Origin of the sequence: Natronorubrum halalkaliphilum (assembly GCF_009834785.1) — an archaeon.
Taxonomy (GTDB): Archaea; Halobacteriota; Halobacteria; order Halobacteriales; family Natrialbaceae; genus Natronorubrum; species Natronorubrum halalkaliphilum.
On sequence record NZ_WUYX01000044.1, the window covers coordinates 1 to 54,913 of the forward strand.

The 54,913-nt window shown below is 63.9% G+C and carries 58 protein-coding genes, 2 tRNA genes, 1 other RNA gene and 1 pseudogene (1 of these 62 cut by a window edge); 26 read left to right on the top strand and 36 right to left on the bottom strand.

Annotated elements, in window-relative coordinates:
- Positions 1-305: 305 nt before the first annotated feature.
- Positions 306-378, bottom strand: a tRNA-Asn gene (locus tag GS429_RS14120).
- A 95-nt stretch (positions 379-473) separates the two neighbouring features.
- Here GS429_RS14120 and cca point away from each other — a divergent pair.
- Entirely contained in the window at positions 474-1,925 is a 1,452-nt protein-coding gene (cca, locus tag GS429_RS14125; RefSeq protein ID WP_160066016.1) for a CCA tRNA nucleotidyltransferase, read from the top strand.
- 207 nt (positions 1,926-2,132) lie between these two features.
- Here the strand turns inward: cca and GS429_RS14130 are convergent, their stop codons facing one another.
- From GS429_RS14130 to GS429_RS14140, 3 genes are all read right to left on the bottom strand, one after another.
- Entirely contained in the window at positions 2,133-3,173 is a 1,041-nt protein-coding gene (locus GS429_RS14130) for a histone deacetylase family protein (RefSeq protein WP_160066017.1), read from the bottom strand.
- 1 nt (position 3,174) lies between these two features.
- Complete coding sequence (locus tag GS429_RS14135) at positions 3,175-3,606, bottom strand: histone (RefSeq protein ID WP_160066018.1); 432 nt, start codon at positions 3,604-3,606, stop codon at positions 3,175-3,177.
- A 66-nt stretch (positions 3,607-3,672) separates the two neighbouring features.
- On the bottom strand, positions 3,673-5,142 hold the full coding sequence (locus tag GS429_RS14140) for a single-stranded DNA binding protein (protein ID WP_160066019.1): 1,470 nt from the start codon (positions 5,140-5,142) through the stop codon (positions 3,673-3,675).
- Positions 5,143-5,464: 322 nt separating this feature from the next.
- Here GS429_RS14140 and GS429_RS14145 point away from each other — a divergent pair.
- The 3 genes from GS429_RS14145 (at position 5,465) to GS429_RS14155 (ending at position 7,292) form a co-directional block, all read left to right on the top strand.
- A tRNA-Arg gene (locus tag GS429_RS14145) sits at positions 5,465-5,537 on the top strand.
- Positions 5,538-5,915: 378 nt separating this feature from the next.
- Positions 5,916-6,269 (top strand): hypothetical protein, encoded by a 354-nt coding sequence (locus GS429_RS14150; RefSeq protein ID WP_160066020.1) that lies wholly within the window; start codon positions 5,916-5,918, stop codon positions 6,267-6,269.
- A 108-nt stretch (positions 6,270-6,377) separates the two neighbouring features.
- Positions 6,378-7,292: a lipase family alpha/beta hydrolase gene (locus GS429_RS14155; protein ID WP_160066021.1), complete on the top strand. Its 915-nt coding sequence runs from the start codon at positions 6,378-6,380 to the stop codon at positions 7,290-7,292.
- Positions 7,293-7,384: 92 nt separating this feature from the next.
- On the opposite strand, the gene rnpB is transcribed toward GS429_RS14155, so the two are convergent.
- Positions 7,385-7,793: RNase P RNA component (rnpB, locus tag GS429_RS14160), an RNA gene on the bottom strand.
- Between the two features lie 212 nt (positions 7,794-8,005).
- Between rnpB and GS429_RS14165 the strand changes: the two genes are divergently transcribed.
- Positions 8,006-8,605 (top strand): TIGR00296 family protein, encoded by a 600-nt coding sequence (locus GS429_RS14165; protein WP_160066022.1) that lies wholly within the window; start codon positions 8,006-8,008, stop codon positions 8,603-8,605.
- A gap of 219 nt (positions 8,606-8,824) precedes the next feature.
- On the opposite strand, the gene GS429_RS14170 is transcribed toward GS429_RS14165, so the two are convergent.
- The 3 genes from GS429_RS14170 to GS429_RS14180 are packed head-to-tail and all read right to left on the bottom strand — an operon-like array spanning position 8,825 to position 9,943.
- Positions 8,825-9,097 (bottom strand): DUF7521 family protein, encoded by a 273-nt coding sequence (locus tag GS429_RS14170; protein WP_160066023.1) that lies wholly within the window; start codon positions 9,095-9,097, stop codon positions 8,825-8,827.
- Between the two features lie 10 nt (positions 9,098-9,107).
- Positions 9,108-9,590, bottom strand: a complete 483-nt coding sequence (locus GS429_RS14175) for a DUF7521 family protein (RefSeq protein ID WP_201294021.1) — start codon at positions 9,588-9,590, stop codon at positions 9,108-9,110.
- Positions 9,587-9,943, bottom strand: coding sequence for a helix-turn-helix domain-containing protein (locus GS429_RS14180; RefSeq protein WP_160066024.1), 357 nt, complete (start codon positions 9,941-9,943; stop codon positions 9,587-9,589). Before GS429_RS14180 ends, GS429_RS14175 begins: the two co-directional genes overlap by 4 nt.
- Positions 9,944-10,407: 464 nt before the next feature.
- On the opposite strand from GS429_RS14180, the gene GS429_RS14185 reads away from it, so the two are divergent.
- A complete protein-coding gene (locus GS429_RS14185) occupies positions 10,408-11,442 on the top strand; it encodes an ABC transporter ATP-binding protein (RefSeq protein ID WP_160066025.1) in 1,035 nt (344 codons plus the stop codon).
- Positions 11,439-12,338 carry an ABC transporter permease gene (locus GS429_RS14190; protein WP_160066026.1) on the top strand — a complete coding sequence of 300 codons (900 nt, stop codon included), beginning with the start codon at positions 11,439-11,441 and terminating at the stop codon, positions 12,336-12,338. The genes GS429_RS14185 and GS429_RS14190 overlap by 4 nt, the downstream gene beginning before the upstream one ends.
- Before the next feature lie 37 nt (positions 12,339-12,375).
- Here GS429_RS14190 and GS429_RS14195 read toward each other — a convergent pair whose 3' ends face one another.
- Genes GS429_RS14195 through GS429_RS14210 form a run of 4 tightly spaced genes read right to left on the bottom strand, consistent with a single transcriptional unit; the run spans position 12,376 to position 17,098 of the window.
- Entirely contained in the window at positions 12,376-12,624 is a 249-nt protein-coding gene (locus GS429_RS14195; protein ID WP_160066027.1) for a hypothetical protein, read from the bottom strand.
- Between the two features lie 25 nt (positions 12,625-12,649).
- Positions 12,650-13,810 (bottom strand): nicotinate phosphoribosyltransferase, encoded by a 1,161-nt coding sequence (locus tag GS429_RS14200; RefSeq protein WP_160066028.1) that lies wholly within the window; start codon positions 13,808-13,810, stop codon positions 12,650-12,652.
- A 60-nt stretch (positions 13,811-13,870) separates the two neighbouring features.
- Entirely contained in the window at positions 13,871-15,325 is a 1,455-nt protein-coding gene (locus tag GS429_RS14205) for an Hvo_1808 family surface protein (protein WP_160066029.1), read from the bottom strand.
- A gap of 39 nt (positions 15,326-15,364) precedes the next feature.
- Positions 15,365-17,098, bottom strand: a complete 1,734-nt coding sequence (locus tag GS429_RS14210) for an Hvo_1808 family surface protein (RefSeq protein WP_201294022.1) — start codon at positions 17,096-17,098, stop codon at positions 15,365-15,367.
- Positions 17,099-17,221: 123 nt separating this feature from the next.
- On the opposite strand from GS429_RS14210, the gene GS429_RS14215 reads away from it, so the two are divergent.
- From GS429_RS14215 to GS429_RS21915, 3 genes are all read left to right on the top strand, one after another.
- Positions 17,222-17,800, top strand: coding sequence for a cysteine hydrolase family protein (locus tag GS429_RS14215; RefSeq protein ID WP_160066030.1), 579 nt, complete (start codon positions 17,222-17,224; stop codon positions 17,798-17,800).
- 334 nt (positions 17,801-18,134) lie between these two features.
- Positions 18,135-18,296, top strand: a complete 162-nt coding sequence (locus GS429_RS21910; protein ID WP_201294023.1) for a hypothetical protein — start codon at positions 18,135-18,137, stop codon at positions 18,294-18,296.
- Positions 18,297-18,353: 57 nt separating this feature from the next.
- A complete protein-coding gene (locus tag GS429_RS21915) occupies positions 18,354-18,506 on the top strand; it encodes a hypothetical protein (RefSeq protein ID WP_201294024.1) in 153 nt (50 codons plus the stop codon).
- 123 nt (positions 18,507-18,629) lie between these two features.
- On the opposite strand, the gene GS429_RS14220 is transcribed toward GS429_RS21915, so the two are convergent.
- The 7 genes from GS429_RS14220 to GS429_RS14250 all read right to left on the bottom strand — a co-directional run bounded on the left by GS429_RS14220 (position 18,630) and on the right by GS429_RS14250 (position 25,924).
- Complete coding sequence (locus tag GS429_RS14220; protein WP_160066031.1) at positions 18,630-19,187, bottom strand: nitrous oxide reductase accessory protein NosL; 558 nt, start codon at positions 19,185-19,187, stop codon at positions 18,630-18,632.
- Positions 19,184-20,203 (bottom strand): ABC transporter permease, encoded by a 1,020-nt coding sequence (locus tag GS429_RS14225; RefSeq protein WP_160066032.1) that lies wholly within the window; start codon positions 20,201-20,203, stop codon positions 19,184-19,186. Before GS429_RS14225 ends, GS429_RS14220 begins: the two co-directional genes overlap by 4 nt.
- Positions 20,200-21,132 carry an ABC transporter ATP-binding protein gene (locus GS429_RS14230; protein WP_160066033.1) on the bottom strand — a complete coding sequence of 311 codons (933 nt, stop codon included), beginning with the start codon at positions 21,130-21,132 and terminating at the stop codon, positions 20,200-20,202. Before GS429_RS14230 ends, GS429_RS14225 begins: the two co-directional genes overlap by 4 nt.
- Complete coding sequence (nosD, locus tag GS429_RS14235) at positions 21,113-22,501, bottom strand: nitrous oxide reductase family maturation protein NosD (RefSeq protein ID WP_328821402.1); 1,389 nt, start codon at positions 22,499-22,501, stop codon at positions 21,113-21,115. The genes GS429_RS14230 and nosD overlap by 20 nt, the downstream gene beginning before the upstream one ends.
- The gene (locus GS429_RS14240) at positions 22,498-23,274 is read right to left on the bottom strand and encodes a hypothetical protein (protein ID WP_160066034.1); all 777 of its coding nucleotides are present in this window, start codon (positions 23,272-23,274) and stop codon (positions 22,498-22,500) included. The genes nosD and GS429_RS14240 overlap by 4 nt, the downstream gene beginning before the upstream one ends.
- A gap of 9 nt (positions 23,275-23,283) precedes the next feature.
- A complete protein-coding gene (gene nosZ / locus GS429_RS14245; RefSeq protein WP_160066035.1) occupies positions 23,284-25,173 on the bottom strand; it encodes a TAT-dependent nitrous-oxide reductase in 1,890 nt (629 codons plus the stop codon).
- A 265-nt stretch (positions 25,174-25,438) separates the two neighbouring features.
- Positions 25,439-25,924: a PaaI family thioesterase gene (locus GS429_RS14250; RefSeq protein WP_160066036.1), complete on the bottom strand. Its 486-nt coding sequence runs from the start codon at positions 25,922-25,924 to the stop codon at positions 25,439-25,441.
- A 92-nt stretch (positions 25,925-26,016) separates the two neighbouring features.
- Between GS429_RS14250 and GS429_RS14255 the strand changes: the two genes are divergently transcribed.
- A complete protein-coding gene (locus GS429_RS14255) occupies positions 26,017-26,481 on the top strand; it encodes a DUF4385 domain-containing protein (protein WP_160066037.1) in 465 nt (154 codons plus the stop codon).
- Positions 26,482-26,549: 68 nt separating this feature from the next.
- Positions 26,550-27,968, top strand: a complete 1,419-nt coding sequence (locus tag GS429_RS14260; RefSeq protein ID WP_160066038.1) for a serpin family protein — start codon at positions 26,550-26,552, stop codon at positions 27,966-27,968.
- Positions 27,969-28,151: 183 nt separating this feature from the next.
- On the opposite strand, the pseudogene cysE reads toward GS429_RS14260, so the two are convergent.
- Positions 28,152-28,697, bottom strand: a pseudogene (gene cysE / locus GS429_RS14265) (serine O-acetyltransferase); the annotation flags it as partial.
- Between the two features lie 768 nt (positions 28,698-29,465).
- Positions 29,466-30,116 carry a hypothetical protein gene (locus tag GS429_RS14270; RefSeq protein WP_160066039.1) on the bottom strand — a complete coding sequence of 217 codons (651 nt, stop codon included), beginning with the start codon at positions 30,114-30,116 and terminating at the stop codon, positions 29,466-29,468.
- 674 nt (positions 30,117-30,790) lie between these two features.
- Here GS429_RS14270 and GS429_RS14275 point away from each other — a divergent pair.
- Complete coding sequence (locus GS429_RS14275) at positions 30,791-31,600, top strand: DUF8054 domain-containing protein (RefSeq protein ID WP_160066040.1); 810 nt, start codon at positions 30,791-30,793, stop codon at positions 31,598-31,600.
- Between the two features lie 85 nt (positions 31,601-31,685).
- On the top strand, positions 31,686-31,967 hold the full coding sequence (locus GS429_RS14280) for a Sec-independent protein translocase subunit TatA/TatB (RefSeq protein ID WP_160066041.1): 282 nt from the start codon (positions 31,686-31,688) through the stop codon (positions 31,965-31,967).
- A gap of 87 nt (positions 31,968-32,054) precedes the next feature.
- On the opposite strand, the gene GS429_RS14285 is transcribed toward GS429_RS14280, so the two are convergent.
- The 3 genes from GS429_RS14285 to GS429_RS14295 form a co-directional block, all read right to left on the bottom strand.
- Complete coding sequence (locus GS429_RS14285; RefSeq protein WP_160066042.1) at positions 32,055-32,240, bottom strand: hypothetical protein; 186 nt, start codon at positions 32,238-32,240, stop codon at positions 32,055-32,057.
- 108 nt (positions 32,241-32,348) lie between these two features.
- Positions 32,349-33,014 (bottom strand): helix-turn-helix domain-containing protein, encoded by a 666-nt coding sequence (locus GS429_RS14290; protein ID WP_160066043.1) that lies wholly within the window; start codon positions 33,012-33,014, stop codon positions 32,349-32,351.
- Positions 33,015-33,087: 73 nt separating this feature from the next.
- Complete coding sequence (locus GS429_RS14295) at positions 33,088-34,014, bottom strand: DUF8155 domain-containing protein (RefSeq protein WP_160066044.1); 927 nt, start codon at positions 34,012-34,014, stop codon at positions 33,088-33,090.
- A gap of 62 nt (positions 34,015-34,076) precedes the next feature.
- Here GS429_RS14295 and GS429_RS14300 point away from each other — a divergent pair, with 62 nt between their 5' ends.
- Positions 34,077-34,826 (top strand): lipoyl protein ligase domain-containing protein, encoded by a 750-nt coding sequence (locus tag GS429_RS14300; protein ID WP_160066045.1) that lies wholly within the window; start codon positions 34,077-34,079, stop codon positions 34,824-34,826.
- A gap of 76 nt (positions 34,827-34,902) precedes the next feature.
- Positions 34,903-35,406 (top strand): DUF7529 family protein, encoded by a 504-nt coding sequence (locus tag GS429_RS14305; RefSeq protein ID WP_160066046.1) that lies wholly within the window; start codon positions 34,903-34,905, stop codon positions 35,404-35,406.
- Positions 35,407-35,425: 19 nt separating this feature from the next.
- On the opposite strand, the gene GS429_RS14310 is transcribed toward GS429_RS14305, so the two are convergent.
- Positions 35,426-36,202, bottom strand: a complete 777-nt coding sequence (locus tag GS429_RS14310; RefSeq protein ID WP_160066047.1) for a DUF5806 family protein — start codon at positions 36,200-36,202, stop codon at positions 35,426-35,428.
- Positions 36,203-36,412: 210 nt separating this feature from the next.
- Here GS429_RS14310 and GS429_RS14315 point away from each other — a divergent pair, with 210 nt between their 5' ends.
- The 4 genes from GS429_RS14315 (at position 36,413) to GS429_RS14330 (ending at position 39,448) form a co-directional block, all read left to right on the top strand.
- On the top strand, positions 36,413-37,549 hold the full coding sequence (locus GS429_RS14315; protein ID WP_160066048.1) for a thiolase family protein: 1,137 nt from the start codon (positions 36,413-36,415) through the stop codon (positions 37,547-37,549).
- Between the two features lie 292 nt (positions 37,550-37,841).
- Complete coding sequence (locus GS429_RS14320; RefSeq protein WP_160066049.1) at positions 37,842-38,330, top strand: Lrp/AsnC family transcriptional regulator; 489 nt, start codon at positions 37,842-37,844, stop codon at positions 38,328-38,330.
- A gap of 135 nt (positions 38,331-38,465) precedes the next feature.
- A complete protein-coding gene (locus GS429_RS14325) occupies positions 38,466-38,939 on the top strand; it encodes a DUF7344 domain-containing protein (RefSeq protein ID WP_160066050.1) in 474 nt (157 codons plus the stop codon).
- A 119-nt stretch (positions 38,940-39,058) separates the two neighbouring features.
- Positions 39,059-39,448: a hypothetical protein gene (locus GS429_RS14330; protein ID WP_160066051.1), complete on the top strand. Its 390-nt coding sequence runs from the start codon at positions 39,059-39,061 to the stop codon at positions 39,446-39,448.
- A gap of 353 nt (positions 39,449-39,801) precedes the next feature.
- On the opposite strand, the gene GS429_RS14335 is transcribed toward GS429_RS14330, so the two are convergent.
- On the bottom strand, positions 39,802-41,490 hold the full coding sequence (locus tag GS429_RS14335; RefSeq protein ID WP_160066052.1) for an aldehyde ferredoxin oxidoreductase family protein: 1,689 nt from the start codon (positions 41,488-41,490) through the stop codon (positions 39,802-39,804).
- Positions 41,491-41,676: 186 nt separating this feature from the next.
- On the opposite strand from GS429_RS14335, the gene GS429_RS14340 reads away from it, so the two are divergent.
- The gene (locus GS429_RS14340) at positions 41,677-42,246 is read left to right on the top strand and encodes a DUF2391 family protein (RefSeq protein ID WP_328821403.1); all 570 of its coding nucleotides are present in this window, start codon (positions 41,677-41,679) and stop codon (positions 42,244-42,246) included.
- 39 nt (positions 42,247-42,285) lie between these two features.
- Here the strand turns inward: GS429_RS14340 and GS429_RS14345 are convergent, their stop codons facing one another.
- From GS429_RS14345 to GS429_RS14375, 7 genes are all read right to left on the bottom strand, one after another.
- On the bottom strand, positions 42,286-42,558 hold the full coding sequence (locus tag GS429_RS14345) for a hypothetical protein (protein ID WP_160066054.1): 273 nt from the start codon (positions 42,556-42,558) through the stop codon (positions 42,286-42,288).
- A gap of 101 nt (positions 42,559-42,659) precedes the next feature.
- A complete protein-coding gene (locus GS429_RS14350; protein ID WP_235920814.1) occupies positions 42,660-42,872 on the bottom strand; it encodes a TrkA C-terminal domain-containing protein in 213 nt (70 codons plus the stop codon).
- Between the two features lie 46 nt (positions 42,873-42,918).
- On the bottom strand, positions 42,919-43,194 hold the full coding sequence (locus GS429_RS14355; RefSeq protein ID WP_160066055.1) for a HalOD1 output domain-containing protein: 276 nt from the start codon (positions 43,192-43,194) through the stop codon (positions 42,919-42,921).
- A gap of 141 nt (positions 43,195-43,335) precedes the next feature.
- Positions 43,336-44,553 (bottom strand): RNA-guided endonuclease InsQ/TnpB family protein, encoded by a 1,218-nt coding sequence (locus GS429_RS14360; RefSeq protein WP_328821404.1) that lies wholly within the window; start codon positions 44,551-44,553, stop codon positions 43,336-43,338.
- A gap of 175 nt (positions 44,554-44,728) precedes the next feature.
- On the bottom strand, positions 44,729-45,391 hold the full coding sequence (locus GS429_RS14365) for a helix-turn-helix domain-containing protein (protein WP_160066057.1): 663 nt from the start codon (positions 45,389-45,391) through the stop codon (positions 44,729-44,731).
- 133 nt (positions 45,392-45,524) lie between these two features.
- Positions 45,525-47,483: an AMP-dependent synthetase/ligase gene (locus tag GS429_RS14370; protein ID WP_160066058.1), complete on the bottom strand. Its 1,959-nt coding sequence runs from the start codon at positions 47,481-47,483 to the stop codon at positions 45,525-45,527.
- 523 nt (positions 47,484-48,006) lie between these two features.
- On the bottom strand, positions 48,007-48,933 hold the full coding sequence (locus GS429_RS14375) for an MBL fold metallo-hydrolase (protein ID WP_160066059.1): 927 nt from the start codon (positions 48,931-48,933) through the stop codon (positions 48,007-48,009).
- 152 nt (positions 48,934-49,085) lie between these two features.
- On the opposite strand from GS429_RS14375, the gene GS429_RS14380 reads away from it, so the two are divergent.
- Positions 49,086-49,478 carry a sensor histidine kinase gene (locus GS429_RS14380; protein ID WP_328821414.1) on the top strand — a complete coding sequence of 131 codons (393 nt, stop codon included), beginning with the start codon at positions 49,086-49,088 and terminating at the stop codon, positions 49,476-49,478.
- On the opposite strand, the gene GS429_RS14385 is transcribed toward GS429_RS14380, so the two are convergent.
- The gene (locus GS429_RS14385; RefSeq protein ID WP_160066060.1) at positions 49,475-50,377 is read right to left on the bottom strand and encodes a cation diffusion facilitator family transporter; all 903 of its coding nucleotides are present in this window, start codon (positions 50,375-50,377) and stop codon (positions 49,475-49,477) included. The two genes, GS429_RS14380 and GS429_RS14385, sit on opposite strands and share 4 nt — an antisense overlap.
- Before the next feature lie 284 nt (positions 50,378-50,661).
- Here GS429_RS14385 and GS429_RS14390 point away from each other — a divergent pair, with 284 nt between their 5' ends.
- Together GS429_RS14390 and GS429_RS14395 are read left to right on the top strand one after the other, a co-directional pair.
- A complete protein-coding gene (locus GS429_RS14390) occupies positions 50,662-51,075 on the top strand; it encodes a fluoride efflux transporter FluC (RefSeq protein WP_160066061.1) in 414 nt (137 codons plus the stop codon).
- On the top strand, positions 51,072-51,476 hold the full coding sequence (locus GS429_RS14395; protein ID WP_328821405.1) for a fluoride efflux transporter FluC: 405 nt from the start codon (positions 51,072-51,074) through the stop codon (positions 51,474-51,476). Before GS429_RS14390 ends, GS429_RS14395 begins: the two co-directional genes overlap by 4 nt.
- 167 nt (positions 51,477-51,643) lie before the next feature.
- Here the strand turns inward: GS429_RS14395 and GS429_RS14400 are convergent, their stop codons facing one another.
- Positions 51,644-51,838, bottom strand: a complete 195-nt coding sequence (locus GS429_RS14400; protein WP_160066062.1) for a cold-shock protein — start codon at positions 51,836-51,838, stop codon at positions 51,644-51,646.
- A gap of 119 nt (positions 51,839-51,957) precedes the next feature.
- A complete protein-coding gene (gene mgtE / locus GS429_RS14405) occupies positions 51,958-52,995 on the bottom strand; it encodes a magnesium transporter (protein ID WP_160066063.1) in 1,038 nt (345 codons plus the stop codon).
- A 603-nt stretch (positions 52,996-53,598) separates the two neighbouring features.
- Between mgtE and GS429_RS14410 the strand changes: the two genes are divergently transcribed.
- Together GS429_RS14410 and serS are read left to right on the top strand one after the other, a co-directional pair.
- Entirely contained in the window at positions 53,599-53,739 is a 141-nt protein-coding gene (locus GS429_RS14410; protein ID WP_201294025.1) for a hypothetical protein, read from the top strand.
- A gap of 67 nt (positions 53,740-53,806) precedes the next feature.
- On the top strand, positions 53,807-54,913 hold the 5' portion of the coding sequence (gene serS, locus GS429_RS14415; protein ID WP_160066065.1) for a serine--tRNA ligase. 273 nt of this gene lie beyond the right edge of the window; 1,107 of the gene's 1,380 nt are visible here — the first part of the coding sequence; its start codon is at positions 53,807-53,809; its stop codon lies off the right edge, out of view.

A 54,913-nucleotide genomic window follows, 5' to 3' on the forward strand; every position in this document is an offset into this window, starting at 1 on the left:
CTTCGCCGAGTCGTCAGCAGCAATGAGATGATCTCACGGGCTCACGCTGTGCCGGCTGTCGAGACCTCGGGGTAAACACATACATTCGATATAAACCTCCGGCTGCTCCACACCGTGCGAACCACGTGCGGCGACCCGCTGGACCGGAGCACACAACGAACGTTGTCCACTCTCGTGTGAGGTCTTCAAGAGCGACGCGAGCGACTGGCTCGGAAGCGCGTGCTCGAGTCTAGCTCGTTTCGCTGTTTTCTCGCGTGTATTCGCTCGGAGCGACTGCTCCTCGCGAGTAGTTGCTCGAAGAACAGCGCCGAAGCCAGGACTCGAACCTGGGACAACCTCGTTAACAGCGAGGTGCTCTACCATCTGAGCTACTTCGGCTCATTTTCTCGTAGTCGGGTGTATTTGATAGGGCTTTCGTTTTGCCCGCTCCGTGTTCGACACCCTTTCACGCACTGCTCGAGTAGTCACCCCCAATGAGCGAGGAGGACGCCGACAGCGACGAGAACGACCGGAAGACGGGAGTTGACGACTTCGAGGCGGTCACTGACGCGATTCACGACCGTATCAAACCCGACGCCGAGGAACGCGAACGCCTCCGTGAGGTCGCCGACCGTCTCCTCGAGCGCGCCGAGGCCGCCGCGACCGACCGCTGCCCTACCGCGGACGTCCTACAGGCCGGCTCGACGGCCAGAGGAACGTGGATCAGCGGCGACCGCGATATCGACATCTTCGTCCGCTTTCCACCCGATCTCGATCGCAAAACCCTCGAGCGATACGGGCTCGAAGTCGGCCACGAAACCCTCCCCGAGGGCCACGAGGAGTACGCCGAACATCCCTACGTCAAGGGAACCGTCGAGGGATTCGATATCGATGTCGTCCCCTGCTTTCGCCTCGAGTCGGCCACCGAGATCCGCTCGGCCGTCGATCGCACGCCGTTTCACACCAAGTATCTCGAGGCGCGACTCGACGACGAGCTCGCCGCCGACGTTCGACTCACCAAGCAGTTCCTGAAGGGAATCGGAGCGTACGGTAGCGACCTCCGAACGCGGGGCTTCAGCGGTTACCTCACCGAGCTGCTCGTCTGCGAGTACGGCGGTTTCAGACCGCTGCTCGAAGCCGCGGCAAACTGGCATCCACAGGTCGAACTCGATCCGGAGGACCACGGCAAGGAACGCAAAACAGGGTCGACGTCTCGGGGAGAGAGTGTCGACGATGTCGCCCTCTCGTTCGACGACCCGCTCGTAGTTATCGACCCCACCGATCCCGAGCGAAACGTCGCCGCCGTCTGTTCGGCAGATAACGTCGCCCGGTTTCAACACTACGCGCGCGCACTCCTCGAAGAACCCCATATCGAACTGTTCGAACCCGAAATCCCAGACCCACTGACCGCGGCCGACCTCCGCGAACATCTCGAGCGTCGCGGCACCACGCCCGTCGCCATCCGATTCGACGCACCTGACCTCGTGGAGGATCAGCTCTATCCCCAGCTACAGAAGTCGCTCGACGGCATCACGATGGGGCTCGACGACCGCGGTTTCGACGTCTTCCGGGCGACGGCGGTCGCCGACGACACCGCGGTGATCCTCGTCGAACTCGCCGTCAGCGAACGCCCCGCCGTCGAGCGCCACGACGGCCCACCGGTCCACGTTCGGAGTCACGCCGAGGGATTCTACGAGTCCTACGCCGACGACCCCGACGCCTACGGTCCCTTCATCGACGGCGACCGGTACGTCACCGAACGACCTCGCGAGTTCACCACGGCCGAAGCCTTCCTCGAGAGCGACCGGCTCTTCGACGTCGGGCTTGGTGCCCACATCGAGACGGGACTCGAAGACGAGTACACGGTCCTGGTCGGCGACGAGATCGCGGCGCTACTCGAGGAGTTCGGCCAAGAACTCGCTCGGTATTTCGATCCCACTCCCTGAACTGGCGACCGATACAGTCTGATACGGTTTACTGTAGTCAATTACCGCCGATCACCGACCACGTCCCTGGTGATCGGCGGTAAATAGTTACAGCAATCCGTATGAATCGAGCCAGAACAAGACCGAGCGATCGGCTGTGACAGTCGAATCCGGAATCAAAGAGCAAAACCGGGAGGGACAGAGAGTTGAGAATCGAGAACCGAAAGATCAGCCGTCGAGATCCAGATCCAACTCGAGATCCAGCCCGTGTTCGTCGGCAACGTCCGAAATCGCCGACGCCGCTTTCGCCTCACACTCCGAGTCCGGTTCGATCGGCTCGCGGCCGTCGAACGTCTCGTGGACGATCGCGACGCTGTCGGCGAGGACGTCCAGTCCGTACCCGCCCTCGAGGATGAACGCGAGCGCCGCATCGGTGTCGTCGGCGAACGTCCGGAGTCGGTCGGTCATCAGGGCGTAAGCCTCCGTCGACAGCCGAACCCGCGAGATCGGATCGTGGCGGTGGGCGTCGAAACCCGCGCTGACGAGCAGCAGGTCGGGATCGAACGCGCTAAGCGCGCCGATGATCGGCCCCTCGATCGCCGCGAGATACTCCCGATCACTGGTCCCGGCCGGCAACGGAACGTTCATCGTCGTTCCCGCGCCGTCACCCGTTCCGGTCTCGTCGACGGCACCGGTGCCGGGGTAGAGACCCTGCTCGTGAATCGAGACGAAGAAGACGTCATCGCGGTCGTAAAAGATGTCCTGCGTACCGTTGCCGTGGTGGACGTCCCAGTCAACGATCGCGACCCGATCGACATCGTACGCATCCGCATCGAGTGCGTGTTGGGCGGCGACCGCCGCATTGTTCACGAAGCAAAACCCCATTGCATCGTCGTACACCGCGTGATGTCCCGGCGGCCGTCCGATCGAGAACGGCGTATCGCGACCGGTTGCACCCTCGAGAGCCGCCTCAGTGGCCCAGCAGGCGAGGCCGGCGCTGTGACGGACCGCATCCCAGGTCTCCTCGACGGCAGTCGTGTCGGGATCCCAGTTGCCACCACCGTCGGCACAGAACGTTTCGACGGATTCGATGTACTCCCGCTCGTGGACGGCCGCGAGCGTGTCGATTTCGCAGGGGTCGGCCTCGACGTACTCGACGCCGTGTTTCCTTTTCAATCGCTCCCGAATGGCGCGCAACCGGTCCGGCGACTCTGGATGGCGCGAACCGGGATCGTGTGCGAGACAGACCTCGCTGTAGCCAAACTGCATCTCACTCAAACAACGAGAAGTACGTCTCGATGTCGTCGTCTGTGATCGTCCGGCGGTCAGCGTGGTGGGCGAGAATCGCCGCCGCCCGAGCGACGTTATCCGCGTAGTCCTCGAGAATGTCTGCGAGGGCGACGCGAGCGTCCATCGAGACGCGGTACCGATCGTCGATTTCCAGCCTGGCGATACGGTCGACCGGCGCAACCGGCAACTCGAGGTCGTTTTTGTTGACGACTGTGCCGACGCCGAAATCCTCCGCCATTAGCGTCTTCCGACCGTCTTCGCTCGCTCGCTCGGCGGCATCGATGGCGAGCTCGCTTCCGTGTTCTTGAATCCGTGTTGCAAGTTCCTTCGACGCGTCGGCACTCACCCGAAGTTCGCCCGCGTTTCGCCGGATGATCGTATCCACCGGGGCGAACGGGAGTTCGACGTTCATACCATGATACGCGAAGCAAACGCCCTTAACGCTTTTCCTAGGTGCTCGATGAGGTTGCTCGCGGCGTCAGAACACGTCGTTTGCCTCGAGACGACCGTCACGGACGATCCCTCGTGCGGTTACCTCTTCTCCGAGACCGACGTCGGCGTGGGTCTCCACGCTCATCGTCGTCTCGCCGTCGTCGAGAACGACGGGATCGCCGGCCTGAACAACGACGCCCGTGAACTCGATCTCTTCGCCGTCGGCCGGTTCGTCCGTGTCGGTACTCGTGTCGCCCGAGCTGTCCGTTTCGGTTTCCGCAGCGTCTTCGTCTTCGTCTTCGTCTTCGTTTCCATCGTCGTCCCCGCTTCCGGAAAACGCCGATAGCCCGGCGTTCTCGTCGCTCGAGTCGTCCGCGTCGGCCGCAGCAGCCCCAGCCCCCTCGGCGGATTCGGACTGGAGCACCGTGATCGTCGACTGCCAGCCGGCAGACGCCTCGAGGTCGTCCTGCCAGCCGTCCTGAATTTCGACGTCGCCGAGTGCGACCTCGTCGCCCGGGCCGATGTCGAGGTCCGCTTTGTCACCCCAGAGCGCCACACGGATGTCGTCGGTCGCGTCCTGGACGCGAATGTTCCGTACCTGTCCCTCGGAGCCGTCGTCGCGATCGAAGGTTCGTTTCGGATCCGCCGAGCGGACGACGCCCGCGAGATCGACCGTCTGGCCGATCTCGATAGCTTCGATCGGCGTACTCTCCGGGACGTACTCGACCGTTTCGTCGACCTCCTCGACGGCGCCGCGATTGCCGACGTGAAGTTCCAGATTGCCGTCGCGCTCCTTGACGTAGCCGTCGATCACTTCGACGGTGGTATCGGGCTCGATTTCGGTGGCCAGATCGGCCTGCTCGTCCCACAGCGTCACGCGGATACGGCCGGTCGAATCGCCGAGTACGAGGTTCGACACCTTCCCTTCGGAGCCGTCGTCGCGGTCGAACGTGCGCACGCTGTCGGTGTCCAAGACGAGCCCTACGAGGTTGACGTTCGAAAGGCCCAGCGAGAGGTCCTCGACGGTGTGGGTGTCGGAAACCTTTACCTCGTCAATTTCCTCGTCCGGATCGGGTTCGACCTCGTCGACGCTGATCTCGACGCCGCTAAAGCCCTCCTTGGGGCGGCCCTTGATCCGCAGCACCTGCCCCTCCTCGAGTTCCTCGATGGCGGCTTCGGCGTGTTCGTCCCAGAAGGCTGCCCGGACGGAGCCGGTCTCATCGGCGACCTCGACGTTGACGACGCGACCGTCCTCGTCTTCCCCGTCGCGTTCGAAGGTCCGCACGTCGCCGATGCTGATCACTTTGGCGATAAACTTTGCTTCCTCCATCCCCGGTTCGATATCGGCGATGCCACCGACTTCGCTCTCGCCGATTTCGTGTGCGATGAGCATCGCCGCCGTCTCCTCGTCTGCGAGTCCACCCATCTGCTCGACTTTCGCCTCGACGGCCTCGCGAAACTCCTCGAGAGAGACGTCGGCCTCGAGGTCTTCATAAACGCCCTCGATGTCGCTCATTCTATGCTCGTGCATGGGTAGGCTGCGCATAAGCGTTGTCCATTCGGTGTGTTCGTCGGGGTGTTCGACTCCGTTTCACAGTGGGATGGGGGCTGGGATGGTACCACGCAACCCGCCGCTGGTCCCATCCGTGGAGCCGACGATTGGCGTCCGAACGCATACCGCCGCTTGCCCCGGCTCCGTATATAAACCCGAGTGTTAGTCAGCTGGACGGAGGCGGCCGTTGTGGCAGGCGTAGACACGCACGATCGGGGGAGAACGGCGGACTGTGGCCGGTTCCTTTCGAAAGGGCTTTAATGTCGACGCGGGTATGAAGAGATGAGTCCTGATAGGGTAGTGGACTATCCTCTTGGCTTGCGGAGCCAGGGACCGGAGTTCAAATCTCCGTCAGGACGTTTCTGTCGACGCCAAACCGCGAGCGGAGCGAGCGGCTGGTGTCGACGAAACTCCGATGCGGAGATTTGAGCAGACGAGTCGCAGCCCGGGAAGCGAACAAAGTGAGCGACCCGGAACGTCTCGGCGAGTTCAAATCTCCGCCAGGACGCTCACTTATCGCGGGCGCTTCGCATTGCTCAGCGCCCGCTTTTGGGTTCGGTCCTGACGTGCCTTACGCTCACTTCGTTCGCGTAAGACTCCGTCAGGACGCTTTCACCGATGCGACAACGCCGAACGTAGCCAGGCGTCCGTGTCGGTGAAAACTCGCACCTTGTACGTCGAGTACCCGAGAACTCCGCAGCGACACCTATTCGGTCTCGAGGCGAGAACAGTCAGCTATGCTTGACAGTCTGGTCGTCTTCCTCGTCAGTTTGCTGATCGGTGCACTTGGACTTCACATCGGCGCGATCGTTATCGCCGACGTCAGTGATTACACGCACGCGTTCTTTACCGCACTGTTCGGAGCGATCGTCTGGAGCCTCATCGGCTTCTTCTTCGGCTGGATCCCGTTCCTCGGTCCGGTGATCGTCCTGCTCGCGTATCTGGCGGTCGTCAAGCGACGATACCCCGGCGGCTGGATCGACGCCGCCGGCATCACGGTCGTTGCGTGGGTTTCCGTCCTCGTCGTCTTGTACACCCTCGCTGCCGTCGGTCTCACGACGTTCGACGCCGTCGGCGTCCCCGGGACGTGACGCGACTCGAGCGACGGATGATCGGCCCCCATGAGCGGCCGTCATGTGCCGACAGGGCGGTTACCCTCCCTCGGTTCCGAACCCGGCCGTAAACGGAGTTCGAGGACGATGACTGAACACGATCCGGACGGAAGCGACAGCGCACAGCGGGACGAAAATAAGCGGACGGACATCAGCCGACGGCGCGTACTGCGGACGACCGCAGCGACGGCGGTCGGCGGGGCCGGCCTCGCCGGCGCAACCGGAACCGCCTCGGCGAGCGGATTCACGGGCTGTGACGACTGGGTGAACGCGCCGGCGGAGTACCCGGAACTCGACCTTACCAGTTCCAATCCGTCGGCGTCGAATTTCGACGATATCGAGGACGAAGACGAAGACGAAGACGAGTTCGTCGTCTACGTCCACGGCTGGCGCGGTCTCGAGACCAGCACCGATCAGGCCGAGACGCTTCGGGAGGCGCTCGAGGAAAGCGACTACGACGGGCCAGTGGTCGCCGCGTCCTGGGACGCGGACACGCTCAACTACTGGCGCGCCGAAAGCACGACCGAAACCGCCGGCCACCGCCTCGCATTGTGGCTGGCGTCCGACCGCGTGGACCTCGAGGAGACGACGGTTCGGCTAGTCGGGCACTCGCTCGGCGGTCGCGTCTGTCTCGAGGCGCTCACGGCGCTGGGTGGCGACGCGACCGTCGAAAGCGTCGCGCTGGTCGGCACCGCTGCGGACGACGATGCGGTCTGTACGGACGGGCAGTACGCCTACGGTATCGACGCCAGTGCCGAGACGGTCGCCAACTACCACTCCGAAAACGACGACGCCGTCTGCTACGGCTACGACGTGCAGTCGCTCTCGAGCGGCCTCGGCTGTGCCGGCTCCGACTGCGAGGCCGGCCTGCTCACCGATGACAGCGGCTCGCTGCCGGAGAACTACACCGACGTGGACGTCACCGACGAGGTCGCCGGCCACTGCGACTACATCAAGCCCGGCGTGGGCTGTGTGCCCCAACTAGTCGACGACTTCGAGTGATCGTCGGTCGCTCGAACAGCGTCGTCACTCGAGGGGAGAACGGACGGTCATCGCTCGAAAACGTTGGCACTCGAGGTATCGAAACTGGGTGAGAGGAGTAAGCCCCCTTCTGTTCGTCCCGGCATTCGGCTGAGCGTCCGCGCCGTCCGCGGCCAGGCCGCGGGGCGTTCGGGCTACCACGGCACGGACTTGCACCGGTGAGGGTTCGCCGTTCCATCGATCCTCGGCCGTCTGGGTGTGGTCGGTTACGTCGCCGAGGTTCGGATCCCCGAAGGGAAGAACCGCGCACGCAACCCATGGATTCGAACCATGTATCGTTCGAACGACCACACGCCCTCTGCAGGTTAGCTTCCCTTCCTCTCGGTCGGGTTCGCACGCATCATCGGTCGGGCCGAGACGTGTCGTTTCTGTTCCAGAGCCAGCGGTCTCCCGCTCCGGACTTGCGTCCGGTCACCTGCCCGAACAGGTGGGGGGACTTTCCTCGCGTGCGTTGGGCAACTCGAAGAGTTGGCCAACGGTAGGAGCGTGATGCATCCCGAAGGGATGGCCACAATGTACGGATGCGACGTCGCCGACGCATCCGCCGCGGCAGCCAGGCTCTCTCTCCCACCGATAGTACGAGCGTGGGCCGAATAAGTCCCTCGGTCCCCACGGAAAAAGAACGTCGTAGCGAATGGAAGCGCTTTAGGACGACTATTACCATGTACAGTTGTATGTCCCAGCGACAGGGCGTCAACCTCTCCTACGAAGACGGTGCGCGAGCCGTCGAACTCGCTCGCGAATCCGTCGAATCTTACGTACAACACGGGCAACGAGAACAACCGGGCAGTATGCGCGAGGCATTCTACGAGCGAACCGGCGCGTTCGTCCGCCTCGAGTCCACGCGCGGCCGAGGCAGTCTGCGCGGCTGTGCCGGCGGCTACCGCTCGGGCGAGCAACTCGGTCACGTCATCGTCGACGCGGCGATCGAAGCTGCAAGCGAGGATTCGTGTGGCTCCGAAGTGACACCCTCGGAGCTACCGAACCTCACCGTATCGGTCTGTACCGTCAAGAACGTCGTTCTGACCGACGATCCGCTGGCGGATCTCGAACTCGGAACCCACGGCGTCGCCATCGACGGCGGCGAAGGCGGCTGGCTCTATCCGACGGTGCCCGTCCAGAACAACTGGAGCGCCCGCGAGTATCTCGACCGGACCTGCCGAAAGGCGAAGCTCGCACCGACGGCCTGGCAGGACGACGACGTCGTCGTCACGCTGTTCGAAGGGCAGGTGTTCCGAGAGCGCGAAGCCGACGGAAGCATCGAAGAGGTCTGACTGCGACGAGAACAGGAACCGTATCGACGGTCGAATCGGAACGCTAGCGGTAGAATACAGTTACTTCTCACGCGGATATCTCCCCTCTCGAGTCGAGCGGTATCGATCGAAGCCGTCTCGAGTCGAAGCTGGGGCCGCCGCGACGGACTGCTGTACGCGGTTCCGGCGCAGCCGTGATGTCCTGCGGTTGGACGTATATCGGTAAGCGATCCGGATGAGTTATCGATCGAACGTCCGATAGATCACCGCGAGTCCGATCGTATGCGAGAGGGTGATCGCAAGGAGGCTCGCGGCATCGCTGAGGTCGAGGATCGGATCGAACAGATAGAGGATCAGATACGGGACGACGGCGATCGAGACGATCCCGATCGCGAGGGCGCGCATCGTCCGGCTCTCGTGTCGCCGGTAGCCGCGATAGGCGAGATGCGCGACGAACAGTCCGAGGACTGCCGTGAGGGCGGACGCGACGGCGGTGATGGATGCAAGTGGCATAATCTCGTTATCAGGTTGTGTAGACGGCGTAGAGAATGACTAGCAGGCCACACAGTTCGGACAGCGTCGTGAGCAGCAACTGTGCTGAGAGCGGAACCGACGCGACGTTCCCCGCGAGCAGCCGAACGAACATCGGCGCCGGTGCGAGCAGGAACATACCGATCGCGAGCAGCAAGATCGGCCGTGCCTTCGTCCGTCGGTAGCCCTCGACGAACCGGTAGGTGACGAGGACGGCGAGGACGGTCGCGACGAAGAACGAGAGGATAGCGGCGACCACGACGGGCGTCGAACCGCCCTCGACCGTGACCTGGATCGGAACCGGCACCGACAGCAATGCCGACGGTGATAGCGACGTCGTCGGAACCGACACCGCCGCCTCGAGAGAGGGGCCGAGCGTCGCGGCCGTTGGCTCGAACGGCGCGAAGAATCTGAACCCGAACGCTCCCCGGAGCACCTCGAGCGCGCCGGCCGTCACGCCAGTGTACCCTGTCATCCCGAGAACTCCTCGTACAGTCGCGTGAAGGTATCCGCGGCGTCTTCCTCGGTGTACTCGAGCGTCACGTCGAAGCCGTCGTCGGTGACGTCGATCGCGACGTGTTCGAGGCGGGCCGCGTAGACCTTGTAGTGGTGGCCGTTCGGATCGAGTCGCTGCTGGTCCTCCAGGAGTCCGTGGTCCTGCAGGCGATCGATGCGTCGATACACCGTCGACGGGTCGGCGTTACAGGCGGTACTCAGGGCGTCGGCGGACCGGGCCTCCCGGTAGGTCTCGAGGATGATCGTGCGCGCGTACTCGTCCTCGAGCAGCGTGAGGAGTTCCTCGGTGTCGGGGTCGACGCTGGTCGTCATCGCTCCCCCCTTGCTCGCGTCGTGGTCGCGTGCCGGTCCCGCGATCGCACCGCGGCCGAAACGGCGAGCGATCCGCTGGTCGGAGATTGCGGATCGCCGGCGGAATTCAGTTGCCGAGCCGACACGTCGATGTCGACTCCCGTACGAAAGGCAATAATCGTTCGGATGCGTGGCGAATCGCCGGGCGACGAGCACGGCGGAGCGCGAACCGGCAACTGAGTTCCTCGAGACCGGTTCTCGTATATAAGCGTTTGGTACGGTTGGCGCCCCGCCAACTGTGAATCGGCTTATACGATGCTGTCGGACGACGGTCAGCATGCAATGGTCGAGACATGGTACACCGGTCGTTCCGCGGCCGATTCGATCGAAGCGACGGGAGCGTCTCGTATCGACCGCCGAAGCCGACCCGGGCACGGCGGCTTCCGAACGCCCTACCGACGGCCACCGGAGCCGGAGGTGTCCCGATGACGGCGATCGAAACGACCGACCTGACGAAGCGTTACGGCGAGGAGACCGCCCTCGAGAGCCTCGAGTTAACCGTCGACGACGGCGAGGTGTTCGGCTTTCTGGGGCCCAACGGCGCGGGAAAGACGACGACGATCGATCTCCTGTTGGACTTCATCCGGCCGACCGCAGGATCGGCGACGGTGCTCGGCTACGATACGCACGACGAGACCGACGCCGTTCGCGACCGTGTCGGCATCCTTCCCGACGGGTTCGACCTCTGGGAGCGCTCGTCGGGCTATCGCCACCTCGAGTTCGCCCTCGAGTCCAAGAACGGGACTGAATCGCCCGAGGCGCTGCTCGAGCGCGTCGGGCTCGACCTCAAGGACGCCGAGCGACCGGTCGGCGACTACTCGAAGGGGATGGCCCAGCGACTCGCGATGGCGATGGCGCTCGTCGGCGATCCGGACCTGTTGATTCTGGACGAACCGTCGAGCGGCCTCGACCCCCACGGCATTCGGACGTTCCAGGAGATCATCCGCGAGGAAGCCGCCGACGGGACGACGGTCTTCTTCTCGAGTCACATCCTCGGGCAGGTCGCGGCCGTCTGCGACCGCGTCGGCATCTTGGACGACGGCGAACTCGTCACCGTCGACACCATCGCGGGGCTGCGCGAGCGATCGGGTGTCGGCTCGAGTCTCGTCGTCGACGTGGCGGGAGAACCGTCGACCGAAGGGACGGCGCTGACCGAGATCGACGGCGTCACCGAGGTAACGGCCGACGACGGGCGTCTTCGGGTGACCTACGCTGACCCTGCAGCGAAAGCGCTCGCGATCCACCGACTCGTCGAGTCGGGACCGCCGATCGTCGACTTCGAGACCGAAGAGGCGACGCTCGAGGACCTCTTCTCGGCGTTCACCGGCGTCGACGGGGAGTCAGTCCGCGAGCAGGGAGCGGTGGCCGACGAACCGAAGGCGAGCCAGAAAACGGTAGCCGACGGCGGCGTGTCCGCCGACACCGACGCCGACGAGGAGGAAGAGGAGGTGGTTCGATGAGCACCGCGCTGCTGGCCCGGAAGGACTTCGAGGACGCGATCCGTTCACGGATGATCTGGGCCGTGATGGGCGTCTTCGTCTTCCTGATGGGGATCATCGCCGCCGGGGCCGCGACCGACAACCTTTCCGAGGCCGAGCCGACGGAGGTGATCGGCGTCGTCGCCAACATCGGCGGGCTGTTGCTCATCCCGATTATGGCACTCCTCGTCGGCTATATGGCCATCGTCGGCGAGCGACAGTCGGGCAGCCTGCGGGTGTTGTTCGGGCTTTCACACAGCCGGTGGGACGTCTTCGCCGGCAAACTCCTGAGCCGTCTCGGCGTCATCGCGGTCGCATCGGTCGTGGCGTGTCTCGTTGCCATCGTGATTGCGGTCGGATTGTTTGACGACGTCCCGATACGGACCTTCCTCGGATTTTCGGTGCTGACGATCCTCCTCGGGATGGCCTTCACCGCCATCGCGGTCGGCGTCTCGGCGATCGCATCCTCGAGAATGCAGGCGATGGCCGGCGCGATCGGGAGCTACGTCGTGTTCACGCTCGTCTGGCATCCGGCCGTCACGGCGTTCCATTACCTCGTCGAAGGTAACCTGCCGGGACTCGAGGCCCCCGAGTGGTACTTCTTCCTCCTGAGTCTGAACCCGCTCGAGGCCTACCGCGCGGTCTCGAGCGAACTCGCCGGCCAGTTCATCTGGCCGATGGTCGGCTGGCAAACTATGGTCGAAGACATTCCGGAGGAGACGCTGGAGGAGCCGAACGCGCTTTTGCTCTCGAATCGCGTGAGCGGCGACCTCCCGTTCTACCTGAGCGACTGGTTCGCCGCCGTCGTCCTGCTCGCCTGGATCGTGGTCCCGCTGGCGATCGGCTACTGGCGGTTCGAGCGGGCGGATCTGAACTGACGACGGTCGACACACTCGGTGCTGTGACCGGAGTCAGTCACGCTCGATCGTGGAGTTTCGACTCAAGCAACTGGTCGAGGGCGGCGAAGACGGCGTCGACGACGAGCCAGCAGACGACGACGTTGCCGAGTACGAAGAGACCGATTCGGAACAGGCCGAGCGGACCGGAGACGATCAGGGCGGACCAGTTGACGACCGCCGCGAAGATCCCGACACCGACCAGTTTGAGCGTCAACAGGTTCACGATCGAGCCGCGGGAGGGCGGCGATGCTGCCGAGGATTCCATACCGAGTCTGTTGACGGAAAAAAGTTCAATCCGTTGATTCGCTGAACCCGACTATCTCGGCGTCGGTCAGACACCGCTCGCTCGCCTCGTCCAGATCGAACTCCCGGACAATTTCGCCGTCTCGAACCAGCGGCTCGAGCAGCGCCTCGCCGTCCTCGGGTCCCTCGCGGTCGGCGAGCGCGACGTGGTGGCCCCCCGCTGACGTTCGGTACACCTCCTTTACGCCCGAGAGCTTGCCCCGCTTGGAGATCGGTTTGCCCTCGATTTCGACGATATCGAGGCTGAAATCGACCGATTCCGCGTCGGTGATGTGACTGCCGACGCCGAACCCGTCGGCGAGGTTCTGCAGTGGCCGGATCGTCTCCGGGGTGAGCCCGCCGCTACAGAAGATGTCGACGTCCTCGCGGCCCCGCGCGTCGAGTTCCCAGCGGACTTCCCGAATGATGTGTCGGAAGTCGCCGCGACGGGAACTCGTGGTGTCGATTCGAACTCCGTCCAGATCCTCGCCCAGCGTTTCGGCGGCCAGCAAACTCTCGCTCTTCTCGTCCCAGAAGGTGTCGACCAGCGCGGTCCGCGGCACGTCCTCGCCGACGGCCTCGTCGAAGGCCGTCCACGCGTCGGCCTGGTTGCCCTCGCCGAAACAGAACATGAGCGCGTGGGGCATCGTTCCGCCCGCCTCGCGGCCGAGAACCTCGCCCGCGGCGACGTGCGAGAAGCCGTCGAGGCCGGCAAGCAACGCGGCGCGCTCGACCGCCGTCGCGATCGAGGGATGAACGTGGCGAGCGCCGAAGGAGAGCACGAGCGACTCCGGGGCCGCCAGCCGCGCCTCGAGTGCGGCCGTCGCGAACCCGCTCGGCTGCGACAGAAAACCCAGCAGCGACGTCTCGAGTTCGGCGAACTCGAGGTACGGCCCTTCGATTCGCATGACCGGTCCGCCGTCGAACAGTTGCCCGTCCGGGAGCGCGTCGATATCGACGTTACGGCCCTCGAACAGCGTGGCGACGTCTTCGATCCCAGTAACGACCTCGAACGAGCCGGTGGGAAACTGGTCGGCGGTCACCTCGGCGACGACGCGGGGGTTTTTTTCCGCGTGCTCGAGGGTCGCGCGAGTGCGCTCGAAGTAGGCATCCGTCGCGGAGCCCTCGAGAATCGCCTCCGCTGGGACGGTTCCGAACGGGTTAGACATGTCGACGACTTCCCGTGGGAGACAAATAAGCTCCCCGTCTGCCGACGCCCTCGGGATCGGCTACGCTGGCGGCGCTGGCGACGTTACCGGGCCCGTTACGGACGGCCCGTCAGCAGTGTTGGCCGACCCACCCGCGTCAACGCGCTCGATCGACGCCGATCCCGACTCCGTTCCGTGAATGTCCTCGAGGTCGTCGACTGCAGGCGCACCGACGATTTTGATCGTCTCTCCGGAGACCGTCACCCGATACGCGCCGGCGAAGGCGTCCCCGTCGCCGATCCGGTAGGTATCGTTCGCGGCGTCGATCGGTTCCGCGCCGTTGTTCTCGAGGAGCGTCCGGTAGGCCTCCGCAAAGGCCTCGGCGTCGTCCTCGCTCTCCCAGGCGAGGCCCCAGACGTGGCCAGTCCGGCTGTCGTCGTCGACGTCGTGGTAGACCCGGAAGGTGTCGCCGGCCCAGCCGTCGGTCGCGGGGTGAGAGTAGTTGTACGGCGAGAGTTCACTGCCGCCCTCGCCGATCGGCCGCTCGACGACGCCGTTGGTCCAGAGCGACGCGAACAGCGTCGCCTCGCCGATCGTCTCCGAGCGTGGCTGGCCGTTACGGGTGACCGGCTCCCAGTCGTCGGTCGAGCGGTCCCGAATCTCGACGTCGACCGGTCGGTCATCCGGGTACCGCTCGGGGTGGATCAACTGACTGGTGCTCGCCGGTCGGTCCGCGTAGGCGCCGTCGACGGCCGCCCAGCCGCCGCGGTCGCGGAGGTGAGCGACGAACGGCGGCCCCTCCGAGTACGGCGTGTAGATCGAGAGGAACAGCCCGATGTTGAACGAGCGCTCGCCGGATTCGCCGTCGGCCGGCGGTCGGTCGTCGTCGGGCAGACACTGCCACTCCTCGCCACAGCGTTGGTCGTACAACTGCGGGATGTAGTTCGCCTCTCCCTCCGTGAGCCCGATTTCGGCCCGCTGGGCGTCGATCGTCGTGGCGTGTCGTTCGAGGCCGAAGTGGTGGTCCTGAAGGGCGTGGACGAGTTCGTGGACCAGCGTCTCGCGGTCGATCCGCAGTCCGTCGGCGCCGTCAGTTACGATGACGATCCGATCGTTCGTGTAGTAGCCCTGCACGGAGCCGCCGTAGAGATCGTTCATCGCGCGGTTGACGTCCGTCTCGCCGTCGACGATGAACGCACCGCGCCACAGTTCGTTCGCGAACGGCGACGCCGATCCCGGCTGGCCGCGCTGGCTGCGATACTCGGTTCTGGTGATCGTCTCGAGGGTGACATCGTGGTGGAACTTCAGGCCGCGAACGACCTCGATTCGGGCCATCGAACGGTACTTGACGGCCTCGAGTTGATCCTCGGTGAGCGACTCGTTGTCGTCGAACTCGAAGACGTCGTCGTGAGCGTAGTGGCCGACGTGACCGAGTTCTCGGTCGGTGTCGAATCCGTCGGGAGTACTGGGGAGCGTACAGCCCGACAACACGATCAGCGCGACGACCGCGAACAGTGCCAGTCGGCCACGGTTCATGTGGCCAGTCTTTCGACGGCGGCGACATAGGTTCGTCGCTCAGGCGCGGCCCCGACCGTGACGGCAGTCGTCGACGCGGCCGGGATCGATCTCGCTAGCGATCGACGTGGCAGAATCGGCGGATACGGACCGACGAGACGGCTCTGAAACGCGGGTTCGAGGGGTGACTCGGGCTCTCGCGACGAGCAGCGCGAGCGAGATGGCAACTACCGCACCGGGTGCAGCGAAGCCGGCGAGGGAGTCGTCGCCGTCGTCATCGTCACTGCTCGCGGTATCGTCGTCAGCACTGTCGTCCGCCGAAACGCGTTCGAGGGTGTCTTCACCGGCGGGCGCGGCACCGTCGACGATTCCGTCGAGTTCGGCAACCGACGGGGCGCGGACCACCGTCACCGTCTCGCCGTCGCGCTCGAGGTAATAGGCGCCGGGGAACGCCTCGTCGATTACGTAGCTATCCTGCCGGTCTTCGATCGGTTCGGCGTCGTGGATGTCGAGGAGTTCGAGGTAGCCGGTGGCGAACTCTCGGGCGTCCTCGCTCGAGCGCCACTCGGTCTCCCAGACGTAGCCGGAGTCGGCTGCCCCGGGCTCCTCGGCAGTTGCGTCGATATAGGTGACCAGTTCGTCGCCGGCCCAGCCGTCCGTATACGGCTGGTCATAGTCGAACCCGCCGAGGTCGTCGGTGAGCAACGCCTCGGACTCGATCACCGACGGCTGTTGGTCAGGACTGAGAGCGTTCGCGCCGAGCATCGCGACCATCGTCGCCTCGCCGGTCGTCTCTCTGGCGACCTCGCCGTCGAACTCGAGGGGCGTCCACGACTCGTTCGAGCGGTCCTCGACGGTGGTGTCTGCCGGCTCGCGCTCCTCGTGGTGAATGACCGTCGACGAACTCGTCGGCGGGTCGTCGTACGCCGCGTCGACGGCCGACCAGCCGTCGTCGGTCTCGAGCAGGTGGTCGACGTAGGCCGGGCCGTCGCTGTAGGGCTGGAAGAGCGTCATGTAGATCCCCCAGTTGAGCTCTGGAAAGTCGTCCGGGTCCGAATCCGCGGGGAGCACGCAGCCCCACTCGTCGCCACAGCGTTGCTCGTACTCGGTATCGACCCAGACGGCGTCGCCTTCGATGAGACCGTTCTTGGCGTTGTCCTGGTCGATCGTCTCTCGATCGTAGCTCGTCAGATCGTAGTGTTGGTCCTGAAGCGCGTGGACCAGCTCGTGGCCGAGTACGACCTCGTCGAGTTCGGGCGTCTCCGGATTGTCCGAGACGAGCACGATCTGATCGCTCGACGGAGCGTAGTAACCGTCGACGGAGCCGCCGTACATGGCCTCGAGTTCGTCCGCGGCGTCCGTGTCGCGGTCGACCATGAACAGGGCCTCGTAGGTGACGTTCTGTTTGCGCTGTTCGTCCTCGCTCAACTCGACGAAGATATCGTCGTGTTCGGTCTGGAACTCCTCTCGAGAGATGACGTCGACCGGGACGTCGTCCTCGAAGGTCAGGTTCCGAATCTCCTCGACGCGCGCCATCGATCGGGCGACGACCGCATCGAGTTCGTCGTCCTCGAGCACGGCGTCGTCGCGGTCGTCGACGGACAGTTCGTCGTCGTACCAGTAGCCGTCGACGTAGCCGACGGTCCCTTCGGTGGTCGGTTCGTCGGGGCGGTCCGACGAATCGTCCGAGAACAGTCCCGGGACGACGCCGCCGGCCGCGATCAGCACCAGAACGATCGCCGACACCGCGAGAAGGGAGGCGAGAAGTCGCGTCCGCGTGAGTGTTGCCGTCATTTGGGCGGGATACCCACACATACGAAGGCGAGTGCAAAAAGGTCGCTGATCAGCGAACTCCTCGAACGATCGACTCGCTTCGGCGTCATGAACGTTTTTGGGAACCCCTTCGTACACTCACGTATGCACCTCGAGCCAGACAGCACGGCGGTCGTGGTCGTCGACATGCAAAACGGGTTCTGCCATCCCGACGGCTCGCTGTACGCGCCGGGCAGCGAGGCGGTTATCGAACCGATCGCCGACCTCGTCAAGCGGGCCCGGGAGGTCGGGACGCAGGTGATCTTCACCCGCGACGTCCACCCGCCCGAACAGTTCGACGACGCACACTACTACGACGAGTTCGAGCAGTGGGGCGAACACGTCCTCGAGGGCTCCTGGGAGGCCGAGATCGTCGACGAACTGGCCGTCGAGCCGGCCGATCACGTCGTTGAGAAACACACCTACGACGCCTTCTACAACACGGAACTCGAGAGCTGGCTAAACGCCCGCGGAATCGACGATCTCGTGCTCTGTGGCACGCTTGCGAACGTCTGCGTGCTCCACACCGGTGGCAGCGCCGGCTTGCGTGATTTCCGGCCGATCATGGTCGAGGACTGCATCGGCGCGATCGAAGACGAGCACAAGGAGTACGCGATCGACCACGCCGGCTGGCTGTTCGGCGAGGTCGCCGTGCGCGACGACCTCGAATTCGCCGGGGAGTGAGCGGGAGTGGATGGTCTCGCGTTGTGTCGGCCTCGGATCCGGCGTTTCGCGTTTCCCTCGTGTTGGTTCCGTACTGCGTCGCTTTCGGTGGCACACGCCCGCCACTCGACACGCAACACCACCCTCGATACTCGACACGCAACACTCGACCTCCGGAAGACAGCCGACCCGCCGAGAAGTGTGACTGTTTTCACCGGCCCGCACTAACGGCGAGTATGGCACTATCTCGGCCCGCACGGAGGGGGCGACTCGAGCGAGCGACAACCGGTACGGACACTGGCACTGAAGCGGGTCCAAATCCCCCCGGCACCGACGACGGCACCGGTGAGACTGCATGAACGCCCGTCGAATGCGATCGATGTACCTCTTCGGAATCGCACTGAACGCGGTCGCTCTGGTCTATGCGGCCATGGACGGCTCGCCGCTGTTCGCGGTCACGTTCGGTATCGTCATGGTCTATCTCGGCGTGCGCTACTGGATGATCACGAACGCTTAACAAGCCTGTCTCACTGCAGGTGGACTCGTATTCCGAACGCGGCCGAACTAGCTGTTGATGCTCGAATCGGTCCCTCCAGTCGTCGAGGCGGCGATCTATTGCTACTTCGTCGCCGTCGCGGCGATCGGCTGCTACCTCCACGGACGCGCCTGGCTGCGTTACCGGAACCGCGACGCTCGAATCGACGAACAGCCCGGCCTCGAGGGCTGAAATCACACCCGCGAGAGCCGGAACGTAATCCGGCCGACCCTCATACGGTTTACTGTAGTCAATGACCGTCGATCACCGACCCCATCCCTGGTGATCGGCGGTAACTAGTTACAGCAATCCGTCTCAGCCGACGGTCGAAAGTTCGTCCCACTCCCGAACGTCCCCGCCGTGATCGTCGGCGACGCGCTCGGCGTCACCGCGATCGGAAAACGGCAGCAAGTCCGGCCCCATCGCCCCGTGAACGTCGCTCTCGACGACGTAGTAAAGCTCCGTCGCGTCCGCGAACGCCGCCTCCTCGGCGTGGGTCGAGATGTGCGGCGTTCCGTCGTGTTCGGCGAGGTCGTAGTCGACGCTTGAGTAGTCGGTGACGAAGGCGCCGCGAAGCTCCCCTCCCTGCGCCTCGTGCTCGTCTCGAGCGACGACGAGTTCGGAGAGACTGTCGTACCGGAGGGGGCCGTCGCGCTCTTCGGGCCGTCCGTCGGCGTAGAAGAGCTGTCCGGCGGGACCGAAGTGGTCGGCGATCACCATTCCGCAGGCGTCACACGACTGTCCGTCGGCCAGGCTGATCGGCTCGGCCGGGGAGTCGTCGGTACCCTCATCTCCCAGACAGCCGGCCAGCCCGGCGGCCGCGAGGCTTGCGGTTCCCGCGAGGAGCCGTCGCCGCGAACAGCGACAGGTCATAGCCGCCGCCTCCGAATCGCGACGGTCGCGAGCGCGGTCGGCAGGACGATCCAGGCGGCCAATGCCGCCGCGAGGACGCCGCTCGAGAGCCCGGTGTCGGCCAGCAGGGCCGCGAATCCGGCGTCGCCACCGGCACCGAGGGTTCCGAGCACCAGCGCCCGAAAGATCCCGGTCGGGTTGGCCAGGACGATCGCCGAGACGGCCGTCTCCGAGAGGCCGAAGGCGGCGATCAGACCGAGCGCGAGCAGATCGTGGACGAGGACGAACCACGCCCACAGTAGCAGCGCGAAGCCCAGCGCGTGGGTCTTCTCTGCGGCGAGCGTCGACAGCAGGACGCCCATCGAGAGGAAGGCCAGTCCCAGCCCGACGGTTCCGACCAGGAAGCCGACGTAGGCGTCGAATCCCGCGACGCCGTACTCCAGCAGGAGGAACCCGCCGGCGACGCCGAAGCCGACGACGGTCGCGCTCGCGAGGACGGTCGCCCGGCCGAGGACCGTCCCGAGGACGACCCAGGCCCGCGAAACCGGCAGCGCGAACAACGTCTGGAGCCAGCCGCTCTCCTCGCGACCAACGACCGCGTCGTAGCTAAACGCCAGCGCGACCAGCGGGACGAGGTAGACCGCGAGCACCGCCAGACTCGCGACGACGCGTTCGAACCCCGCGGGGCTCACCGAGGAGCCGCTGAACGTCGTCAGCCCGAGTGCGAACGCCGCGAAGATCGCGGTGAGTGCGATCGCCCACCGGCTCCGAACCGCGAGTCGGTACTCCGTTTCGGCGACGACGAACAGCTGTCGGTACCACTGTCCGGAGCCGGCGGCGTGACCGCGGTCGCTCTCGATCGCCGTCTCGGCTCGAGCGTCCCGTTCGACTCGAGCCGCCGGGCCGGTCTCGAGGTCGTAGCCGCCGTCGGGTTTCGGTTCGCCGGCGGGGCGGGTGTCTGAGGCGCTTGCGGCGGATGCTGCGGACCCGTCCGTCCCAACCTCCTCACCGTCCGCTCGACTCGAGTCGTGCGTCATGGCCGCACCTCCTCGGCCGCGGCCGTCGGCTCGTCGGCCGACAGTGCCTCGTGGAACGCCGCCTCGAGCCCCGGCTCGTGGACTTCGAACCGTTCCACGTGCTCGCGCTCGAGTGATCCGAGCAGGTCGAACGCCGCCTCGCGGCCGCAAACGACCTCGATCTCGTCGCCGGTATCGGTGACGTTGCCGCGGTTCTGGACGGCCTCGAGCAGCGATTCGCGCTCGTGATCGGCGGGGGTAAGGGCGACGGTCACGCGCTCGTCGCTGGACCGGAGGTCGTCGACGGAGCCGGCGGCCCGAAGCCGCCCCGCTTGCAGGATGACGACCTCGTCGCAGAGTCGCTCGACCTCGCTGAGCACGTGCGAGGAGAGGACGACCGTTACGTCCGTCTCGCGGTCGATGCGCTCGATGATGCGGTGGAACGCGGTCACGCCGCGGGGGTCGAGCCCCGCGGTTGGCTCGTCGAGGACGAGCACGGGCGGCCGCGAGAGCAGGACGGACGCGAGTCCGAGCCGTCGTCCCATCCCGTTCGAGTAGCCCGAGACGGGGCGGTCCGCGGCGTCGGCGAGGCCGACGAGCGCGAGACACTCCTCGATGCGAGCGTCTCGGTCGGAGAGCCCGCGGATGCGGGCGTGAACCGAGAGCACTTCCCGGCCCGTCATCGACGGCGGAAAGCCGCTGTGCTCGGGCAGGAACCCGACGCGTTCGCGGACGCGGTGGCCCGCGGTCTCGACGTCGAGGCCGCCGACTTCGATCGATCCCTCGTCGGGCCGGTCGTGGCCGACCAGGAGTTCGAACAGCGTCGTCTTTCCCGCTCCGTTCGTGCCGAGGACGCCGAACGTCGACCCCGTGGGAACCTCGAAGGAGGGCCCGTCGAGAGCGACGACGTCGCCGTACCGTTTGTGGACGTCAGTTATCGTGATGTTCATTGTCGTAGTAGGACCTCCAGTCCTTGTGTGGGGGCTCGGCGAGCGGTCGGTGATCGACCACGCCGGGCGATTCGACGACCGGGAACGAGCTCTCGGCCAGTCGGACGGCGTCGAACGCCGGACTCTCGGCGAAGACGGCCGCTTGCGGGTTCTCGTGTACGAGTTTCTCGACGCTGCCGGCGGGTTGGTGGCGGATTTCGCTGGTTCCGTCGCCGTCGAGGTCGACGCCGCTCGCATCCGCCCAGTAGTTCCCCTGATCGCTGTCGTTCCAGCTCGTCTGGGCGTTCGCGTGGGCGTACGCCGCCTGTCCGTTCCCGATGAAGCTGTTGCCGGTCACGACCTCGCCGGTGCTTCCGGCCGTGATGTGGACCCCGACCGCGTTCTCGAGGACGAGATTATCCGCGAGCCGGTTGTCCTGGGCGTTATAGACGTAGAGCCCGTTGTCGTTGCCGACGACCTCGTTGCCGACGATCTCGCTGCGTTCGACGTCCTTGACGAGGATGCCGTGACCGCTCGGGCCGTCGTTGTTCACCGCGACGTTGTCCCGGAGGGTCAGTCCCTCCGAAACCATCAGCGCGAAGCCGACGTCGTTGTCGAAGGCGGTGTTGTTCGCGAGTCGGTTGTCGTCCGAGTACATGTAGTGGACGCCGTAGCGCAGCTCCCACATGACGTTGTTCTCGGCGACGACACCCGACGACCACTGGTAGTAGATACCGTCGCGGACGGTCGTGATGTGATTGTCTCTGAGTTCGGCGTCGGTGGCCTCCCAGAGGTGGATTCCGTTGCCGCGCTGGTCCGCTGAGACGTCCTCGCGGCCGGCGATGAGACTCTCCTCGACGGTCGTGTTATCGACGCCGTGGACCCAGATTCCGAAGGCGACCTCGGTCAGCCGGAGTTCGGAGAGCGTTGCGTTCGCGCCGTCGACGAGGATCCCGCTGTCGTCGTCGTTCTTGTCGTGGCCGCCGTTGCGGATCCAGACCCCCTCGAGCGCGACGTCGTCGGCCGCGATCTCGAGGACGGTCCCCTCGCCGCCGCCGTCGATCACGGCCGCGTCTCGCTCGGCGGCGGCGATCGTCACGTCCGGCGTCTCGATCGTCACCCGTTCGTCGAAACGTCCCTCGAGGAGGACCGTTTCGCCGGGATCGGCGGCGTCGACGGCGGCCTGGATCGAGTCGAACTGCTCGTCGCCGTCGATCGTCGCGGTACCCGCCGCCTCGGGTTCGGCGACGTCGTGGACGTCCGGAACGTCCGGACTCCAGGCGTCGACGCCGTCGGCGTCGGCCGGGCCGTTCGTCGCGGCGACGGCTGCGCCGGCGAGCGAGGCGACGAGCATCACGGCAGCGGCGACGGCGAACCACGATTCGTTCACGGGCGATCACCGTCCGCCGTGGATCGCACTGGGTCGGAATCCGGTTGGTCGGTCGTCCCCGACGCTTCGCCGCCGCGCCAGCGACGGAGTCGTGCGTTCGCGCGTTCTCGTCTGTCGCGAGCGAGTTCGGGCACGTCCCCGAGGGTCTCCTCGGAGCCCCGGAACCGGAACGCGACGAACAGCAAGCCGACGGCGGCCACCAGCAGGTAGCCGCCGGGACCGAACCAGGCGGTGCCGCTGATGTTCGCGACTTCGTAGCTGCCGGCCAGCGGCGGCGTAAACCCGTCGACGCCCGACAGCGGTGCGGCCGGATCGAGCGAGTGACCGGTCTGATGGAGCCGGTACTGGATGAGCGCGCCCATCGTGACGAACACGAAGAGCGTTCCGCCGAACAACCCGGCCAGTCCGCGTTTGAGCCGTTTGCCCGACGGGAGCAGCGCCACGGCGACGCTCGAGGCCGCGAGGGCGACGAACGCGACCGGGCCGAGCACCCACTCGGGGACGGCGACGGCGTTCTCGTGGACGTCGTAGTTGGGGTCGACGTACACCGGATCGGGGTAGTAGAACCCGACGTAGCTGTTGAGCGCCTGTATCTCGGTAATATCGCCCTCGAGCCGCGGGTAGGCGTAGAGCTTGACGGTCAGCGGCTCCATGTACTGCGGCGCGGTGAGCGTGATCCGCCACACCGGCATCGTCAGTGCGAGCAGGAACAGCGCCGCCGCTGCCAGCGGGAGCGCGCGTCGGAGTTCGGTGAGCCGGGTGAGGCGGGACATCGTGATCAGTTACTCCGCGGGTTCGACCAGCAGTCGCGAGCGCATCTCGAGGTGGAGTGCGCTGCAGAAGAACGCACAGTACATCCAGTAGACCCCCGGCTCGTCGGCGGTGAACGTGACCTCGCGCGTTTCCTGCGGTGCGAGCTTGATGTTGATATCGTACTGGGGAATCGCCAGCGAGTGCAACATGTCGGGGGTCTCCTCGACGTTCGTGACGGTAAACGTCACTTCGTCGCCCTCCTGGACGGTCACGTCGTGGAAGCCGAACTGGTTGCGGACCGAGTGCATCTTGACGTGGACCCGGCCGTCCTCGCGGATGATGTCGGTGTCTTGTGCGCTGATGAACTCCTCTTCGTAGTCGTCGGGGTCGTAGATCGATGCCGGGTCGAGCTTGTCCGCTTTCACCATCGAGGCGTCGTGGGGCTCGGCGTACGCCGGCGTGTCCTTGACGAGTTTCATCCCTTCGTCGTCGTCTCCGATGTAGATCAGCTGGTCGTTCTCCGGGTACACCGGGCCGACGGGGAGGAATCGATCCTTCGAGAGCTTGTTGAGACAGATCAGCCAGTCACCCTGCGGATCGGCCGTGTACGACTCGGCGGCGATCAGGTGGCCCGGATTGTAGTGGACGTCGATCTTCTCGATCACCGGATCTTCGGAGCCCATCTCTGCTTCGATGGCCGCTTCGATGTCCCACTTGACGACCTGCGAGTCGACGAACAGCGTCGTGTAGGCGTGGCCCCGCCCGTCGTAGGCAGTGTGCAGCGGCCCCATACCGAGTCGGGGCTGGCCGACGATCGCATCGTTCGAGTCGTCTACTTCCGCGAGCCGTTCGATGTCGATGATCGTCGCGGTCGGATCGAGTTTGCCGCTGGCGATCGCGTACTCGCCGTCGGGCGTGACGCTGACCCCGTGTGGACTCTTGGGCACGTCGAGGTAGTGGACGATGGGATCCGAGCCGTCGTTGAGCGAACTGTCCTTTCGGCCGTCGACGACCGGGACGCCGTTTACCTCTTCGTACTCGCCGGCGTCGACGACCTCCTCGATCGCGGGCGTGTCGAACGCCTTGACGTAGTCCGTCTCCGAACTCGACATCTCGCTTTCGGTGACCGCCTCCTCGCTGTTGTAGCCGGTCGAGAAAAACCAGCGGCCGTCCTTACCGCCGTCGCCGTTGTCCATGTTGCCGTCGACGAGCACCTGCCAGACGACGTCCATCGTCTCGGGATCGATCGCCGAGAGGACGGACGTGTACGCGCTGGGATCGTCGAGGTCGCGGCCGTCGTTGGGCATCGGGACGCGGAACTCGCCGACGCCGAAGATGAGGTCCGTGTCGGGCAGTCGGGCGCAGGCACCGTGTACACCCTGCGTGTTCGGAATGTCGACGATGGCGTCCGTCTCGAAGTACTTCAGGTCGATCCGGGCCATCCGGCCGTTGGCCTTGTCGTTGACGTAGGCGAATCGGCCGTCGTAGTCGTTGTTCGTCTGGCTAAGGCGCGGGTGGTGGGTGTCACCCCACGTGTAGCCACCGGCGTTCTCGAGCATCTCGCTGGTGCGGTCATCGTGACCGTAGCCGCGGGCGCTCTCCTTGTTGAACACCGGAATGCGCATGATCTGGCGCATCGACGGTACGCCGTAGACGCGGATCTCGCCGGAGTGACCACCCGAGAGGAACGCGTAGTAGTCGTCGTGTTCACCGGGTGGAACGGTCGCGTCGACGTCCGATGCGGATGCGAGATCGTCGTCGTCGAGGAGGCTCGTACAGCCGGCAAACGCCCCCATCGCACCGGCAGCTGCACCCGCTTTCATGAAGTCGCGGCGGGGAATGCGGGCGAACAGCGGATCTCGATCGTCGCTCGATTTCGACTCGGTCGGCGTCTGGTTGCCGGAGTGTGTATCGGTCATGGTCCTGAAAGATGTCGGAGCGTGCTCGTTTGCCGAGCCGATCCGATCATCACAGATGGTACTCAGAACTTCCGGCTATTAGTGGGGTCCAGCAATTCCTACGGAGTGGAAGAAGGCCCGAACGGGTTCGCCAGAAAGATGGAGTGGGTGTAATCGGCGAGGTTGTTTCCGGTGGATAGTGACGAACGAAAAGACGCGCACTGGTTGTCGATACCCGTTCCCGCTCGAGTCGCGAGTCGGCCGCGACCGTCCGTCGCCGGCGCGGTTACTCCGATCGGAAGATTCGATAAGCGCCCTGTCCGGTCGCGACTTCGCGCGTCTCCCCGTCCGGAGTCGTGCTCTCGACCATGATCTCGCTGACGCCGACGCTGCCGCCGACGCGGATGACGTCCGCCGTCGCCACGAGGTTCCCCGTGGCGGGCCGAAGGTAGTTGACGTTTAGATTGATCGTCGCGATGCTGGCCCCGAACGGTTCCTCCATCTCCGTTCGGAGTGCGAGCCCGCCTGCCGTGTCGATCAGGGTTGCGGCGACGCCGCCGTGGAGGTCCGCGCGGTGACTCTCGGGCGCGTTCGGGCGCGTGTTGCTCAATTTCTCGTCGTACGGAAGCGAGAGCGTCATCGTCCCCTCGCCGACGTCGTCTACGCGCGTCCCGATCCACGAAAGGAACTCCTGGTGATTGTCGATGAAGTACTGGAGCAGACTCTCGAGGTCCTCGAACTCCTCCATCATCGACTGCATCTCGTCGGTCATGCCCTGTGATCCCACAGCGATGCTCTTTACGGCTACGTTTCTCGATTGTCACGTTGTCGAACGTTGATTTGGCTCGAGGGCGTCGTTTCCCTATGACCGACGGTCACGACGCCGGCGACGGTCCCGAGTACGACATCGACTTCCGGGAGCGGCCGGACGCCTACGAGATCGGGCGCGGCGAACAGGGCGTGTTCAAGGTCGAACCCTACAAGAGCGAACTCCTCCCGCTGTGGTCGTACGTGGACGAGGAGGCGGCCCGCGAGTCCGCCGAGGCGATCTACGAGCGGTACGAACGCTACCGGGAGGACGACGACTTTCCCGGAATGGACATGGCCCGAAAGTACCTCCAGATGGGGTACACGCGGGCGATGCGCTACGCGAAGTATCCCGGTGGCAAGAAGTACGACAGCGACGGCGAGCGCGAGCCACAGCAGTGGGCCGACCCGGAGAAACGGGCGGCGGCGCTGGTCTTCGAGGAGTACTGGGAACGCGTCCGGGAGGACGACGGCTACCAACGCGCGAAGGAGCGCCACCGGGAGCGCCGTCGATCCGAGTGACCTCCCAAACTCAAAGACCGGTTTCAGTCTACAGAAGGTGTTTATCGTCCGCCTACGGGGAATCGTATATGCCCGCCGATAGACGAACCGTCCTGGCGTTGACCGGTGCCCTCCTCGCCGGCGCTGCCGGCTGTACGAGCAGCGACGACACTGATACCGATGCCGACCCCGACGAATCGGATCCCGTGACGAACGACGGCCCCCTCGAGGGGAACGACGCCCCCGAGTTCCCGCAACTGGACCTCGGAACCGATCCCGACCTCGAGCCGGATCTGCTCGCCCGGCAGATTCGCGGCAACGTCGCCTTCTCGTTCGATCTGCTCACGCAACTCCGCGACGACGCCCCGGACGAGAATCTGTTCTACTCGCCCTACAGCGTCTCCGTGGCGCTAGCGATGACCTACGCCGGCGCCCGCGGCGAGACGGCCGCCGAGATGGCCGACGCGCTACGATACGAACTCGAGGACGGGAACGGAGACGGGGATAACGACCTCCACGCCGCCTTCGGCGCGCTCGAGGGCGAATTCGAGCGGCGAAACGCCGACGGCGAGGAGGTCGACGCGCCGGAGTGGGACGACGAGGAGCGCGACGACGAGTTGGGGTATCAACTTTCGAGTGCGAACGCCGTCTGGATGGACGAGGAAAACGCCACGAGCGACGACTACCTCGAGTTGCTCGCGGCCTACTACGAGGCCGGCGAGAACCTCGTCGACTTCGCGGGCAGTCCCGAGGAGGCCCGAGAAGAAATCAACGCGTGGGTCGAGGAGGAAACGAACGACCGGATCGAGGACCTCTTGCCCGAGGGATCGATCGACGGCTCGACCCGGCTCGTCCTGACCAACGCCGTCTACTTCCTCGCCGCGTGGGAGCACGACTTCGACCCCGCAGCGACGGAACCGGCGACGTTCACGAGCCTCGACGGGAACGAAACCGACGTCGAGATGATGCACCAGACCGCGGAACTACGCTACGCCGAGATCGGCAGCCATCAGGTGGTCGAACTCCCCTACGCCAACGAGGACACGAGCATGATCGTCGTCCTCCCCGCCGAGGGCGAGTTCGAATCGTTCCAGGCGTCGCTTTCGGTCGATCGACTGGCGACGATGCTCGAGGAACTGTCCCGGCCCCAGGTCGACCTCGCGCTCCCCAAATTCGGAATCGAATCGAAGTTCAGTCTCGTCGAGATCATGCAGGAGCTGGGAATGGAACGCGCCTTCGGCCCCGGTGCGGACTTCAGTGGGATGGTGGACGGAAACGGAAGCGGGCTGTTCGTCGACGATATCATCCACCAGAGCTTCGTTGAAGTCGACGAGGAGGGAACCGAGGCGGCGGCCGCGACGGCGGTCGTGATGGACGAGTCCGCGCCGCCGGAGCAAGTCGAGATGACCGTCGATCGCCCGTTCCTGTTTTACATCCGCGATCGGCCGACCGAGACGCCGCTGTTCGTCGGTCGCGTGGTCGACGGGGAGACGCTGCAATTAGAGTGAGGGGCAACCTCAATCGTCGACGTTCTCGGCCGGGAGCGGCTCCTCGAGGTCATGCGCCCCATCGAGGCCGCCGTTCGCCACCGCGTGCTCGAGCAGCGACGCGAGTTCGTCCTGCTGGCAGTGGAGTTCGTCGTACCGATCGAACAACCGCTCGATATCCGCGAACACCGGGTCCGGGAGGTCGCCGTGCTCGAGTTGCATCACCGGCTCGTCTTCGGATCGGTGGACCGCCTTCGCGGGGATACCCACGATCGTCGAGTTCGGCGCGTGGGACTCGAGCACCACTGAGTTGGCACCGATCTTCGAATTTCCACCGATCTCGATGGGGCCGAGCAGCGCCGCGCCGGCACCGACGACGACGTTGTCGCCGAGCGTCGGATGGCGTTTCGTCGCCTCGAGTGACGTTCCCCCGAGCGTGCAGCCGTGGTACAGCAGTACGTCGTCCCCGATCTCGGTCGTCTCGCCGATGACGACGCCGGAGCCGTGATCGATGAAGAATCGCCGGCCGATCGTCGCCCCTGGGTGGATCTCGATTCCGGTTAGCCACCGCGAGACGTGGGAGACGAAGCGCGCGGTCGTGGCGAAGCCGCGGTTCCAGAGTCGATGGGCGAGCCGGTGACACCAGATCGCGTGCAGGCCCGGGTAGCAGGTGAGTACCTCGAGCGTCCCCTTCGCCGCCGGGTCTTTCGAGAACGCCGTCCGGACGTCCTCGCGGATTCGTTTAATCACCGATCTCACCCGACAGTTCGATCGAGCAGTGCCAATCCTTGGTATCGCCACAGGTGGCTACGACGGTAATCGACTCGAAGGGCTCGATCGAATTCATCGGACCGAGCCGAGGACCGATCGGTCAAAACCCATCGCGTCACTGTGTCCATCACATCGACGAGAACGTACAGTCCCGCCTCGCTCGGCAGATGACGTCCGTCCAGCGTTCTGAGCCACATTATTCGTTACTCTCGTGGATACACTCTTCATCTCCCGTCCGGAATCTCATTCATTCACACCACTACGCAGTAGGCCCAGAGATGAAATAACCTGATCACCTGATGGACAATGGTTGGCTGTCTTCGACTGATAGGGATTATCGTAGCCGTCGGAGGTTTCGAAGCCTCGACCGTCTACCTGTATCTCGGATTCTCGTGAGAAAACTACGAACTCCTACGATAATCCCTGTAAATGGCAACGAGCGAGGAATGACAGTCGGAGCAGCGGTTCCACATTGGAAAATGGATTGGAGTACGACTCTCGAGATCGACTGATACGAATTGCTGTACCGATCCACCGGTACAACCGCCGCCAGCGTCGCGGTTGTGCCGAAAATGACTGACAGCAAACCGTATGAATCACTCCGGTTCAAGCGTCGTCCGTGTTCGCTCGAACGATGGGTAATGTAGTCGACCGTGAGGTCGGCTACTCTTCGGCCTCGGGTTCTTCTTCGTCTTCCGGTTGAACGGCCACTCCTGCATCAGCTTCAACCGCCGTAGTGACTTCCACCTAGGCGTAGTTCTCCGCACACCGGTTCGGATTCTCCTGTCCGCCTGCACTGACGATCGCACTACCCTCCGGCACCTCGAAGCAGTACACGGCGTCCCAGTCACGGACCGCTGGGTCGTTCCGGTTGGATTCGGTATTGGTAGAGCCGGTCTGGGTGACTCCGTTTGCATCGACGTACGTCACAGAGGTGCCCTGTGTATCGGAGCACACCTGGCTGCAGCCGTAGAAGTTGACTCGTCCCTCTCCACCGTTCCCGCACCTGAAGAACGAAACGTTACTGATATCCTGACCAGTGGGAGAGTTAACAGTTATCTGACCATTGGTTCCCGAATAGCTGACCGGGTAGCAACACGTCGCGACTTTGACGGCGACGCTGTCGAACTCGGCGGCTGATTCGGGGACACTGATAGTGACGCTCTGTCCTGACGCGTCGACTTTGGCCAAGAAGTCGCAACTCGGGTGTGCACATTGACACATGTCGTCTCCCGTCCCGGCACTACATCCCCCCTCCGCACAGGCCTGCTGCGCTGTGACCGCTCCGGGGAACACTCCCCCAACGGCCGCTGTCGCGCCTATCGCTTTCATTACCGATCGCCGGTTTGGACTATACCGGTCGGGCGACTCCTCGTCTACTGATTTGAATTCGTCCATTGTTATCACCGAAAACCGTCGATCGAGCGCATGCGAGCCCTGTCGCATCTCTACGTTAGAAGGTCGGCTTTCACTGTAGAGTAGGCTCACAAGCCGGATAATGGTAGAACCTTGTCCATCAGGTGTTGTGCGCCACAGCGGAATAAATTCGAGATCGCGACCCGATTCGACGTCGACGCTCGAGCGAGCATCCGCGTCGATAACTGCTGATCTCACTCGTGCACCCCCCGGACTCCGCGATAACCGGCAGCCTCATACGGATTGCTGTACCGACGTACCGGCGCAATTGCCGCCCGGATCGCGGTTGCGCCGGAAATGGCTGACAGTAAACCGTACCAGTACCGCGTTCTCGCCCGGCGTGAACCGTTCCCGCGCTGTCTTTTTGTAGTAGCTACTGAAAGCCAATTCACGCCTGATCGCACGACAGCTGTGCGATCAACCCGTATCGGTGCTCAAAACGTTTGGCGGTGGTCATCCGATACAGCAAACCTTGTAGATCAGGTATCTCGGTTATACGCTTGCTGGCAGTACTAACGAACAGAAATCCGACCCGTCGTCGTGACCGCTTTTCGGGGCCAACCGGACGATAGTGCGTCCGATCGGTCCGATGACGGACGACGGGTTCCGGAGAACGCGGTCGCCGACCTGTCGGCACACCGCGGGAGCATACTGTAATGACCATCGCACACTCACTCGAACCGATTCGCCGACCCGAGTACACGGGCGAGAACCGCTGCGTCCCGTGTACGGTCCTGAATGTCCTACTTGCCGCCGTCGTGAGCGCGGCGATCGGCCTCGTCTCGCCCTCGCTGATGGCAGGCTCGTTCGTCGCCTTCCTCGGAGCGATCTACCTCCGCGGGTACCTCGTGCCTGGGACCCCAGAACTGACGAAGCGGTACCTCTCGGAGCGCGTCCTGGCCCTGTTCGGGAAGTCCGTGATCGACGACCCGATCGCCGCGCTCCACGGAGACGAGATCGATGCCGAAGCCCTTCTACTGGAAGTGGGCACGGTGATCGACTGCCCCGACGGCGACGACCTCTGCCTCGAGCCGGGATTCCACGACGCGTGGATCGATCGAATCCGGCGGGAAACCGCGGCCGACGACGTCGTAAGGGCCTTCGACGTGACGGCCGCAGGCGGCGAACTCACGCTCGAGGACCGCGAGCACTCGTTCGTCGTCGAGGCCGGCGGGATTCCGATCGGCTGGTGGGAGTCCCGCACTGCGTTCGTCGCGGATGTGGCCGCCGGCCGTGAACTGAAGCGGCGCTACCCGGGGTGGAACGACCTCGAGAACGCGGAGCGCACTCGCGTGCTGGGTTCGCTGCGGGTCTTCCTCGAGCACTGTCCCACTTGCGACGGCACGCTCGAGTTAGGGACCGAAACGGTGTCCTCGTGTTGTTCCTCGTACGACGTCGTTGCGCTGGCCTGCACCGACTGCGACGCGCGCCTGTTCGAGTTTGACGCCGGGGCGCTCGAGGCGTAGCGCGATCGATTTTCACAGGTTGCGAGTCGGCCATTATACACTCGGCTCCTAGTTCAACCGTGTCTCCCGCGTAGAGAGTACCGTGATGACGTACGAGATACCGCTGTTTATGATGCCCGGCGGCCCGGAACTGCTGATTGTTTTCTTCATCGCCGTTCTGCTGTTCGGATCGGCTAAACTCCCGGGACTGGCCCGCGCGGCCGGCGAATCGATGGGCGAGTTTCAGAAGGGACGCGTCGCGGTCGAGCGGGAACTGGACGAAATTCGGCGCGGGTCCACAACACAGTCGACGATCGACGACAAACCGTCTACCGACGCCGCGGTCGCGGAACCGGGTTCCGAGCCGTCGGTCGACGCTGCCGACTGAAGGGTTTTTGTACAAAATTGAACGCTGACTAACGTTTTCAGCAGCCTCGAACTGCCACCGGACGAGCTACCTACCGAATCAGAACGCTCACCGCCACTCCGCGAGTTCGACGGCGGTGGTCGACTCGAGCCACTGCGTCGACGGTCGCCGAACGCTACAGAGAATGTAGGACCCTCCCGACATCATGTACAGCTCGTCCACACTGGTTCGGCGCGGGTTCTCCGCCCCGCGGTTCGTTCGCGCTCGGCCGCCGTCTTCGTTCCGTTCGGACACGTTCGTCACCTTTCTATCGAGAGTATACGTCCGCTATGCGGGTAACTCGAGAACATGACAGGTAATGGCCGTTCGGACGGAGGCATCCGTCGGTACCCAACACGCCGGTCAGTCGTCGACCGAACTCGCCGCCAGGAGCGTGTGTCGCGTGAGGTTGGCGATGCCCCGACGGAGCCGTTCGGTCACCGCCTGTGAGGAGATATCCAGTTGCTCGGCCAGTTCGGCCGTGGTACACCGACGAGGAATGTCGTAGTACCCCCGTTCGACTGCGAGCGAGAGCGCCTCCTGCTGACTGGCCGTGAGTCCGTACTGGGGCTCCTCGCCCGGTTCGCTTCCGTGATAAATCCGCTGAACGTGAAAATCGAACGGTCCGGCCTCGACGGCCCGTCTGAACGTCGACAGGTGCTGGTGGTGTGAAAACCTGACGACGAACTCCCAGCGATCCCGTCGACAGACGGCGCGTAAAATGTGTCCGTTCGCGTCGCGGATCGCGCCAAAGATGGCGTCACTCGAGTCGTCCCAGTCGAGAGCGACCAGCGTCGCCCGCCCCGTCCGTTCCACGACGTCGACTGCGATGACGGTCGATCTGTCGCGCAACTGGTCGACAATCGGGTCGACGTCCGCCGCGTGAATCCAGAAGAACGGTACCGATTCGGACCGGGTCGGAACCAGCGTCTCGAGTTCGATCGTCGGAGACTCGTCGGAACCGGCCTGCGACACGGCTCCGAGTTCGCAGGCTGTCGCCGGAACGTCGAACGTGAGTATAACGGCCATTCCAATGCGCGAGAGACCACCACGTCCGTACGCAAAAGCATGACAGTCAATATCACATAGCGCCCACCCAAGATTATCTCGAACAGACCGTTATTCTAACCGACTCGCCGCGTTCGAACCCGTGATCCGGACAGATCAGTTTCGCCCCGAAGTCGGCGTCTCGAGCGCAGAACAGCGACAGACCGGTAATCGCCTCGCCGTTCGCGGTGACGACCACGTCGTCCCACTCGATCGTCCGACCTCGAGCGACGCCGAGTCGGTCGCCGTTCAGCGAGACGGGCGTCGGTTCGCACTCGAGCGCCTCGGCTCGGCCGTGAACCCCACCGCCGTCGTAGTGCGGGAGCCCCCCGTCGAGGACCCCGCCACCGTCGGAGCACCGCTTCGACGAGGATCGCCTCGTTTTACTCGGCTCACCGCCGTCGGCCCGAACCCCCACGAACGTCTCGCCCGGGTCGGGATGCGTCGGCGCGTCGAGAACCGCGTAGGTCTCGCCAGTCGAAACGACGGTCCCGGTTCCGTCCCACTCGAGCGGCCGAATCTCGACCCCGAGTTCGAGCGGGAGCGAACCCGACGCCCGGTGGGGGTTCTGATCAGCCCGCCGAAAGCCGACGTGGAGGTGGTTGTCGACCCACGGCGCGAAGAAACCGGCGCGGACGAGTTCGCCCAGCGACTCGCCGCGTTCGACCCGCTGGCCGGCCTCGACTGCAGGCTCGACGTGGAGGACGCGGGCCGTCAGCCCCTCGAGCTCCGCGGGCCCGTCGCACTCGAGCAGGATCAGATGATCGTGCTCGGGCGCGTACGGTTTCGGCGGTGCCCGAACGGCTCTGGTCTCGAGGACGGTCCCAGAGACGGGACTCGGAGCGACCGTCGTGCGCCCGTCCCGAAGCGTTCCGGGATACAGGTCGATCGCACAGCCCTCGTCGTGGGCGGGGTACGGCGAGTTGTACAGCGAGAAGCGCTGGTACTGGGCCAACACTGCCTCGGGAAGCGTCGCGGCCATCGGTTGTCAGGTTCGTCTGTGCGACGAGGGTGTTTAGGTCCGTCGGGAACGAGTCCCAAACGATGCGAGTTATCCGCGGGCGCGCGGCAACAATCGAAGCCGATCGCGACCTCAGTCGACAGCTCCTCTCGTTCGCCGCCGACGGCGACCCCGCAGTTCGAGTCTGGACGCCACACCGTCAGGTCGCGTTCGGCCGCCGGGACCGACGGCTCGAGGGCTACGACCGGGCCTGCGAACGCGCCCGCGAACGAGCGTTCCCGCCGGTCGAACGCGATGTCGGAGGCCGCGCGGTCGCCTACGACGGGGAGACGACACTGGCCTTCGCCCGCGCCGAACCGGTCGCGGACTTCCGACGGGGCACCGACGAGCGGTACGAGCGAGCGACGAACGCCATCGTGGACGCGCTTCGATCCCTCGAGGACGACCTCGAGCCGGTCCGCGGCGAACCGTCGGACTCGTTCTGCCCAGGGACGCACTCGCTCTCGCACACGCGCGAGGGGGACGGCGAGGAGCCGGAACGAAAGGTCGTCGGCATCGCCCAGCGTGTCCGTCAGGACGCCGCCGTAACCGCAGGTATCGTCCTCGTTGCTCGGCGCGAAGAACTGACGGCGACGCTCGAGGACGTCTACGGCGCGCTCGAGGTGCCGTTCGATCCCGAATCAGTCGGTACCGTCGCGGGCGGCGGCGGCCCGTCGGATCCCTCGGTCGTTCGATCCGCGCTCGAGGACGCCCTCGTCGGCGAGAGAGCGGACGTGACGATCGAACCAGTTAGCGAGACGTACGGAAACAGCGACGCAAACGAGAGGAGATAACGTTTTTCGTCTCGGTGTCATCGGAGTCGAGTATGCACGCTCGAGTGCGACCGAACGTCAACGCGGAGGGGGACCGATGACGTCGAATCTGGAAGACGCGCGCTGGACGGAACTCCTCGAAGACACGACGGCGATCGCCGAGGAGTACCGAGAGAACGGCTGGGACGCCGTGGTTCTGGATCCCGAGGCGGTTTCGCCGGTCGAGAACGAGGAACGGACCGGGTTCGACGTCCGGGTTTCGGCGGACGAATACGAACTCGTCGAATCGCTGATCGAACGCGGGGACGTCGCCGTTACTGCAGCCGACGTCTACTATCGGCCGCCCGAGTCCGACGACGAGCCGCGGATCGCGCTCGCCGTCGAGCGCGACGAGGACACCGAAACCGCCGTTTTCGTCCCGCTGACTTACGACCTCGCTGAGTCCCGCTCCGTCTTCGAAACGGCACTCAAAACGGAGGAGCTCCTGTTACACGTCACGACCGAAACGGACGACGCCGACGGCTGGGTCAGCTTTTCCCACGAGGATCCGTCGCTGTTCCTCGAGGAAGCGGACGTTCGCGGTTGGTTCGACGAAGCGTAATCGGCGGCTGCTCGAAACGTTACTCGTCTTCGTCCTGTTCGCGAAGTTCCTCGCTGGCCTCGCGAACCTCGCGCATCACGCTCGAGATCCGCTCTTCGGCCTCGAGTTCCTCCTCGACGGTGAGGTCGACGCCTTCGACTTCCAGCAGGAACTTGGCGACCTCGGTCGACTCGTACATCACGTCGTCGAGTTCCTCCGCGGTGAAGAAGTCACACATCGCGCCGTAGAGGAAGGTTGCGCCGGCCTTACGGACTTTTTCCTCGAAGGAGGACCGGGCCTGATTGACCGCCTGTGGCGTGTAGGTGTCGGTCATGAATGGGACGAGTTCGGGCAGGTTCTCGCCGATCTTGGTCATCTCGACGCCGGTCTCGGTCCGGAAGTCCGAACAGAGCCGAGCGATGGCCCACTCGCGAGCGGTGACGTAGGTTCGGTCTCGCAGGAACTCGTTGACTCGATCGTACTGCGCGCCGTCCATCTTCGTAAAGCGAGCGTACTTCTGGACGTCCTCGGGGACGTCGCTTTCCTGGGGGTTGGGGTCGGGAACGCCCGGCATCGAGCCGTCCGTGTCGGTGTCGGTGTCTGTGTCAGTGTCGACATCGGCGTCATCACCGTCAGTCGTCCCGGTATCATCCGTCGTATCGGCGTCATCCGTCTCGAGTTCCGGTTCCGGTTCCGATTCCGACTCGGGCTCCGCCTTCGCCGCCGATCCTGCGTCCGGTTCGGAAGCGTCTTCGACCTCGGCTGACGCAGCATCGTCGGCGTCGAATCGAGACGCGTTCAGTCCGTCCTCGTCCATGGCCGCGTATTACCAGCAACCCGAGATAAACGTTGTTCTCGAGCGTTTTTCCGCGCGCGGTTTCCGTCTCGATGCGATGACCACCTGATCGAGTACGGCACCGAGTACGGCGGTTCGAGGGCGAACGCACCGATCGGCGCGATCGTAAACAGTTCACCTATGTCCGGGAGTTCTACCGGATTTAAGTTCGTGAGGGACCTGCGATAGTGTATGTCACAGACGCCAGTCGTGGTGAAGGCTGTACGGACCCCGCAGGGGAAAGAAGACGGCGTGTACGCCGACGTCCGCAGCGAGGACCTCTCCGTCCCGCTGATCGACGAAATCCTCGCGGAGACCGGCCTTTCTGGTGACGATATCGACGACCTGATGTGGGGCTGTGCCCAGCAGCGCGACGAGCAGGGGAACAACCTCGCTCGCGTCATCGCGTTGCTCTCCGAGCTGGGCGAAAGCGTCCCCGCGACGACGATCAACCGCTGGTGTGCCTCTTCGATGCAGTCGGTCATCTCCGCTTCCGACGCCATCGCAGCCGGGAACCGTGACGCCATCATCGCCGGCGGCGTCGAGAGCATGAGCCGCGTCCAGATGGGCCAAAACACCGGCAACGTCCACCCGCGAATGGCCGAACTCTACAACATCGGCGAACTCCAGATGGGAATGACCGCCGAGAAGGTCGCCGAGGAGTACGGCGTCAGCCGCGAAGAACAGGACGAGTACGCCGCCCAGAGCCAGCAGCGAGCCCAGGAAGCGACCGAAGAGGGCCGCTTCGACGACGAGATCGTCCCGATCGAGACCGAAGACGGCACCGTCGAGGAAGACGAGGGCATCCGTCCCGGCACGACCGCCGAAAAACTCGCCGAGTTGCCGACCGTCTTCAAGTCCGACGGAACCGTTACGCCCGGCAACGCCTCCCAGATCTCCGACGGTGCGTCCGCGCTGCTCGTTACGAGCGAGGCCTTCGCCGAGGAACACGACCTCGAGATCCTCGCCGAAGTCGGCATGAACAACGTCGCCGGCGTCGACCCGACCGTCATGGGGATCGGCCCGGTACCGGCGACGAAGGGCCTGCTCGAGCGCAACGGCCGCGACATCGACGACTACGATCTGGTCGAACTCAACGAGGCGTTCGCCAGCCAGTCGCTCTACTCCCGGGACGAGCTCGGTGTCGATCCCGACATTTTCAACGTCAACGGCGGCGCAATCGCCATCGGGCATCCGCTGGGAGCCTCCGGTGCGCGACTGCCGGTGACGCTGATTCACGAACTCCAGAAGCGCGGCGGCGGGCGCGGGCTGGCGACGCTCTGTGTCGGCTTCGGTCAGGGTGCGGCGATCGAGTTCGACGTCAACTAAGCCGTTCGATTTCCGCTTTTTGCTCCAGGTTTTGCGAGCGAGGAGCACTGCGACGAGTGAGACAAAAGGTGGTCGTGCTAGGGTTCGGCGATCGAGTTCGACGTCACCTGAGGCAGAAACTAGTCTTCCGTATTTTCACGCCGCAGTTCTCACCGGACGCCGACAACGGCTCCGTGCGTGATTCCGACCGAGCGCACAGCCCGCTCGAGGCGACGCGTATTTCGACTGTTCGATCTGGCCCGCTGCACACCCACGGACCAACTGTTCTATGGTTGCACCTCGTAGGCCAAGTATGGAGCCAACGCCACTGGACAGGATCGACAAACGGATCCTACACGCCCTGCAGAACGACGCCCGCAGTGTCACCACGACGGAACTCGCCGCGGATCTCGAGGTCTCGCCGAGTACCGTCAGCAATCGAATCGAGCACCTCGAGCGCGACGGCATCATCACCGGCTATCGTGCGACCGTCGACTACGAGAAGGCGGGGTTTCCGCTGCAAGCCGTGATCGTGGGGACGGCATCGATGTCGGACCGCGAGACGGTGGCGAAGCAGGCCTGCACTGTCCCGAACGTCGTCAACGTGCGCGAACTGATGTTCGGCGAGGACAACCTCCTCGTGAAAGTCGTCGGCGAGACCAGTTCCGATCTCACCCGCGTCGCCAAAGCGCTCACCGAACTGGGCGTGACGGTACGGAAGAAGATCCTGATCAGCGACGAACGGTTCGAACCGCTGACCGCGTTCGAACCTGAGTCGGAACTGGTGATACACGATCCGTGATGCGTCTGTGAATGTGCGACCGAGACGGCGACCGCGTGCAACGATTCACAGAACGTGGCTCTTGTCCATCACGAAGTGATATATAGCCGACAGCAGTTGGTCTATCCGATGCTGTGTACCCGAGCAGCGTCACCTATGACGACAAAAAATCAACGGACCATCGGAGACGATTCCTCGCTGGACAGTGGCCGACGGGTCCCCGACGATCGTCCGTCGGTCGAGACGCTGCTCGAGGTGCTCGTCGATCCGGGACGTCGGCAGATCCTCGAGACGCTGCGGGGAGGAACGGACGGGCAGTTCATCGATAGTTTGCTCGAACCCAGGGGAGAGCCCGGACGCGACGAGCAGCCACAGAGACGGTCCGAACTACGGGCGGCGCTCTATCATCAACAACTCCCCAAACTCGAGGACGTCGGGCTGGTCGAGATTGACTGGGACCGGAAGCTGATTTACTACCGACCGGACGCTCGCGTCGAACGCCTGCTGGATACCGTTTCGTCGGTTGCGACCGAGTGGGAACCGGTCGAACAGCCGCGACCGACGACTCGGAGCCGTGACGTCGTCGACAGCGTTCGCCGACTGGTCCGTTCGCTCGGCCGGAATCGGTGAGCGAGGAAGAGCCGAATCGAACGAGCGATCCCTCGACGCGGTACGCGCAAATCGTTCGACCGACGACTGGAACCCGTCGCGTGGCGGGCCGTTTTGTACCTTCGAGCCGTAGTTGTCGTATGAGCACGATACTGCTGGTGGCGATCGTGGGGATTCCGCTCGCCTGGCACGTCGGCCTCACTGCAGTTACCTACTACGACGCCGGACGGGTCGGTCTGGAGCCCCCGAAGAAGTGGGCGGCGATCACGTTCTGTATCCCGATCTTCGGCTTCTTCATCTACCTGTTCGAACGCAGCGAGCTGTCCTACGAGCCGGAGAACGATCCCTACCGAGGAAACAACTACAACATACACCCCTCACGAGCCGACGACGCGCCGCTGCCGTCCCGGGGCGACGACCGACCGGATCCCGACGGCGACGACTGGGATGCGAAGCGAGACGGTGACGACGAGTGGGGAGACCCACACGGCAGTTGGGGCGAACGCGATACCGACGAGCGGAATCGGTAGGGTGATCGATCGCTGCGCGCCCCGACTCGCTCGGAGCCAGCCGACAAAAAGACCGACCTGGTACAGCCGAACGGTAATCCCTCCGTCGCCGAATCGTTCTGTTATCCCGCGGCGGCCATCATCTCCCCTCGCTGTCCCCCCGCGCCGCGGGTGTCGGTTTTTCGAGTGAACCGTCCGAACGCGAACGAGCCCTGGCCGAGTGAACATCGATCTGGTCGCAGGTGCAAAAAAGAACGTCGATACCGTTCAGTACGCCTGACTGGCCCGCGATACGTTTCATACGGCTGCTCTACCGAGTTACCGTGCAACCCACGGCGGCCGCGGGCGCGCCGGTCTGACTACAGTAAACCGTATCAGTCGTCCGCGGGCGCGCCGGTCGATCCCGCGTCGAACCGGTCGGCCGGCACCGTCCCGTCATCGTCCCAGCCGCGCTCCTCGTAGTACTCCGACAGACCCTGGTCGAAGTCCGGAATCTCGTAGGGCAGCGTGTCGTCGCCGCGGTCGAAGCCGCGCTGATTGTTGAAGTGGCGCTCGAGGGAAACGACCTCGCCGCCGAGTTCGAGTAGGTCCTCGTAGTCGGCGTCGAGCAGCGTCTCCATGCGGTCGTTGGTCACGAAGTCCCGCGAGAACTTACAGAGGACCGCGCTGTCTTTGATCACGTTGATGTTCTCGAGTTCGACGACCTTCGGCGGTTTGCCCTCGAGGCCTTCCTTGTCGAAGGCGTCGTCGGCGTCGACCAGCGGGTACTCGTAGGGGTAGAACTCGGCGTACATGTGGTCGGCACCGCGGTTCGAGGTGGCGAAGGCGAGTCCCTGTCCGTTCAGGGTCCGGCCATCGTGAGCGGCGAACTCCATCCCCTTGACGGACCAGTTCTCGACGCCCAGTTCGTCGTGGATGCGGTCGATACCCTCGGCGAGCGTGTCGCCGACGCCCTCCCGGTGGGCGATCTTCTCGACGAGGTCGTGGATGAGCTCTGCGTTGCCGAACTCGTCTTCGCTCGCGAGGTAGGCAGCGACGGTGTCGCCGGCCGAAATCGTGTCCAACCCGTACTCGTCGCAGAGCTTGTTCGACTTCATCAGGTCGACGATGTCGTCGATACCGGAGTTCGAACCGAACGCCATGAGCGTCTCGTACTCCGGCCCCTCGGTTTCGAGTCCGGACTCCTCGTCTCTGGTCGGCAGTTTGCAGGCGAAGGCACAGGCCGAACAGGTCCCTTTCTTGTACTTCTTTTCTTCGACGCGGTCGCCGCTGATGCCGTCGAGCCCCTCGAAAGAAAGCTCCGAGAAGTAGTAGCTCGGCAGGGCTTCGACCATGTTCGCGTACTCGGCGACCGAGGTGGTTCCCTGCTGTTTCATCGGATGCTCGGCCTGAGCCGCCTCGCCGTGGATCTCCATCTGGAGTGACGGGATTTCGACCTCCTGGGTCGAGTCGCCGTCGAAGGTAATCGCCTTGACGTTCTTCGAACCGAGTACGGCACCCAGTCCGCCGCGGCCGAAGGCGCGCTCCTCGGAGGTCATGATCGAAGCGAAACGAACCTGGTTCTCACCGGCGGGTCCGATGACGACGGTGTGTTCGTCCTCGAGACCGTGTTCGTCCTCGATGTACTCGCAGGTCTCGGGGACGGTCGCTTCCTCGAGATCCGGCACTTCCTCGAACTCAACGCCCTCGTCGGTTACGTGCACGATGACGAGTTCGTCGCTTTCGCCGGTGATCTCGACCGCGCTGTAGCCCGTGCCGGTGAAGTTCCGCGAGAGGAACCCGCCCGCGTTCGAGGAGAGCAGACCGTCCGTCAGCGGCGAGACGCCCGTCGCCGACATTCGGCCGGTGAAACTCATCGTCGAGTGCTGGAGCGGCCCCGTCGCGAAGTAGAGGCGATTGTCGGCACCCAGCGGATCAACGTCGAACGGGACTCGGTCGTGGGCGAGTTTGGTCGCGAGCGCACGCCCGCCGAGGTACGACTCGAGCAGCTCGTCGATCGCTTCGGTTTCCGCAGTCCGTTTCCCAACGTCGACCGTACACAGCGGTCCTCGTACGTGTTTCATATGAGACGTAGTGGCACCCGACGCTGCAAAATGGTACCGGTTCCGGTCGTCTGCACGAAACGTTCGGCTGTCATGAGTACAGTATGGGCAACAACGCCACGGCGGTAGTCGAATCGAGCAGCAATCCGTCAGCGCCGGTCGGACGGTTCCGGCGAATTTTTGAGCGTCGTCTGTGAGAGACGTGGTGTGTCACGCGCAGAAGCAACCCCTGACGAGACGACGATCGACGACCTCTACGAGCAACTGGAGACGCTCGAGGAGACGGTCGACGATCCCGACGAGCGAAAGGAGGTTCGTCGGACGATGAAACTGGTCAACCGGCTCTCGCACAACGGGATGGTCAACCGGGTAATCACCCAGTTTACGGGGAAGGACAAAGCGGAGGCGTTCGTCGGGAGCGTCGTCATCGGGATGCCGCTGCTCGTCGAGGACGGCGTCATCGAAATCGGCGAGTTTCTCGCGGAGACGCCGGCGTTTTTCGTCGCGAACCTCGCGCTCGCCGTCGCGCTGGTCGTCGGCATCCTCTACGTCGCCGACTTCCGCGACGTACAGATCCACAACCCCTACTTCGGCGTGGTACCGCGCCGACCAGTGTGGGTGCTCGGAATCGCGTTCGTGACGGCGACGGCGATGATGACGCTGTGGGGGCGGGTTACCTGGGACGAACCCTGGGTGAACCTCTGTCAGGTGTCGGTGATCTTCACGGGGATGGCGATCGGCGGCTCGCTGGGTGACATTCTGCCCGGCGAGAGTTGAGAGCCATCGGCTCTCGGTAGGCATTGATCGGGCGGGTGCTTACTCCGACGGTTCCAGTTCCGGAACGCCGTCGTCCGGCACGTGGCTCTCGTCGTCGAGGACGACCTCGAGTCGATCATCCTCGATCAGTCGGTCGATCTGGTCGTGGGTGAATCGGCCGTCACACTCCTCGCCGACGACCGTCACGAATCGCTCGGTTCGTTCGACGACGGTTGCCAGCGAGTCGCCGGTTCGGTAGTGGTACCGAACCGTCGTTCCGGGGTGGAGAGCATCGGCGGTGGTGCGCGTGTACCGCCAGCGGGGACGAACCATACCGGAGCACATTCGGTGGATACTATATCTCTTCTGGAACAAAAACCGAGTAACGTCGAAGCATCGACCGCCGCCTTCTCCGCGTCGACGAAAATCGCTCGTCACTCGAGTCCGTCGCCGTCGCCATCGCTGGCGAGTTCGCGCAGGCGATCGACACCCAGTGGCGGCCCGCGAACGAGCAGCGTCTCGTCGGACGCACACGCGAGGTCGTCAGTCGGATCGAACGTCCATCCGTCGCCCCGGCGGATCGCGAGCACGACCACGCCGGATCCTTCCTTGAACTCGTGCTTTAGACGGTCTGCGTAACGACGCACTCGAGACCGACGACTCCGTCGCTATCGCCTCGATCGACCGTCTGCCTCAGGTCCGGAGTTCGACGTACTCCCCATCGATGACGCAAACGTCGACGTCCTCGATCGAGAACATCACCGACCCGTTGCGCGTTCCGGTCGTCGTATCGTCGAACAGCGCGTCGACGCTCTCCGGATCCACGTACTCGTAGAGCGGGCCGTGGGCGCTGACTCCGTCATCTTCCAGCGCCTCGAGCACCCGAACGACGGCGATCGACGGCTCTTCGTGTTCCTGTACCTCGGCGCGAACCGTCGGCTCCGTGAACGAGTGTGAGTCCTCACGCATCGAAATCAATCGGGAACGTTCCGACGGCCAAATTAGTCGCCAGAACGCCGTCAACGACACCATTAGTGAATCAACGTAGTCAACTGCCCCGCGCACGGTGGCGCGGGGCTTGTCAGTGAACTCGACCTCAACCGACCGTAGTTAGTCGGACGGGACGAATCCCCGGTTCGGCGTCACCGTTCCTGACTTCAGGGCGAGTTGACTGTCGCCCGTCCGCCGAGACGACTGTAGGCCCCGACGGACATACCGCCACCCAACATTCTTCGCACCCACGTAATCCGCATTCTGAGTCGCACCACACGACTCACACTCAAACTCCGCCTGTCGAACCCGGTTCCCCTCGCTCGTGTGACCACATTCGGGGCACCGTCGACTCGTGTTCTTCGGGTCTACAAACTCGACGCTAATCCCTTCGGCTTCGGCCTTGTACTCCACAAGGTCAACGAGTTGGCGGTGCGCCCACTGGTGAAACTCTTTGACAGGCGGCGCACGCTCTCGAATATGCTTCAGATTCTCGAACGCGATGTACTCGCAGTCGTATGTTCGTGCTTCTTCGAGAATCTGGTTAGCGACTTGATGGAGCTGGTCACGGAGATACCGTGACTCCCTCCCGCTCATCTGCTGAATCGTCCGATGGGCTGATTGTGTACCGGTCTGTTGAAGGTTGCCGCGAATCCGCTCGAACTCCCGGTGCCGGTGCCTGAGTTCTCTCCCCGATGCGAAGTACGCTGTGCTGGTGGTGGCAATGTTGACGATGCCGAGGTCAACGCCGAGAACTGTCCTGTCCTCGTCGTCATCCTGTCTTTCGACCTGTTTCTCGGGCTTGTCTTTGCGAAACCCGAGATGGAGGTAGTATTCGCCATCACGCTTTGATAACGTAGACTCTGTTACTTCCCATTCATCATCGGTGAGGTATTCGTGTTGATACCCGTCTTCTTCGTCAGGGAGGTTCAGGTCACACCGAATCCGACCATCGACAGTGGAGAGCGACACAGACCCGTCATCGAACAGCGTCATCGTCCGGGTGTCGTATTTCACCGTGTTACTGGTGAACTCTGGTCGGGACGTTTTGTAGTGTTCGTCGAGGTCTTCGATTGATTCGACACCATCAAGTGCGGCTGCGGCTTGGTGGGTGGCGAGAATCGCGTGCTGACTCCCGAGACGTGTTTCCTCCAACACCGTGTCGTAGGCGAGGTCTTGGAGGTAGGTTTTCCGCGTCTCACCGTTTTCCCATCCGATGCGGCTGCTGATATTGCAGGCAGTTTTCCACTCGCTGATGGTGGCGTCGAGCAAGTCCTGTTGCTCGGTGGTGAGGATGGGGCGGGTGATTGCGGTGCGTCTCAGGTAGTCGTCTGCCACGAGTTTCAATAGATGGTGAAGGTAGTTAATAGTTCGTGGTTTGTGGCAGTGAGTGTCGGCTTCAACCCCGCCCACGGTGGGGCGGGGAATCCGCCTCGCTACCTAGTTTGAAATTGTGGTCCGCGTTCGAGGACCGTGACCGAGAGGGGAAACAGTTGTGGACGGGACGGCGGACCTACGCCGACTCGTCCTCGTGGCGCATCACCGTCTCGGAGAGCAGGCGGTCGAGCCCGCGGTTGATTCGCCCCGCTACCGCCGCGTCCGAGAGGCCCAGTTCCTCGCCGACCTCCTCGAGCGTCGTCTCCTTCGGATTCTCGAAAAACCCGGATTCGAAGGCTGTGGCGAGCGCTGCGACCTGTTTCTCGGTCAGATCGTACTCCATGGACGGGCTGATCTCGAGTTGCGTGTGCAGCCGCTCGAGGACCAGTTCGAGATCGAACTCAGCGACGAGTTCCTGGAACCGTTCGATGCGCTCTTGCTCGCGAAAGCGGATTTCGAACGTCCAACTATCTCCGGTTCCGACCGCCTCGAGGAGCGTCGCCTCCGATTCGCGGATTGCCTCCCCTAGACCGTCGGTCGACCCGTCCCAGCGGACCCGGTAGAGCCGACCGCCCTCCACCTGCTCGATTTCCTCCAGTCCCGTGACTGCCGGATCGTCCCGAATATCGGCCTCGATCGAATCGAACGCCCCGTCGCTCCAGACGAACACGAACGGGAACAGACCGCGGTGGGTCGGAACGATGCTTTCCAACTCGAGTCGAATGTTCGAGTGTTTCTCGAGGACGGCACCGACGGAAAACTCCGACGCGGGGAGGCTGAATTCGGCGACGAACGTCATACCGCTCGAAATATGGGGATCGGTCGGATAAGGATTCGGCCAGCGATAGACGCCGACCGGAGTACAGTGAGACGCTAACTACCGCGGGCCCGCCTCGAGTGGTCGTCCGCGGGCCCGCCTCGAGTGATTGGTCCTAAGCGTCCGTGTAGATGCGATCGACGCGGTCCTCGAACTCCTCGAGAATCACGCGGCGTTTCTTCTTCATCGTCGGCGTCAGCATCTCGTTCTCCTCGGTGAACTCCCGCGGTACAAGTTCGAACTGCTTGATCGTCTCGTGTTTCTCGAAGTCCTCGTTGACGCGGTCGACTTCCCGCTGGATGTACTCGCGAACGCGCTCGTCGTCACACATCGCTTCGGGATCCTCGGGAAGGTCGATCCCCTCGCTCTCGGCCCACTGACGGATGTGGTCCGTGTTAGGGACCAACAGCGCGCCGATGAACTTCTCGCCGTCGCCGACGACCATCGCCTGCTCGACGATCTCGCTGGCCGCGAACCTGTCCTCGATCGGGCCGGGTGCGACGTTTTTCCCCGTCGAGAGGACGATGATCTGTTTGACGCGGTCGCGGAACTCGATGTAGTCGTCGGGGCGCATGTGGACGATGTCACCGGTACGGAACCAGCGGTTGCCATCCTCGTCTTCAGTGAAGGCGCCCTCGGTCGCGCCGGGTTTGTTCCAGTACCCTTTGGTAACGTTCGGCCCCTTGACGAGGAGTTCACCAACCTCGCCGGGGTCGTCGGTGAACGCCTCCTGGTCGGCGACCGATTCGTCGACTCGCAGGTCGACCCCCGGAAGTGCCGGCCCGATCGTCCCGATCTTGACCGCTTCCGGTGGGTTCGTCGTGACGACCGGCGAGGTCTCGGTCAGCCCGTACCCCTCGTAGATGGGGAGTCCCATCGCGTGATAGAGCTGGCAGAGCTCCGGCGAGAGACTCCCGCCCCCGCTGATCAGGAGTTCGATCTCGCCGCCGAGTGCCTCCCGAACCGTCGAGAAGACGAGTTTGTCGGCGAGCGACCGTTTGGCGTTCAGAATCGGGCCGGGCGAGTCCGCCGTCTGGTACTCGACGCCGACGTCCGTCGCCCACTCGAAGATCCGTTCTTTGACCGACGACTCGCTGGCCTGCTCGCGGATCGCGTCGTAGATCTTCTCGTAGACCCGCGGCACGCTCGTCGCCGTCGTCGGTTTGACGAGGCTGAAGTCCTCCTGGAGCGTCTCCGAACTCTCGGCGTACGCGACGCACGCGCCGGTCGCAAACAGCACGAAGTGACCCGCCGTTCGCTCGAAGACGTGCGCCAGCGGCAGGTACGACACGGCCTGCGATTCCTCGTCGAGCGCCGGCACGTCGTCGGGTTTGTCCGGTCGCGGCGCGAACCGTTTCCGAACCGCGTTCACGTTCGATCGGAAGTTCCAGTGAGAAAGCTGGACGCCCTTCGGCTGACCCGTCGTCCCGCTCGTGTAGATCAGGCTCGCCAGATCGTCCAGATCGGGCCCATCAACGCGCTCTTCGTAGGCCTCGAGATCGAACGTCTCCTCGCCCCGGTCGTAGACCTCCTCGAGCGTGTAGACGTCGTCGCGGTCGTCGTAGCCCTCGAGTTCGTCCATCGAGACGATGAACTCGAGATCGAGTTCGTCCTCGACTTCGAGGACGTTCTCGAGTAGCTCCTCGTTCTCGACGACGACGGCGGAGGCGTCGGGGTCGTCGAGCAGGTACTCGACCTGACTCGGCGAGGAACTCGTATAGACCGTCGTGATGACGGCACCGACACCGAGCAGCGCGAAGTCACACTGGGCCCACTCCATGCGCGTGTTGGCGAAGATACCGACGCGGTCGCCCTGTTCGACGCCGAGGTCGTGAAACCCGGCCGAGAGATTGCGGACGATATCCCGCATCTCGGTGTACGAAAGCGTCCGGAACTCCCCGGGCGTTGCGGCCGGAATAACCGAGTCGGTCAGCGATCGATCGTAGATACCGCCCTTGTACTGCTGTGCTGGCCGGTTCGCGTTCCGTTCGACGGCATTTTCGAACATCCGTCCGAGCGTCGTCTCCCCGATTACCTCGTCCTCGTACTCTCGTTCGGCGTCCCACCAGTTCATATACGTGTGACAGTACCTCCCGCGCGATAAAACGTACTGAAACGGAAATCATCCGTGCCGGCGTTTATTATTTGTGAATGTTCGAAGTATGTCGGCTGTAGCCATCGGTATCGAGCGATACTGGAAAACGGCCTGAAGTTGCTCCGGAACCGGTTGCGCTGTCGTGGAGATCCACACCTTCACGGCGAGATCGGCCAGCGGAAGGTGACCATTTCAGGAGATAATACGCCTATAATTGGACAAGCAGTATTACTGGTCCAGTTCAAACGAGACTCGAGCCAGTACCCGCACCGGCCAGCAACCGTCCTACCCGTCTCGAGTCCCCGACCCCCGTTCGCCCGTCGACGGCGACCGATCGGCTCATTCGGACCGCCTAGGTCAGTTCGGGCGCGATCATAGCGCTCCGTGGTTGCCCCGGTAACTCGGTGCAGCGGACCGTCTCATACGGTTTATTGTAGTCAATTACCGCCGATCACCGACCACGTCCCTGGTGATCGGCGGTCAATAGTTACAGCAATCCGTATCAGTCCCGCTCCCCGAGGGAGCCGAGGACGCCTCGCGCGTTCATCGCGGCCTCGGCGCTCGCCTTGCGCTCCCCCCAGACGTCGGCCATCTCGCCCGCGTTCGCGAAGTGTCCGACCACAGCCGTATCGTCCTCGAGTTCCGCCCGTTTCGCGGCGACGGCGTCGACCCACTCGCTGAGGACCGTCGCGTACTCCTCGAGAACCGTTTCGGCGTCGTCACCGACTTCCCGCGGCCCGAAGTGGGTGTAAAGCAACACGTCGGGATCGATTTCTATCAGCGTTTCGACGTCGTCGAGACAGCCCTCGAGGTCGAAGTCCGACGGCGGCGAGGTCTCCCTGATTTCTTCGGTCTGTGGGACCCAGATACCGGCGGCGTCGCCGGTGAAGACGGCGTCGTTTGCGGGATCTTCAAAGATCACCTGGTGGAACGCGTGGCCCGGCGCTTCGTGGACCCGCAGTTCGTGGTCGCCGAGGTCGATACTGTCGCCGTCCTCGATTTCGACGATCCGCTCCTCGGGAATCGGTTTCGGTTCGACGTAGAACTCCCACTGATCGCCGACGGCGTTTTTCGTCCCCTCGACCAGTCGCGTCGGATCGACGAGCAGCCCCGAGCCAGGAGCCGGCACGTAGACGTCGGCGTTCGGACAGGCGTCGGCGAGAAAACCCGCTCCGCCGGCGTGATCGAGGTGGATGTGCGTCACCGCGATGGCCGCGAGCTCCTCGCGATCGATTCCGAGTTCGTCGAGCGCCTCGAGAATCAGTTCGTGGTTGGTGCCGATCCCGGTTTCGACGACGGCGGGTCGCTCGTCGTCGAGGATGTAGGCGGCGCCGTACTCCTCGGTGTCGTACATGCCGGTGTCGAGGTAGTAACAGTCCGTACAGTCACCGGCCGTTACCTCCCGTACCGCACCGATTTCCGATCCCATACCGGTACCGCGTGGGCCGATAGGATAAAAGCTACCGTCGCGGTTGAACGAACGGGGTTCCGGTCCACCTCGGCGACGTCTTCGACGATATCGAGATCGATGCCGCGATTCCGGGTTCGGTACTCGTCCGTGGGAACGACGGCATCTCGTGGATCTTCCGGAATCTGTTCGAGAACGCCGTCGAACACGCCGAGAGCGACGCGTCGCGTATCGAGGTGGACGTGGAGACGACGCCCGAAACCGCGACGGTTACGGTTGCGGACAACGGGCCGGGAATTTCGGCCGATACCCGAGCGACGCTGTTCGAGCGCAAATCGCAGCATCACGGCCTGGGGCTGTACCTCTCCCGAATACTGGCGAACCGATACGGCGGACGTATCGAACTGGTCGAAACCGGCCCGGACGGCAGCGTGTTCGCCGTCACGCTGCAGCGAGCCACGCCCGAGGGCGAGTCCGGCGACGGAGCGGCGGGGCGAGAAGAGACGGGGACGGAAAGGGACACAGTCAGGAACACGGACACAGACTCCGGTACGACAATCCGTTAATCGTCCGGGCGATCCTTCCACTCGCCGATTCCCGAGGGATCCAGATGGACGTGGGCATCGCCGACGTCCTCGAGCGACCGCACTCGAGCGACGAGGTCCGACTCGACGTCGTGGGCCTGCCGGAACGGCATGTCGCCGTCGACCTCGACGTGGACCTCGACCTCGAGAACGGTGCCGTCGTAGAAGACCGTGAGATCGTGAACGCCCTCGACGTCGGGATGGCTCCGCAGGGCGGTTGTAATCTCCGACCGTTTCTCGGGGTCGGGTGCGGCGCCGATGAGATAGTCGACGTTCTCGCGGCCGATTTCGACGCCCTGATAGACGACCAGCAGGCTGACAAGTGCGCCGGCGAGCGGGTCGAGCAGCGGTTGGCCGAGCAAGACGCCGATGACGCCGACGACGGCGGCAAGAGAGGTGTAGATATCGTTCAGACAGTCCGTCGCGAGCGCCTTGAGCGCGGTCGAGTTCAGCCCTTCGTTGATGTACTCGGTGTAGCGGTAGACGAGATACATATCGATGATCGCGAAGGCGAGGGCCCCGAACAACAGCGGACTGAAGCGAACGTCGACGCCGTGGAGCAACCCCTGAGCGGATTCGTAAAGCAGGTTCAAGCCGAGTAGTGCGATGACGCTCCCGACGAACAGCGCCGTCAGGGGTTCGATCCGATCGTGACCGTGGGGATGGGTGTCGTCGGGTTCGTCGTAGGAACTCCGGCCCCAGACGAGGACGACGATGCTCGCGACCAGATCCGCGATGGAGTGGGCCGCGTCGGCCAGCAGCGCGACACTGCCGAAGGCCAGCCCCGCGGCCCCTTCGACGATGATCTTCGCCGCGTTGCCGAGGACGTTCGCCCACGATGCTCGTGTGAACCCGCGTCGTTCGTCCTCGGCATCGGCCATGGCTGATTTAGAGGGAGTCTAAACTTGGGTCTTTTCCTTCCGCGGTCGCTCGAGCGGACAGCTGAGGCCCGTCTCGGAACCGGGCATCTCGGCGGCCTCGAGGTTGCGAGTCGCAACCCTGATACCGGTCCTGTGAGAACCGTGGCGTATCCGGGCGATGGGGCCCGCCTGATCCAACTGCCGAACCGCTCGCACTCGGCGTCGTCGCGTCGACGGCCGAACTCGACCCAGATACCGACCCCGATTGCGAGGGCGGCTGACGGTCCCTGCCGACGACGACAGCTATGGCAGCCGACCACCCCCTCGTTCGACTCGAGACGCTCGCACTGATCGGCATCGGCGGCTTCGCCGGTTCGAACCTCCGGTTTTTCGCGCTCGGCCTGATATCGGAGATACAGGCCGTGTTGCTGGTGAACATACTGGGCTCGTTCGCGCTGGGCTTTCTCGTCTACGAAGCCCAGTACTCGGGGCTCGTCGGGAGCAAGTCCCGGACCGTCTTCACGACCGGTTTTCTCTCCTCGCTGACCACCTACAGCACGTTCGCGATCCAGAGCGCGCTGGCGGCCGATCCGTTGTTGCTCGTCGCCGTTGTCGCCGGGAACTACGGACTCGGGTTCACCGCCGTCCTCGCGAGTCGAGCGCTTGCACGCCGGCTCCGCGACGGTTCCAGTCCCGCCACAGGGGGTGAGACGGCGTGACCTCCGCGCTCGCGCTCGCCGTCCCTGGAGCCGTTACCTTCGACCCCGAACCCGCACACATCGTCGGCACCGGCGGAGCGATCGGGGCCGTGGTGCGCCACTGGGTCTATCTGCAGTTCTCGAGCGAACGGTTTCCCTGGCCGACGCTCGCGGTGAACGTGCTCGGGAGTTTTCTGTTCGGCGTCGCGGTGTTCGCCGGCGCGAGCGAGTCGACGCTTCAACTCGTCGGCATCGGCATCTGTGGCGCGTTCACGACGTTCTCCTCGTTTTCGGTCGAGACCGTCCAGTTGTACGAACGCGGTGACCGGCTGATCGCCGCCGCCAACGCCGTAGGCAATCTCGCGCTCTCGCTCGCGGCGATCGGAGTCGCCTGGGGGATCGTTTCGATGGGGCCGCTTTAATCGCCCGTCGTTGCGCGGACGACGGCCACCGTGAACGGGAACGTCGTTTCATGCGCCATGGTAGCTATAGGAGCCACTGACGGTCAGTAACACTGTAGCTCGGTGCGTAACGTCTCAAAAATGATATCGTCGTTCAGCGTCGCCATAACGCGACGGTGAAGTCGGAGTTATTCGCGGACGACGTTCGTCGCGCGGGGGCCCTTGGGGGCCTGTTCGATGTCGAATTCGATATCCGTGCCTTCCTCGAGATCCGGGCCGCCGACGTCTTCCATGTGGAAGAATACGTCATCGTCCGCGTCGTCCGTCTCAATGAAACCGTAGCCGCCTGTGTCGTTGAAGAAATCAACCGTACCGTTTGCCATTACAACCAGATAGAGGACCACGCCACGGATAACGCTTGCGAGGGTCGTGGTACCACGCTTTCGTTCGGCGGTGCCGGAATCGAAAACGGAAGCGACGCCGCTCGGTTCCCGAGGTCCTGCTACAGGAGCTCTTGGAGCAGGACGGCCGCCAACCAGAAGTAGATCAGCAGCGCCGTCACGTCCTTGACCGTCGTGATCAGCGGGTCCGATGCGGCCGCCGGATCGTATCCGAGTTTGTTCATGATCCATGGGATGACGTACCCGACGACGGACGCGACCACACAGACCGAGACGAGTCCGACGAAGACGACCATCGCCAACTCGAGGGCGTACGGTTCGTTTCGCTGCCAGAAATAAGCTGCACCGCCGCCGATCGAGCCGATGATCAGCCCGATCAACAGGCCGATGAATCCCTCGCGAGCGAAGTATCGCATCGCGTTTCGGTCGTCGATCTGTCCGAGTGCGAGCCCGCGGACAAAGATCGTCGACGCCTGTGTGCCGACGTTCCCGCCCATGTCCATGATAACCGGAACGAAGAACGCGAGTGCGACGACCGCCTCGAGCGTTTCCTCGTACACTTCGATCACGCCCCCGGCGAGCAGTCCGCCGGCCAGTGCAACGATCAGCCACGGCAGTCGCAGCCGTAGAATTCGCGGAATCGAGGACTCGAGGATAGCCGAACTACGGGACTGCTCGACGTCGGCGAACGAAAAGCCCGCGCTTTTCAGGATGTCTTCGGTCGCTTCCTCTTCGACGACCTCGAGCATGTCGTCGGTTCGGAGAACGCCGACGAGGACGCCGTCCCGGTCGACGACCGGCAACGCGGGGAAGTCCCGATCCGCGATCTCTGCGGCGGCGTACTCCGGATCCGCACCGGCGTCGATCGTAAACAGGTCGGTCACCATGTGATCCTCGACGACGTCGTCCTCCGGCGCGTTGAGAAGCTCTCGGAGGGACATGACGCCGACGAGTCGGCCCGCGTTGTCGGTGACGTAGAGGTAGTAGACCGTCGTTTCGTCGGAAACCGGTTCGAAGTCGCGGAACTCGTCGATGGCGTGGCCGACGAACGTTTCCTGCGTGACGGCGACGTACTCGTCGTCGGTTACCTCGCCGACCCGATCCGCGTGGAACTCGAGGTCGCGATCAGCAGCCCCCATACACCTCCCCCCGGCTGTGCGAGCGAGTGGCGCTGGTGAACATGCCCCGAATGGGGTCGAGAATCAGTTTCTCGACCGTCCGTCCGTGCCCGTGGGCCGTCGCAGCCCCGTCGTTGATTGCCGTTTCGATACCGTCTCGACTACTGTGGTTAGTATCCAGCATGCATTCGAGCCGTTATTAGCTGTGTCTAAAAATAGTCCTCATCCACCCTAATAATGTGTCTGATTACTATGGGAGACGGCCGCTATCGTAACGCCTAGAGACGAATATTCGATGCCCGACGACACGCCGGTGACCCCGATCACCTACCCCTCGAGGCGCTTCGGTCTTCGGACAATGGTCTCGCTTCGAGAGAGGGACAGCGCGTTTGCGCCAACGTCTGTACGTGCGGGCCCTCCGTCGGAGTCGACGGGTTCGCGGTCCCGAGAGCGGGCCCGAACACCTCTGCGTCCGTCAGGCGTCTGACCGCGTCTGTCGAGCGTCTGACTGACTTTCAAGTGTACTGCTGTGGCCGTCAGTGGTATGGCATTCGAATCGCACCCCCACGGAAGAAACCGATGGGTTACCGTTCAGCGAACCGTCAGACGGAGGCGACCCACCCAATGATCGGATTCCTGCGGACGATCCGACTACGAGAGCGCGGACAGCCGCTCGTCCCGGTAGCCCTCGCCGTCATCGTCGCCATCCTCGGTGCGCTCGGCTATCTCGAACTCGTCTCCCTCCTGGTCGGATACGTCGGCTAACGCGAGCGAACCGGACCGAAAAGGGACTCCGACACGGTTTTGGCCGGGCGCAAAGAACGCACGAGCAATGCTCGATCGGACCTATCTGCGTGAAAACCCCGAGGAGGTGCGCGACGCCCTCGACAACCGAGGTGCCGACGTCGACCTCGACGAGATCCTCGAGATCGACGAGCGGTGGCGAGAACTGAAAGCCCGCGGCGACGAACTGCGCCATGAGCGCAACCAGATCACCAAGGAGATCGGCAAACTGGTCGCCGCAGGCAAAGACGAAGAGCGCGAGGAAGCGATCAGAGAGTCGAAAGAGCTCAAATCGAAGATCGAAGACGTCGAGGACGAGGCTGCGGGCCTCAAAGACGAACTCAAAGAACGGCTGCTCGAGGTGCCCCAGATCCCCCACGAGAGTGTGCCGCTGGGGATCGACGAGCGACATAACGTCGAGGACCGACGCTGGGGATTCGATGAGTTGCGCGTCGATGGCGACGACGAGATCACCCCCCACTACGACCTCGGCGAGGAACTGGACATCATCGACGAAGAACGCGGCGCGAAGACGACCGGGTCGGGCTTTTACTTCCTCAAAGGCGACGGCGCACGGCTCGAACACGCGCTGATCCAGTTCATGCTGGACCTCCACCGCGAACAGGAGTACGTCGACGTCTTCCCGCCGGTGCCGGTCACGAGCAAGTCGATGCGCGGCACCGGCCAGTTACCGAAGTTCGCCGACGACGCGTACCGACTCGGCGGCGACGAGTCGGAGTACGAAGACGACGACCTCTGGCTCTGCCCGACCGCAGAGGTTCCCGTCACCAACATGTACGCCGACGAGATCCTCCTGCAGGACGATCTGCCGCTCAAACATCAGGCCTACACCCCGAATTTCCGTCGTGAGGCCGGCGAGCACGGCACCGAAACCCGCGGTATCGTCCGCGTCCACCAGTTCAACAAGGTCGAGCTGGTGAACTTCGTCGAACCCGAGGACAGCTACGACCGCCTCGAGGGGCTGCTCGAGGAAGCCGAGGACGTCCTCCAACGGCTCGGCCTTCCCTACCGCATCCTCGAACTCTGTACTGGCGACCTCACCTTTGCGAGCGCGAAGACCTACGACATCGAGGTCTGGGCCCCCGGCGACGATATGGACGACGGCCCCGAGGAGGGCGGCCGCTGGCTCGAGGTC

Excerpts from the sequence above, each read along its gene's own strand:
- GS429_RS14305 (WP_160066046.1), top strand. The coding sequence starts at position 34,903 with ATGACGTCGAATCTGGAAGACGCGCGCTGGACGGAACTCCTCGAAGAC.
- GS429_RS14205 (WP_160066029.1), bottom strand. The coding sequence starts at position 15,325 with ATGAACCGTGGCCGACTGGCACTGTTCGCGGTCGTCGCGCTGATCGTG.
- GS429_RS14165 (WP_160066022.1), top strand. The coding sequence starts at position 8,006 with ATGTCCCAGCGACAGGGCGTCAACCTCTCCTACGAAGACGGTGCGCGA.
- GS429_RS14210 (WP_201294022.1), bottom strand. The coding sequence starts at position 17,098 with ATGACGGCAACACTCACGCGGACGCGACTTCTCGCCTCCCTTCTCGCG.
- GS429_RS14140 (WP_160066019.1), bottom strand. The coding sequence starts at position 5,142 with ATGAGCGACATCGAGGGCGTTTATGAAGACCTCGAGGCCGACGTCTCT.
- cca (WP_160066016.1), top strand. The coding sequence starts at position 474 with ATGAGCGAGGAGGACGCCGACAGCGACGAGAACGACCGGAAGACGGGA.
- GS429_RS14195 (WP_160066027.1), bottom strand. The coding sequence starts at position 12,624 with ATGGAATCCTCGGCAGCATCGCCGCCCTCCCGCGGCTCGATCGTGAAC.
- GS429_RS14250 (WP_160066036.1), bottom strand. The coding sequence starts at position 25,924 with ATGACCGACGAGATGCAGTCGATGATGGAGGAGTTCGAGGACCTCGAG.
- GS429_RS21910 (WP_201294023.1), top strand. The coding sequence starts at position 18,135 with ATGAACGCCCGTCGAATGCGATCGATGTACCTCTTCGGAATCGCACTG.
- GS429_RS14215 (WP_160066030.1), top strand. The coding sequence starts at position 17,222 with ATGCACCTCGAGCCAGACAGCACGGCGGTCGTGGTCGTCGACATGCAA.
- GS429_RS14400 (WP_160066062.1), bottom strand. The coding sequence starts at position 51,838 with ATGGCAAACGGTACGGTTGATTTCTTCAACGACACAGGCGGCTACGGT.
- GS429_RS21915 (WP_201294024.1), top strand. The coding sequence starts at position 18,354 with ATGCTCGAATCGGTCCCTCCAGTCGTCGAGGCGGCGATCTATTGCTAC.
- GS429_RS14170 (WP_160066023.1), bottom strand. The coding sequence starts at position 9,097 with ATGCCACTTGCATCCATCACCGCCGTCGCGTCCGCCCTCACGGCAGTC.
- GS429_RS14190 (WP_160066026.1), top strand. The coding sequence starts at position 11,439 with ATGAGCACCGCGCTGCTGGCCCGGAAGGACTTCGAGGACGCGATCCGT.
- GS429_RS14390 (WP_160066061.1), top strand. The coding sequence starts at position 50,662 with ATGGCAGCCGACCACCCCCTCGTTCGACTCGAGACGCTCGCACTGATC.
- GS429_RS14155 (WP_160066021.1), top strand. The coding sequence starts at position 6,378 with ATGACTGAACACGATCCGGACGGAAGCGACAGCGCACAGCGGGACGAA.
- GS429_RS14275 (WP_160066040.1), top strand. The coding sequence starts at position 30,791 with ATGACCATCGCACACTCACTCGAACCGATTCGCCGACCCGAGTACACG.
- GS429_RS14225 (WP_160066032.1), bottom strand. The coding sequence starts at position 20,203 with ATGACGCACGACTCGAGTCGAGCGGACGGTGAGGAGGTTGGGACGGAC.
- GS429_RS14375 (WP_160066059.1), bottom strand. The coding sequence starts at position 48,933 with ATGGGATCGGAAATCGGTGCGGTACGGGAGGTAACGGCCGGTGACTGT.
- GS429_RS14385 (WP_160066060.1), bottom strand. The coding sequence starts at position 50,377 with ATGGCCGATGCCGAGGACGAACGACGCGGGTTCACACGAGCATCGTGG.
- GS429_RS14315 (WP_160066048.1), top strand. The coding sequence starts at position 36,413 with ATGTCACAGACGCCAGTCGTGGTGAAGGCTGTACGGACCCCGCAGGGG.
- GS429_RS14345 (WP_160066054.1), bottom strand. The coding sequence starts at position 42,558 with ATGGTTCGTCCCCGCTGGCGGTACACGCGCACCACCGCCGATGCTCTC.
- GS429_RS14185 (WP_160066025.1), top strand. The coding sequence starts at position 10,408 with ATGACGGCGATCGAAACGACCGACCTGACGAAGCGTTACGGCGAGGAG.
- GS429_RS14220 (WP_160066031.1), bottom strand. The coding sequence starts at position 19,187 with ATGACCTGTCGCTGTTCGCGGCGACGGCTCCTCGCGGGAACCGCAAGC.
- nosZ (WP_160066035.1), bottom strand. The coding sequence starts at position 25,173 with ATGACCGATACACACTCCGGCAACCAGACGCCGACCGAGTCGAAATCG.
- GS429_RS14370 (WP_160066058.1), bottom strand. The coding sequence starts at position 47,483 with ATGAACTGGTGGGACGCCGAACGAGAGTACGAGGACGAGGTAATCGGG.
- GS429_RS14200 (WP_160066028.1), bottom strand. The coding sequence starts at position 13,810 with ATGTCTAACCCGTTCGGAACCGTCCCAGCGGAGGCGATTCTCGAGGGC.
- GS429_RS14290 (WP_160066043.1), bottom strand. The coding sequence starts at position 33,014 with ATGGCCGTTATACTCACGTTCGACGTTCCGGCGACAGCCTGCGAACTC.
- GS429_RS14410 (WP_201294025.1), top strand. The coding sequence starts at position 53,599 with ATGATCGGATTCCTGCGGACGATCCGACTACGAGAGCGCGGACAGCCG.
- GS429_RS14280 (WP_160066041.1), top strand. The coding sequence starts at position 31,686 with ATGACGTACGAGATACCGCTGTTTATGATGCCCGGCGGCCCGGAACTG.
- GS429_RS14180 (WP_160066024.1), bottom strand. The coding sequence starts at position 9,943 with ATGACGACCAGCGTCGACCCCGACACCGAGGAACTCCTCACGCTGCTC.
- GS429_RS14295 (WP_160066044.1), bottom strand. The coding sequence starts at position 34,014 with ATGGCCGCGACGCTTCCCGAGGCAGTGTTGGCCCAGTACCAGCGCTTC.
- GS429_RS14260 (WP_160066038.1), top strand. The coding sequence starts at position 26,550 with ATGCCCGCCGATAGACGAACCGTCCTGGCGTTGACCGGTGCCCTCCTC.
- mgtE (WP_160066063.1), bottom strand. The coding sequence starts at position 52,995 with ATGGGGGCTGCTGATCGCGACCTCGAGTTCCACGCGGATCGGGTCGGC.
- GS429_RS14230 (WP_160066033.1), bottom strand. The coding sequence starts at position 21,132 with ATGAACATCACGATAACTGACGTCCACAAACGGTACGGCGACGTCGTC.
- GS429_RS14365 (WP_160066057.1), bottom strand. The coding sequence starts at position 45,391 with ATGACGTTCGTCGCCGAATTCAGCCTCCCCGCGTCGGAGTTTTCCGTC.
- GS429_RS14175 (WP_201294021.1), bottom strand. The coding sequence starts at position 9,590 with ATGACAGGGTACACTGGCGTGACGGCCGGCGCGCTCGAGGTGCTCCGG.
- GS429_RS14270 (WP_160066039.1), bottom strand. The coding sequence starts at position 30,116 with ATGGACGAATTCAAATCAGTAGACGAGGAGTCGCCCGACCGGTATAGT.
- GS429_RS14325 (WP_160066050.1), top strand. The coding sequence starts at position 38,466 with ATGACGACAAAAAATCAACGGACCATCGGAGACGATTCCTCGCTGGAC.
- GS429_RS14355 (WP_160066055.1), bottom strand. The coding sequence starts at position 43,194 with ATGCGTGAGGACTCACACTCGTTCACGGAGCCGACGGTTCGCGCCGAG.
- GS429_RS14330 (WP_160066051.1), top strand. The coding sequence starts at position 39,059 with ATGAGCACGATACTGCTGGTGGCGATCGTGGGGATTCCGCTCGCCTGG.
- GS429_RS14310 (WP_160066047.1), bottom strand. The coding sequence starts at position 36,202 with ATGGACGAGGACGGACTGAACGCGTCTCGATTCGACGCCGACGATGCT.
- GS429_RS14335 (WP_160066052.1), bottom strand. The coding sequence starts at position 41,490 with ATGAAACACGTACGAGGACCGCTGTGTACGGTCGACGTTGGGAAACGG.
- GS429_RS14135 (WP_160066018.1), bottom strand. The coding sequence starts at position 3,606 with ATGAACGTCGAACTCCCGTTCGCCCCGGTGGATACGATCATCCGGCGA.
- GS429_RS14240 (WP_160066034.1), bottom strand. The coding sequence starts at position 23,274 with ATGTCCCGCCTCACCCGGCTCACCGAACTCCGACGCGCGCTCCCGCTG.
- GS429_RS14300 (WP_160066045.1), top strand. The coding sequence starts at position 34,077 with ATGCGAGTTATCCGCGGGCGCGCGGCAACAATCGAAGCCGATCGCGAC.
- GS429_RS14255 (WP_160066037.1), top strand. The coding sequence starts at position 26,017 with ATGACCGACGGTCACGACGCCGGCGACGGTCCCGAGTACGACATCGAC.
- GS429_RS14130 (WP_160066017.1), bottom strand. The coding sequence starts at position 3,173 with ATGCAGTTTGGCTACAGCGAGGTCTGTCTCGCACACGATCCCGGTTCG.
- GS429_RS14320 (WP_160066049.1), top strand. The coding sequence starts at position 37,842 with ATGGAGCCAACGCCACTGGACAGGATCGACAAACGGATCCTACACGCC.
- GS429_RS14150 (WP_160066020.1), top strand. The coding sequence starts at position 5,916 with ATGCTTGACAGTCTGGTCGTCTTCCTCGTCAGTTTGCTGATCGGTGCA.